This window comes from Streptomyces sp. MUM 2J, assembly GCF_022414535.1.
Classification (GTDB): Bacteria; Actinomycetota; Actinomycetes; order Streptomycetales; family Streptomycetaceae; genus Streptomyces.
This window is the reverse complement of the sequence record NZ_JADWYM010000049.1, coordinates 1-48,280: the sequence shown is the minus strand read 5'-3', so window position 1 is coordinate 48,280 and position 48,280 is coordinate 1. Positions and strand designations below refer to the sequence as shown.

Annotated in this window: 52 protein-coding genes and 1 pseudogene; 36 read left to right on the top strand and 17 right to left on the bottom strand. The window is 69.1% G+C overall.

What is annotated here, in order from left to right; all coding sequences use genetic code 11:
- Positions 1-346: 346 nt before the first annotated feature.
- From I3F54_RS28165 to I3F54_RS28155, 3 genes are read left to right on the top strand one after another with little or no spacing between them, the layout of a single operon-like run.
- Positions 347-1,027, top strand: coding sequence for a hypothetical protein (locus tag I3F54_RS28165; protein WP_240121742.1), 681 nt, complete (start codon positions 347-349; stop codon positions 1,025-1,027).
- 3 nt (positions 1,028-1,030) lie between these two features.
- Positions 1,031-2,146 carry an MAB_1171c family putative transporter gene (locus I3F54_RS28160; RefSeq protein WP_240121741.1) on the top strand — a complete coding sequence of 372 codons (1,116 nt, stop codon included), beginning with the start codon at positions 1,031-1,033 and terminating at the stop codon, positions 2,144-2,146.
- A 23-nt stretch (positions 2,147-2,169) separates the two neighbouring features.
- Entirely contained in the window at positions 2,170-3,357 is a 1,188-nt protein-coding gene (locus I3F54_RS28155; RefSeq protein ID WP_240121740.1) for an amidohydrolase family protein, read from the top strand.
- A gap of 54 nt (positions 3,358-3,411) precedes the next feature.
- Here the strand turns inward: I3F54_RS28155 and I3F54_RS28150 are convergent, their stop codons facing one another.
- A complete protein-coding gene (locus I3F54_RS28150; RefSeq protein WP_240121739.1) occupies positions 3,412-4,233 on the bottom strand; it encodes a helix-turn-helix transcriptional regulator in 822 nt (273 codons plus the stop codon).
- A gap of 376 nt (positions 4,234-4,609) precedes the next feature.
- On the opposite strand from I3F54_RS28150, the gene I3F54_RS28145 reads away from it, so the two are divergent.
- From I3F54_RS28145 to I3F54_RS28045, 21 genes are all read left to right on the top strand, one after another.
- Positions 4,610-4,921 carry a transcriptional regulator gene (locus tag I3F54_RS28145; protein WP_240121738.1) on the top strand — a complete coding sequence of 104 codons (312 nt, stop codon included), beginning with the start codon at positions 4,610-4,612 and terminating at the stop codon, positions 4,919-4,921.
- A complete protein-coding gene (locus I3F54_RS28140) occupies positions 4,921-5,295 on the top strand; it encodes a helix-turn-helix domain-containing protein (RefSeq protein ID WP_240121737.1) in 375 nt (124 codons plus the stop codon). Before I3F54_RS28145 ends, I3F54_RS28140 begins: the two co-directional genes overlap by 1 nt.
- Positions 5,296-5,352: 57 nt before the next feature.
- Positions 5,353-5,934 (top strand): WhiB family transcriptional regulator, encoded by a 582-nt coding sequence (locus I3F54_RS28135; RefSeq protein ID WP_240121736.1) that lies wholly within the window; start codon positions 5,353-5,355, stop codon positions 5,932-5,934.
- 61 nt (positions 5,935-5,995) lie between these two features.
- Positions 5,996-6,355, top strand: a complete 360-nt coding sequence (locus I3F54_RS28130; RefSeq protein WP_240121735.1) for a hypothetical protein — start codon at positions 5,996-5,998, stop codon at positions 6,353-6,355.
- Complete coding sequence (locus I3F54_RS28125; RefSeq protein WP_240121734.1) at positions 6,355-7,212, top strand: hypothetical protein; 858 nt, start codon at positions 6,355-6,357, stop codon at positions 7,210-7,212. The genes I3F54_RS28130 and I3F54_RS28125 overlap by 1 nt, the downstream gene beginning before the upstream one ends.
- Before the next feature lie 47 nt (positions 7,213-7,259).
- Complete coding sequence (locus I3F54_RS28120) at positions 7,260-7,943, top strand: ATP-binding protein (RefSeq protein WP_240121733.1); 684 nt, start codon at positions 7,260-7,262, stop codon at positions 7,941-7,943.
- Positions 7,943-8,293 carry a DUF4326 domain-containing protein gene (locus tag I3F54_RS28115; protein ID WP_240121732.1) on the top strand — a complete coding sequence of 117 codons (351 nt, stop codon included), beginning with the start codon at positions 7,943-7,945 and terminating at the stop codon, positions 8,291-8,293. The genes I3F54_RS28120 and I3F54_RS28115 overlap by 1 nt, the downstream gene beginning before the upstream one ends.
- The gene (locus I3F54_RS28110; RefSeq protein ID WP_240121731.1) at positions 8,290-8,709 is read left to right on the top strand and encodes a DUF6195 family protein; all 420 of its coding nucleotides are present in this window, start codon (positions 8,290-8,292) and stop codon (positions 8,707-8,709) included. The genes I3F54_RS28115 and I3F54_RS28110 overlap by 4 nt, the downstream gene beginning before the upstream one ends.
- A complete protein-coding gene (locus I3F54_RS28105) occupies positions 8,709-9,824 on the top strand; it encodes a DUF2637 domain-containing protein (protein WP_240121730.1) in 1,116 nt (371 codons plus the stop codon). The genes I3F54_RS28110 and I3F54_RS28105 overlap by 1 nt, the downstream gene beginning before the upstream one ends.
- An 84-nt stretch (positions 9,825-9,908) precedes the next feature.
- The gene (locus tag I3F54_RS28100; protein ID WP_240121729.1) at positions 9,909-10,457 is read left to right on the top strand and encodes a hypothetical protein; all 549 of its coding nucleotides are present in this window, start codon (positions 9,909-9,911) and stop codon (positions 10,455-10,457) included.
- Positions 10,458-10,938: 481 nt separating this feature from the next.
- A complete protein-coding gene (locus I3F54_RS28095; protein WP_240121728.1) occupies positions 10,939-11,502 on the top strand; it encodes a hypothetical protein in 564 nt (187 codons plus the stop codon).
- 9 nt (positions 11,503-11,511) lie between these two features.
- On the top strand, positions 11,512-12,489 hold the full coding sequence (locus I3F54_RS28090; RefSeq protein ID WP_240121727.1) for a bifunctional lytic transglycosylase/C40 family peptidase: 978 nt from the start codon (positions 11,512-11,514) through the stop codon (positions 12,487-12,489).
- Between the two features lie 49 nt (positions 12,490-12,538).
- Positions 12,539-12,877 carry a hypothetical protein gene (locus I3F54_RS28085; protein WP_007447287.1) on the top strand — a complete coding sequence of 113 codons (339 nt, stop codon included), beginning with the start codon at positions 12,539-12,541 and terminating at the stop codon, positions 12,875-12,877.
- Between the two features lie 213 nt (positions 12,878-13,090).
- Positions 13,091-14,191 (top strand): hypothetical protein, encoded by a 1,101-nt coding sequence (locus I3F54_RS28080; protein ID WP_240121726.1) that lies wholly within the window; start codon positions 13,091-13,093, stop codon positions 14,189-14,191.
- Positions 14,172-15,806, top strand: a complete 1,635-nt coding sequence (locus I3F54_RS28075; RefSeq protein ID WP_240121725.1) for a hypothetical protein — start codon at positions 14,172-14,174, stop codon at positions 15,804-15,806. Before I3F54_RS28080 ends, I3F54_RS28075 begins: the two co-directional genes overlap by 20 nt.
- 6 nt (positions 15,807-15,812) lie before the next feature.
- Positions 15,813-17,339, top strand: a complete 1,527-nt coding sequence (locus tag I3F54_RS28070) for an SCO6880 family protein (RefSeq protein WP_240121724.1) — start codon at positions 15,813-15,815, stop codon at positions 17,337-17,339.
- Positions 17,336-18,772, top strand: a complete 1,437-nt coding sequence (locus tag I3F54_RS28065; protein WP_240121723.1) for an ATP/GTP-binding protein — start codon at positions 17,336-17,338, stop codon at positions 18,770-18,772. Before I3F54_RS28070 ends, I3F54_RS28065 begins: the two co-directional genes overlap by 4 nt.
- 62 nt (positions 18,773-18,834) lie before the next feature.
- Positions 18,835-19,155, top strand: a complete 321-nt coding sequence (locus I3F54_RS28060) for a DUF6238 family protein (RefSeq protein WP_240121722.1) — start codon at positions 18,835-18,837, stop codon at positions 19,153-19,155.
- Positions 19,155-19,418, top strand: coding sequence for a hypothetical protein (locus tag I3F54_RS28055; protein ID WP_240121721.1), 264 nt, complete (start codon positions 19,155-19,157; stop codon positions 19,416-19,418). Before I3F54_RS28060 ends, I3F54_RS28055 begins: the two co-directional genes overlap by 1 nt.
- Before the next feature lie 39 nt (positions 19,419-19,457).
- Positions 19,458-20,906, top strand: coding sequence for a type IV secretory system conjugative DNA transfer family protein (locus tag I3F54_RS28050; protein ID WP_240121720.1), 1,449 nt, complete (start codon positions 19,458-19,460; stop codon positions 20,904-20,906).
- A complete protein-coding gene (locus I3F54_RS28045) occupies positions 20,903-21,415 on the top strand; it encodes a hypothetical protein (RefSeq protein WP_240121719.1) in 513 nt (170 codons plus the stop codon). Before I3F54_RS28050 ends, I3F54_RS28045 begins: the two co-directional genes overlap by 4 nt.
- 496 nt (positions 21,416-21,911) lie before the next feature.
- Here the strand turns inward: I3F54_RS28045 and I3F54_RS28040 are convergent, their stop codons facing one another.
- From I3F54_RS28040 to I3F54_RS28030, 3 genes are read right to left on the bottom strand one after another with little or no spacing between them, the layout of a single operon-like run.
- Positions 21,912-22,412: a gamma-glutamylcyclotransferase family protein gene (locus I3F54_RS28040; protein WP_240121718.1), complete on the bottom strand. Its 501-nt coding sequence runs from the start codon at positions 22,410-22,412 to the stop codon at positions 21,912-21,914.
- A complete protein-coding gene (locus I3F54_RS28035) occupies positions 22,412-22,957 on the bottom strand; it encodes a GNAT family N-acetyltransferase (RefSeq protein WP_240121717.1) in 546 nt (181 codons plus the stop codon). The genes I3F54_RS28040 and I3F54_RS28035 overlap by 1 nt, the downstream gene beginning before the upstream one ends.
- 26 nt (positions 22,958-22,983) lie before the next feature.
- A complete protein-coding gene (locus I3F54_RS28030) occupies positions 22,984-24,168 on the bottom strand; it encodes a hypothetical protein (RefSeq protein WP_240121716.1) in 1,185 nt (394 codons plus the stop codon).
- A 400-nt stretch (positions 24,169-24,568) separates the two neighbouring features.
- On the opposite strand from I3F54_RS28030, the gene I3F54_RS28025 reads away from it, so the two are divergent.
- From I3F54_RS28025 to I3F54_RS27975, 11 genes are all read left to right on the top strand, one after another.
- Complete coding sequence (locus tag I3F54_RS28025) at positions 24,569-25,141, top strand: hypothetical protein (protein WP_240121715.1); 573 nt, start codon at positions 24,569-24,571, stop codon at positions 25,139-25,141.
- Positions 25,141-25,611: an ATP-binding protein gene (locus I3F54_RS28020; protein ID WP_240121714.1), complete on the top strand. Its 471-nt coding sequence runs from the start codon at positions 25,141-25,143 to the stop codon at positions 25,609-25,611. The genes I3F54_RS28025 and I3F54_RS28020 overlap by 1 nt, the downstream gene beginning before the upstream one ends.
- Positions 25,611-26,132: a DUF6415 family natural product biosynthesis protein gene (locus tag I3F54_RS28015; protein WP_240121713.1), complete on the top strand. Its 522-nt coding sequence runs from the start codon at positions 25,611-25,613 to the stop codon at positions 26,130-26,132. The genes I3F54_RS28020 and I3F54_RS28015 overlap by 1 nt, the downstream gene beginning before the upstream one ends.
- The gene (locus I3F54_RS28010) at positions 26,126-26,671 is read left to right on the top strand and encodes a DUF6302 family protein (protein ID WP_240121712.1); all 546 of its coding nucleotides are present in this window, start codon (positions 26,126-26,128) and stop codon (positions 26,669-26,671) included. The genes I3F54_RS28015 and I3F54_RS28010 overlap by 7 nt, the downstream gene beginning before the upstream one ends.
- Positions 26,637-26,840 (top strand): DUF5999 family protein, encoded by a 204-nt coding sequence (locus I3F54_RS28005; RefSeq protein ID WP_240121711.1) that lies wholly within the window; start codon positions 26,637-26,639, stop codon positions 26,838-26,840. Before I3F54_RS28010 ends, I3F54_RS28005 begins: the two co-directional genes overlap by 35 nt.
- Before the next feature lie 854 nt (positions 26,841-27,694).
- Positions 27,695-28,921: a methyltransferase, FxLD system gene (fxlM, locus tag I3F54_RS28000; protein WP_240121710.1), complete on the top strand. Its 1,227-nt coding sequence runs from the start codon at positions 27,695-27,697 to the stop codon at positions 28,919-28,921.
- Positions 28,922-29,002: 81 nt separating this feature from the next.
- Positions 29,003-29,191, top strand: a complete 189-nt coding sequence (locus tag I3F54_RS27995) for an FxLD family lanthipeptide (protein WP_240121709.1) — start codon at positions 29,003-29,005, stop codon at positions 29,189-29,191.
- 82 nt (positions 29,192-29,273) lie between these two features.
- Complete coding sequence (locus I3F54_RS27990) at positions 29,274-32,306, top strand: lantibiotic dehydratase (protein ID WP_240121708.1); 3,033 nt, start codon at positions 29,274-29,276, stop codon at positions 32,304-32,306.
- Positions 32,303-33,445: a lanthionine synthetase C family protein gene (locus I3F54_RS27985; protein ID WP_240121707.1), complete on the top strand. Its 1,143-nt coding sequence runs from the start codon at positions 32,303-32,305 to the stop codon at positions 33,443-33,445. Before I3F54_RS27990 ends, I3F54_RS27985 begins: the two co-directional genes overlap by 4 nt.
- An 11-nt stretch (positions 33,446-33,456) precedes the next feature.
- Positions 33,457-34,407, top strand: coding sequence for a thiopeptide-type bacteriocin biosynthesis protein (locus tag I3F54_RS27980; protein ID WP_240121706.1), 951 nt, complete (start codon positions 33,457-33,459; stop codon positions 34,405-34,407).
- Between the two features lie 411 nt (positions 34,408-34,818).
- On the top strand, positions 34,819-35,196 hold the full coding sequence (locus I3F54_RS27975) for a hypothetical protein (protein WP_240121705.1): 378 nt from the start codon (positions 34,819-34,821) through the stop codon (positions 35,194-35,196).
- Positions 35,197-35,210: 14 nt separating this feature from the next.
- On the opposite strand, the gene mobF is transcribed toward I3F54_RS27975, so the two are convergent.
- Positions 35,211-39,644: a MobF family relaxase gene (gene mobF, locus I3F54_RS27970; protein ID WP_240121704.1), complete on the bottom strand. Its 4,434-nt coding sequence runs from the start codon at positions 39,642-39,644 to the stop codon at positions 35,211-35,213.
- Between the two features lie 376 nt (positions 39,645-40,020).
- On the opposite strand from mobF, the gene I3F54_RS27965 reads away from it, so the two are divergent.
- Complete coding sequence (locus I3F54_RS27965; RefSeq protein WP_240121703.1) at positions 40,021-40,572, top strand: hypothetical protein; 552 nt, start codon at positions 40,021-40,023, stop codon at positions 40,570-40,572.
- 313 nt (positions 40,573-40,885) lie between these two features.
- On the opposite strand, the gene I3F54_RS27960 is transcribed toward I3F54_RS27965, so the two are convergent.
- The 12 genes and pseudogenes from I3F54_RS27960 to I3F54_RS27915 all read right to left on the bottom strand — a co-directional run.
- Positions 40,886-41,545, bottom strand: a complete 660-nt coding sequence (locus I3F54_RS27960; RefSeq protein WP_240121702.1) for a hypothetical protein — start codon at positions 41,543-41,545, stop codon at positions 40,886-40,888.
- Positions 41,546-41,589: 44 nt separating this feature from the next.
- Positions 41,590-41,868: a DUF6211 family protein gene (locus I3F54_RS27955; RefSeq protein ID WP_071370502.1), complete on the bottom strand. Its 279-nt coding sequence runs from the start codon at positions 41,866-41,868 to the stop codon at positions 41,590-41,592.
- Between the two features lie 200 nt (positions 41,869-42,068).
- Positions 42,069-42,371: a DUF6349 family protein gene (locus I3F54_RS32625; protein WP_374205976.1), complete on the bottom strand. Its 303-nt coding sequence runs from the start codon at positions 42,369-42,371 to the stop codon at positions 42,069-42,071.
- Positions 42,340-42,678: pseudogene (locus I3F54_RS32620) on the bottom strand (DUF6349 family protein); the annotation flags it as partial. The gene I3F54_RS32625 and the pseudogene I3F54_RS32620, both read right to left, overlap by 32 nt.
- The gene (locus I3F54_RS27950) at positions 42,675-43,076 is read right to left on the bottom strand and encodes a DUF6181 family protein (protein WP_071370504.1); all 402 of its coding nucleotides are present in this window, start codon (positions 43,074-43,076) and stop codon (positions 42,675-42,677) included. The gene I3F54_RS27950 and the pseudogene I3F54_RS32620, both read right to left, overlap by 4 nt.
- A 44-nt stretch (positions 43,077-43,120) precedes the next feature.
- On the bottom strand, positions 43,121-43,549 hold the full coding sequence (locus I3F54_RS27945; RefSeq protein WP_240121701.1) for a DUF6197 family protein: 429 nt from the start codon (positions 43,547-43,549) through the stop codon (positions 43,121-43,123).
- Between the two features lie 61 nt (positions 43,550-43,610).
- Entirely contained in the window at positions 43,611-44,252 is a 642-nt protein-coding gene (locus I3F54_RS27940; protein ID WP_240121700.1) for a hypothetical protein, read from the bottom strand.
- Positions 44,253-44,327: 75 nt separating this feature from the next.
- Positions 44,328-46,010: a DUF3560 domain-containing protein gene (locus I3F54_RS27935; RefSeq protein ID WP_240121699.1), complete on the bottom strand. Its 1,683-nt coding sequence runs from the start codon at positions 46,008-46,010 to the stop codon at positions 44,328-44,330.
- A 330-nt stretch (positions 46,011-46,340) separates the two neighbouring features.
- Positions 46,341-46,763, bottom strand: a complete 423-nt coding sequence (locus tag I3F54_RS27930; RefSeq protein WP_240121698.1) for a DUF6409 family protein — start codon at positions 46,761-46,763, stop codon at positions 46,341-46,343.
- A 119-nt stretch (positions 46,764-46,882) separates the two neighbouring features.
- Positions 46,883-47,029 (bottom strand): hypothetical protein, encoded by a 147-nt coding sequence (locus tag I3F54_RS27925; RefSeq protein WP_240121697.1) that lies wholly within the window; start codon positions 47,027-47,029, stop codon positions 46,883-46,885.
- 23 nt (positions 47,030-47,052) lie between these two features.
- Positions 47,053-47,775 carry a hypothetical protein gene (locus I3F54_RS27920; RefSeq protein WP_240121696.1) on the bottom strand — a complete coding sequence of 241 codons (723 nt, stop codon included), beginning with the start codon at positions 47,773-47,775 and terminating at the stop codon, positions 47,053-47,055.
- A gap of 122 nt (positions 47,776-47,897) precedes the next feature.
- Positions 47,898-48,280, bottom strand: a 383-nt coding sequence (locus I3F54_RS27915) for a hypothetical protein (RefSeq protein ID WP_240121695.1), incomplete at its 5' end; no start/stop codon positions are given.

The following is a 48,280-nucleotide window of genomic DNA, read 5'->3' as shown; positions in this document are numbered from 1 at the left end:
ACACCGAAATCGCGATCATGGAGAAGGGGCTTGCATCCCGCTCGAACCGGTAAACGCAGCGGCGTTGATGTCTTGTCGGAAGCCTCACGTACTGTCCGAAGAGGTTCCCAGAGCTTCACGGGGTGGCCTCGCTCGGAGACTCGACGCGCGTTCGCGTAAGCGATATCCGAGCAGGTGAGTAGCCCTTTGGATGCCACCGGCGTCCCATCGCTCTGCGGGGTGATGGCCGAGGGGCGTGGGCTCACCGGCTGTGGTCGTCCAGCACCGGGGACCGGACGTCATCGACTTGGGCGCGGGGTCGCCCGGCTCGGGGGAGCCATCACCTGCCGGTTGGAGGGATTACTCAATGTGGTCGGATAAGAGTGGTCGAGACGCGGCGGAGTCCGAGATACCCGCTCAGGGCGGAAGCAGCCGCCGACGCCTCGGGCGCTGGCGCTCAGCCGCGACCCGCACGGTGGAGAAGGACCTGCACCGCCTGATTCGCCGGGAGCTGCAAGACCTCGGGGTCACTCCCCCGCTCGACGTTCACGATCTTTGCGAGAGGCTGAGCCGACGGCGCGGGCGTCCGCTGTTCCTCCGTGCAGCTCCGCTGCCCAAGCCCGGTCCCTCGGGCATGTGGGCGGAGTACGACACCTACGACGTGATCCTGTATCAGCAGGAGACAACCGAGCTGCACCAGGACGGGATCATCCTGCACGAGGTCGGGCACATCCTCGTGGCGGAGAAGGAGCGGGCGGCCGAGCAGTCCGCCCGCGAGACGGCGACGGCGGAGAGCACCCCTGATGGGGATGCGGAGTGCATCGACGTCGAGGGGTGGGCCGCCATGATGCCGGTCTTCGGCACCGAGGCGGTCAAGCGCATCGCTCAGCGCTGCTCGTACGACGACGGCGAGGAGTGCGCCGTCGAACTCGTGGCCACGATCATCCTGGAGTGGTCGGCCCTGCTCGCATCCTCCACTCCTCCGGCCGATGACCCCGCTTTGCGACGGGTTGAGGCGGCTCTCGGCGACCGGCGAGGATGGCTGTAGCTCGTGGAACTCCTGCTCCTGGGGCTCCTGGCCGCGCTGGTCTGGAAGCTCTACCAGTGGAAGCGAAGCCCGCACGACGCACCTCTTCGCTCCGTCACCCTCTGCCTGCTCTGCGCTGCGCTCTCGTACCCCGTAGCGATGCCCGGCGGCGCGTCGGGTGTCGACACCGTCGCCGGTCACGGGACGGCGAAGCTGATTCAGAACGTGCTGTTGCTGCTCGCGGTGTACTTCTTGATGTGCTTCTACCTCTACTCCGCCGCGGACGAGGAAGCCGGTCGGCGTAGGGCCCGCAAGGAGGGTGTCCTTGTCGCGGTCGTCGCGGTGGCGATCACCGTGGCGGCCGAATCGGTGCCGCACGAGACGTTCGCCGGCTCCTTCAGCACGGCCGACATGACCACGCCGCAGATCGCGTTCTTCTACGGCGGCGCGGGCCTCTACCTCATGTACGCGCTCGGCATGGCGTGCCGGTGGACTCGCCGCTACGCGCGCATGTCCCGGCGTCCGCACTCCACCGGCCTCTGGATGGCCGCTGTGGGTCTGGGGGCGATGGCGGTGGCGTGCGCGATCCGCGCTGTGATCGTCGCCCTCCGCGCGGCCGACGTGGAGGTGTCCGAGCCGCTGATGGCCGCCGTCGCCTTCCTCCTGGTGGCGTCCATCCTGCTCTTCGCGGCGGGCATCACGTACTCCGGAGCCCGAGCCCGTATCTCCTCCCTTCGCCTCTGGCTCCAGCACCGGCGTGATCACCGTCGCCTCGCGCCGCTGTGGGAGCTGCTGGCGGAGACGTACCCGGACAACGTGCTGCGGCCGGCGTCCGCGGCGGCCCGGGACCGGTGGCGGGCCCGCGGGGTGCACCGGCGCTACCACCGTCGCATCGTGGAGTGCCGCGACGGCCTGGTGGACATCAGCCCGTACCTGCTCGATGAGGGCGACGACGGCGCGGTCCTCAACATCGACTCCGCTGAGCTTGCCGCTCGGCTCCGCCGGGCCTCCGCCCGGATCGAGAAGGGCGCCCCCGCGCCCCGCCGCGCGGTTCCCCTCGCGATGGCGCTGGGCAGCGACCGCGAGTCCGATGTGAAACAACTGATTGCGGTATCCGACGAACTGCGCGCAGCCGCATGACCTCGCACGATCAAGGAGTCACGATGCTGATTACCGGTGGACGAGTGCTCGTCGACTCGGGGACCTACCTGGAAGACGGCGCCATCCTCATCGAGGGTGAGTCGATCGCCGCCGTCGGGCCGCGTAACGAGGTCGAAGAACGGGCCGGGGCCGACGTGCCCCGGTACGAATTCGGCGGAACCGTCCTGCCCGGCCTCATCGACGCCCATGTGCACCTGGCTTTCGACGGCGGCGCCGACCCCGTCGCGACCCTCCAGGACTCGACGGACGACGTCTTGGCCGAGGACATGCGTCGTCGCGCGGAACAGCTTCTTCGTAGCGGCGTCACCACGGCCCGAGACCTCGGGGACCGGGGCGGACTCGCCCTTCGCCTGGCATCCGAGATCAACGACCGCCACACGGCCGGACCCCGGATCGTGTCCGCGGGTACCCCGGCCACCACCCTCGGCGGCCACTGCCACTTCCTGGGCGGCGAGGTCTCCGGGGAAGCCGAGATCCGCGACCTCGTACGGCGCAACCTCGCGGCCGGGGCCGGCGTCATCAAGGCGATGGTCACCGGCGGGGGCCTGACGAAGGACGGCCCCAAGAGCCACCAGAGCCAGTTCTCGGCTGAAGAGCTTGTTGCCCTGGTGGATGAGGCTCACGCCGCAGGTGTCCCCGTCGCGGCCCATGCACACGGCGCCGACGGCATCGCCGCCGCCGTTGAGGCGGGCGTCGACACCATCGAGCACTGCACCTGGATGTCGAGCGATGGCCTCGACTTCCGGCCCGACGTGGTCCAGCAGATCATCGCGAAGGGCATCACCGTGTGTCCGGCCGTGAGCCCGCACTGGCAGATGCTCCCGCGCTTCTTCGGTGAGGAGCGCGCCGCCGCCATGTTCGATCTGGTGCGGCAGATGGCTGACTCCGGTGTCCGCCTGATCGCCGGAACCGACGCTGGCGTTCAGCGGGCGGGCTTCGACGGCTTGGTTCCGGCGCTCGGGTTCTACGCGCACCTGGGTCTGTCGAACGCCTCGATCATCGACATGGCGACGTCACGGGCGGCGGAGGCCCTGGGCCTGGGAGACGTGACCGGCAAGGTCGCTCCGGGCTTCCGCGCGGATCTCCTCCTGGTCGACGGTGACCCGCTCGCGGATCTCTCCGCGCTGAGCGGGGTGCGGGCCGTGTTCGCCTCGGGCCTGCGTCACGAGCCGACCGGCGCGGACCAGTAGGCGATGAACCTGGTGCCCTGCTTCCCGACCCCTCCGGGCACGGGAAGCAGGGCACTAGCCTTTGCTGCCTGGATCGGTCCGTTCAACGACTTCGCCGGCGATGTCGTTCAGGATCGACAGAACATCGGCCGGCAACCCCTCGCCGGTCATCCCGCGAGCCCGGACCCGGCCCACCTTCCCCTGCTTGGCCGCGTACATGAGGCGCAGGGCTTCATAAGCCTGTGCCGCGACGGCGTCGTTCTCCTCGAAGTACAGCTTTGAGACGTCGAAGAACTTGGCCAGACCTTCGAGGACCACGGGCAGCGGGTCGACCTTCGCCCCCGTCCGCAGATCTTCGATGTCTGCCGCCGAGACGACCGCGGAGCCCGCGTACGCGTTGACCGCGTCCGCGATCTCCTGGTCCTCCGGTGACGGGCGGCCGGGGTAAGAGTGCTCTAGGAGCATGGTGATCTTCTCGGCCAGCGTCTCAGGGGCCTTCTCGGGCTGGTCCTCTCCGAAGGATCGCGCCTGCGCGCGTTTCAGCTCGTCCTCCGTCACGCCGTACGCCTCCGCCAGGGCAGGGATGTACTTGTCCTTCAGACGGCGGACGCCCTGTTCGGCACCCGCCAAGGGGCCGTCGCTCTTCGTCCCGATGATCGCCCGGGTCTCGTACCGGTAGAGGCCGGCGTCGCATCGTAGGTCCATCAGATCGGGCAAGCCGTCCCGCGGAAACAGATCGTCCAGGTCCCGGTTCAGTGCCCTGGCTAGAGCTGCCAACTTCTCCTGATCGGGTGTCGCCGCCCCCGACTCCCACCCTGCCACCGTCGATTCCGCAGCACCGAGGGCAGACGCCACATCGGCCTGCGGCACGTCGGCAGCTCGACGTACCGCGCGCACACGATCTCTGTCGAAACGGCGAGCTGGCATCGGACCTCGTTTTTGGGGTGAACCGAGGAAACCTCGGACTGTTGACTTTTGATGCGAACCAAGATAGCTTCATCTTAGCGAAAAACGAGGGGGTTCGCACCCCTCTCAGCTTTCGCCCACCTGCGGTTCCCATCGTGGACCGGTCCGGTGGAGAGGGGTTGCCGCGCATCACTCGGGCGCGGCCCTTCCCCTCAAAACGCCATCGGCGTCCGAGAGTTCGCACCTCTCGGACGCCAGACAGCTCGTGATCCGCGGCCCCCTGACAGGGGCGCTGGTCACTCGCACGGCCACTCCGTGTCCTTTCGCACGGCACGACGGAGCGGCGTACCGCACAGAGGAGTGTCGCATGTCCCCTACTACGGACTGCAACCCGAAGGTGGAGATCCCTTCGGGCGTGGCTGAACGGCTGGCTGCGCAACTGGCGTCCATGCTGCCGGAGGCCGCCGTCGTACAGGTTCGCCTTCAGGGGCCCCGGACCCTGTGGCCGCACCTTGGCCTGACGGCCCTGACCGACCGAGGTCGTCACCTTCGCGTCCCTCGGGCCAAGGCGCTCACCATCGCCCGGTGGATCATCCGCTCGTTCCCCCACGCGGGATGGGCGGCCTCGGGCCACGCCTTCGACCTGCGAACGGCTGAGCTGCGCGGGCTGGAAGCGTGATGGCGGCCGTGGCACCGGCGAGCGCCGGACCGGCCCTGGACGTGCAGGGACTCGTGGCCGTTGTCGATCTCTTGGCCCAGGCCGGCGGCCTGGATGCCCTGCTGGGCAATCGGGCGGCGGATTCCCGCGACAAGCGTCTGCACATCGGATACAGCGAGGCTGCCGAACGTCTGAACATTCCGGAGAAGTGGTTGCGTGAGCGCATTTCGACGCTCCCGCACCGGAAGTTCGGGAAGTTCGTTCAGTTCACGGAGGATGACCTCCACGCGATTTCTGATATGCACTTCGTCAGCCCTGGCGCAAAGTCCCAGAGGGACGACGGGTCGGCGCTGATGGCGCTTCAGCCATCAAAGCGCTCTCGTAAGCGTTCCTGATCTCCTCTCGCGCCCGACTGTCACCAATCGCGGCGCTGCGAACATCGCGAGATATCAATGAGCACTCACATATCCGGCCTCATCGAGGCTGCGCACCAGGGAAATTGGCTGCCTCTCATCGAGGAGTCGAAGAAGGCTCCGGGGAAACACTGGGCCGAATCTGCTCGGTGCACGAACCAGGACATCAACATGTTCGTGCCTCTCGCAGACGGACCACGAGAGGACCCCGACGTGGTGAAAACCAAGCTGGGAATCTCTCTTAACCGTCCGCGTAATTTCTGCGGGTCATGCCCGCTGGCCGTCGCTGCCCGATGCCTGGTGGAATCCCTCAAGGATGACGACGAGTACGGAATCCGGGGCGGGCTTTTGGCCTCCGAGCGCGCAGGGCTGCGGCTCGCGTGGCAGGACCGGGACACCGAGAAAGCCGTAGAAAGCGCGCTTCGAGGATGCACCGCACCCCTGACCAAGCCTGCCAGGGACACCGTGATCGCCCGCTTCGCCACCGATCCCACCTTGGACGCCGCCGCCGTCGCGCGCGGGCTCGGAGTGACGCACGAGTACCTGTTGAAGCTCGCACGTCGCTACCGAAAGTCGCAGGCCGGACAGAGCGCCCCGTCGCTCCGAGTCGTCGCCGCCTAGAGCGCTCCCGAAGAAACGATCCTTCCGCACGGCGGACCCTGCGTCCACGGGAGTTCTCCCCATGCTTCAGAACAACCCCTGCGGACTTCGGCCCACGGATATGTGTGCCGCGATCCGCGAGATTGCACCTACGGCCGCGCTCGTGCGGGTTTACCCCCAGCGTCGGTCTGTTACCCACCTCTTCGAATCGGACTTCTACCGCATGCTCATCGACCGCAGGACCGAAGAAGAAGTGGCCCGCGTGATCAGGCGCGGATTCGGAAAGCTCGCAGACTGGCGCCTTGCCCATGATTTCTACCTGCCGACGGCAACTCTGTACCTCACTCCGGAGCCGCACCAGAACGGCTACATCCCGGAGGACGACAATTCTTTCGGCCTTGCCCGCCACCGTCGAATAGCGATAGCTGGCGGTGAGCGCTGATGAGCGACATAGTCACCGAACTGATCTGGTCGCAATCAGAGTCGCGCCGGGGCTCGCGTCTCGTCATGCTGGCACTGGCCCGTGAGGCGGACGACGACGGCAAGGCCACGCTGACCCTGGACGACATAGCCGGAATCACCCGCCTGACGCCGCGTTCGATAACGAAGTGTCTGGGGGAGCTGGCGAACCTCGGGGAACTCAGCCACGAGCGGGGAGGCGGAGCCTCCAACCCCAACACGTACTCGATACTGCTGCGCCCGGCGGGCGACCGTACCGGTTCGGAGAAGGAACTTCCCACTCTCCCCCCTGAAGGTCCGGGAGAGGGTACTAAGTTCCAGGAAGTTGTTTCCCAGAACTCCACTCCAGTGGCCGGAAGTGGGAAGTTTCAGCGCACAGATTCGGAAGTTTCTTCCTCGCGCGTACGTGGTGGTAATACTCCCTACGGGAGTATTACCACCACCAAAGAGCAAGCTAGCTTGCTGAGACCGCGCCGAGAGAACTCAGCCGACAAGCAGGACTCGGTGAAGGTTCCCGACGGAGCGAAGGACCTGGTAACAGCCATCACCGGAGCTGGAATGCTCGTCGGCTGGCGGCTGACCGAATCCGAATGGGACCGGGTAACAGCTCTCGCAGCGCGCTGGGGAAATGAACGTCTGGTCGAGATGGTGGCGCGTCGGTGGAACGCGGACCGGCCGCCACAGTCCGCCCGCTATCTGCTGCGCATCTGGGCGGATCTCCCGTCGCACGCTTCCGCCGCAGCCTCCCAAGGAAACGTCGTGCCGCTGCGCCGACAGCCCGCGGGCTGGATTCCCTTTCAGAACACCGCCGCCCCCAGCGCCTACCAGAACGGATTTTGATCATGGCTGAGCCGGAACGCGCGGGCAGCGCCAGGTCAATGCGCGCCATGGAACGAATACTCGCTGCGAAGGGACTTCAGGTCGTGCCGGACTCCGACCCTGCCGATGAGACACCGGAAGAGAACCCCGGAGACCTCGAATGGCACAGCCGGGCTCGGGCCGACTACGCCCTGACCCGCTGGCGGCGCGCGACCCCTCCCCGGTTCCGTGACGCGGAGGCCACGCTGCCGGAGGTCGTCCAGTGGGCCGACCGCGCCCTTGCGGACAACGCCGCCGCTGGTGCTCTGCTCCTCACCGGCCTCACGGGGACGGGCAAGACGCACCAGGCGTACGGGGCCCTGCGAAGGATCGCGGCCGGCGCACCGGACCGCTTCGAGCTGATCGCCGTGAACTCGGCGGACATGTACGGCAACCTGCGGCCGTCACAGGTCATGGGCGCCTCGGAACACGAGCTGCAACGGCTCAGCCGGGTCCAGTACCTGTTCCTCGATGACCTAGGTACGGCGAAGACGTCGGAATGGACCGAGGAGGTGACGTACCGGCTGATCAACTACAGGTACAACCACTGCCTGCCGACGATCATCACGTCCAACCTTCCGGCCCGCGACGAGAACGGTCCGGACCTGAGCGACTTCGTCGGGGCGCGCGTGGCGAGCCGCCTGGCGGAGATGGTCACGACCCTCGTGCCGATGATCGGCGCCGACCGGCGTCGTGGCGGGAGGGCGGCCTGATGCCCGTCCGCCTTCGCGGAGCCTCCCGCGATGCCGCCGCACTGTCCACAGCCTGTGCATACGTCGGTCCGCTCAGCCGGTACGCGAACCCCTTCGTGGCCGGGGCGCGCTCGCCGCTCGGTCCCCCGATGGACGGCGCGGAAGCCGTCGATCTCTTCGCCGCCACGCTCCGGGGCCCGGTAGGCCGCCACTACGCCGCTCGCTTCGCCCGAGCGCTGCACGGGCTCGACCTGATGTGCACATGCGCTCTTGACGCTCCGTGCCACGCGGACGTTCTTCTCCGTCTCGCCAACGAGTCCGGCGACGGAACCGCACTTCGCACCACCGATCTTCTGGAAGGCCCCCGATGAGTCACCTGATCATGTTCGCTGCGGCCAAGCACCTCACCACCGCGGAGGAGAGGCGCACGGCCGCTCGGGAGGCGGCGTTCCGCACCTGGGGTCCACGGTCGATCACGGCCGCCTCGAAGTACGCCCGCACCCTCCTGGGGGACGCCGCAGTCACGCTCGACTGGGAGGTGCTGGGCCTGCTGAGCTTTGAAGAGCACCTGCAAGCCGTCGCCTCGCTCGACACGACCGGCGGCCAGCACCTGGAGCTCTACTACACCGACCAAGGCGGCACCGAACGGATCTCGCTGCGGGTCTCGTGCGTGAGCTGCCCGAGTCAGCATGTGCACCAGGTGACGTCTCTGGAGCAGTTCGGACAGCTCCTCTCGCAGACCCCGGCCTGGTCTGACATCGCGCCCCGCGAAGGGGGCAACCTCTGATGTCGCACACGCACATAGACACGGCGGCGGGAACCGAACGGCAGGGCTACAACCTGCGCGGCATGACGGCCTGGGACCGCAGCGCGATCATCCTGCTCGGCGCGGCCGGCTTCGCCTTCTCGTACGACGCACTGCGTCAGATCGCCCTCGCCATCCACGCCAGGGAGACCCTGAGCTTCCTGTTCCCGGTGTTCATCGACGGGTTCATTGCCTACGGAGTGCGGGCCATCGTTCTCCTGCGTCACGAGCGGTTCGCCGCACGGTTCTACGCGTGGGTTCTGTTCCTCTCGGCGACCGGGGCGAGTCTCGGCGCGAACGCTCTGCACGCGATCACGCTGAACGGCTCACAGGAGGCCGGACGGTCCGCGCTGCACCTGACGGACGGCGTCGTGGGGGTCCTGTCGATGCTCGCGCCGCTCGCGCTGGCGGGATCGGTCCACCTCTACATCCTGATGGCGCGGACGGCTGAGCGGGCGGTCCCGGACGGGACGGAGACCGGTCCCGGACCGGTCCGGGAGGAGACTCCGACGCTCGAACGCGTCGCGGTCGAGCCGGGGCCTCGTCCGCTGGAATCTCCCGGGCAGACGGCACCCCGACCGCTGCCGGGCGGTCCGTCCGCACCGGTAGGGCCCCCCGCCCCCGCCGTTGACCTGCGGAAAGTCGCGGCTCGGCCCGAGGGCCCTGCGGGCGTGGCCGGTGCGGCGTCCTCCCCGTCCGCGGAGCCGGACGACGGGCAGACGGACGACGGGACTGCGGACGGACCGGGCACCGACTCGCCGGGCCAGGGGCCGACCACCGGTCCTTCGTCGGCAGCCGATCCGTCCGCTCCGGCGGCGGTCCGCGATGCTGCGGACGGGGAAGGGCCGTCCGTCCCGGACGGCCCGGAGGGCTCGCAGGACCGGGAGGCGGACGACGACTGGCTGACGGAGCTGCTGCCCATCGCACAGGCCGCCTGCGACCAGGCCGGACGGATCAGTCGTGAGGTTGTCGGCGACGCCGTCCGCAAGCACCAGGCGATCAGCAACGACCGCCTTGGGGTGCTCCTGACCCGGCTGAAGGAAGAGGACGCCGAGGGGGCCAAGACACCCGCCGCTGCCTCCAGCGCCCTGTGGTGATTGCATCTCATGACGGGCCCGGGACCTGGGCGGCTCGCGCCGTGCAGGCCCCGGCCCGGCCCGCTTGATCAGGAAGGAACGACGATGTGGTCTCGCCGACGCGACCGGGCGGAGGACACCGTCCGCGCCGATGCCGCACAGTCAGCGTCCGTGCTCGCGCAGCACCTCCACGACGGAGGCGGTCTTGTGCCCGTCCAGGTGAGCGGCCTTGCCCTTGCGGCCGGTGAACTCGCCTTCGCCGATGTGCTGTGTGCCGCCGCCCGCTTCTACGGGACGGACGTCGACTACCCGACCTCGAACGGGTACTTCGAGCACCACCCGACCTTCGGCCGGCGGTGGGTGAGCAACCGGCGCCTCGACGCCCGTCGGCGCCAGGAAGCGGAGGACGCCGCCCTTCCCCAGTGGCGCGATCACACCGCGGCCCGCGTCGTGCTCACCTCGGCCGGGGTGCGGCTCCTGCCGCGAGGCGCCCGCGAGTGGATGCCGTTCGACCACGCCCTCCTGACCGGCGTCACCGCCGAACCGGCCACCGTCGTGCTCTCGTACAGCACATGCGCGCCCCTGCTCCTGTCCGGCCCCGCCGCGCCGTGGCTCGGCGTAGCGATCGAGCACCTGCGCCACGGGTCCGCATAGGGCCTCAAACCTCCCTCGGGACGAAAGCCGGAACTTAATTCCAGGAATTAAGTTCCGGCTTTTTTCGTGATTCGAGTTGTCCGCGAACCCCTGCAAGGATTCAGGCACGGCCAACGCCACAAGGCACTTTCCGGCCGTAGAGGTCACTCACGATCTCGCCCGAATCACGGAAGGGGCTGATGGCCTTGATATGAGTAACGCGCCCGGCAGCTCAACCGTCTCGCCAATGCGAAACACGATCGAACCCTTCCGCAAATGAGACAGGCAGATAGAGCTACACGCTCCGGCCTGCTTTGCGATTTCCCCGGCCTTCGCCGGTAAAGCCCGCAGGGAGAATCCCCCTTCTTCCTGCGAAGGAGTGGTGCGGCCCTCCGCCCCCGCAGGGCCGCACCGCTCGCTCTTCCGAAATCCCATGCACCAAGGTTGTGGTCCCCGCATGCCTCGATCCACCCGTTTCATACCCATATCAGCCGCAATAGGAGTGGCTGGTTCTCTGGCCTTCCTGTCGACCGGCTGCTCCAGCGCGGTCAACGACACCTCCGCGGCCCCGACTGCGTCGGCACAGCCGCGATCCGTCTCGGCGGGCGTCCCCGGCACCGCGACGCCGCACAGCGGCGCTACCGCATCCGCCTCAACTGCCGCTCTCCCGAACGACGTCGAGAGGACCGCGTGGGCCTTCGCCGTGGCCTACGCGGAGCACGACGCCCGCGACGGTGCAGACAGCTCGTACGCGGATGCCGGCGCTCGGGCCGCCCGGCTCGCCTCGGGGGAACTCGCGGGCGTGCTCGCCCAGAAGCGTCCGGGCCAGGATGCCGCCTGGGCCGCCCTGCGGGCCGAAAAGGCTCGCCAGTCGGCCAAGGTCACGGCGGCCGTGGTTCCGGACGGTGCGCCCGCGGTGACGGCCTCCTCCGCTCTCGTCCGCGTGAGCTACACCCTCACGACCACCCCCAAGTCCGGGCACCCGCGCAGCAGTAGTGAACAGCTCGCGCTCCGCCTGGAGCACACCTCCGAGGGCTGGCGCGTCACCGCCTTGCCCTGGGCGTGACGGGCCGCGATGAACAAGGGCACGCAAGCGAGCCTGGGGCTCGTCACGGCCGGGCTCATCACCGGTGTCGCCATGCTGACCACGTTCGGAGGGGCTGATAGCGCCTCCGCGCAGGAGGCCGGTCCGGGTGGCGGCATCACGACGGACGCCCCCGTACCGGGCTGGGTCCGTGAGCTGATCAACAAATACGCGGGCGAGTGCCCGCAGGTCACAGCCTCGCTCCTGGCCGCTCAGCTCTACACAGAGAGCCACTTCAACTCGGGCGCGACCTCGCCCGTCGGCGCCCTCGGTATCGCTCAGTTCATGCCGGGGACCTGGGCCCAGCACGGCAAGGACGGCGACGGGGACGGGATCAAGGACGTCCGCAACCCCGCGGACGCCATCGCCGCGCAGGCGGCCTACGACTGCACCTTGGCCGCCGAGGTCAAGAAGGTGCCGGGCGACTCGACGGACAACATGCTCGCGGCCTACAACGCGGGCGGCGGCGCGGTGATCAAGTACGGCGGCATCCCCCCGTATCCCGAGACCCGCGACTACGTCCGCAACATCCGCTCGCTGGCCTCGAAGTGGGCCGACGCCGTCCGTCCGGACGCTCCGGCCGGCAAGGGCGCCGCCCGCGCGATCACGGCCGCGAAGACCGCTCTGGGCACTTGGTACCAGTGGGGCGGCAGCTGCGTCATGCCGTACAAGGGCATGGGCGGCTGCGACTGCTCCTCGCTCACCAAGATGGCCTGGTCAGCGGCGGGAGTGAACCTTCCGCGCACCACGTACGACCAGGTCCACGCAGGGACCGCCGTCAAGGCCGTCTCCCAACTCGCGCCGGGCGACCTGCTGTTCTCCGTCCCCGGCTCCGCCGGACCTGAGCACGTCGGCATGTACATCGGCGGCGGCCAGGTCATCGACGCCCCGCACACCGGCGCTCAGGTGCGGATCAAGCCGCTCAGCTACTGGAAACCGCAGATCATCGCGATGCGGCACGTCGGCTAATCACGCCAAAACATCCCAAACCATTTCCTACAGCACCAAGGGGCTGAACATGCACAACCTCCTTTCTGCCGCTGCCGATCCCTCCCTGCACACGACCCTCGCCGCCGGTGCCGATGTCGTCAGCGGGGTGAAGCCTGACTGGGGCCCGTTCGGCAAGCTCGGCGGGACGGCGAAGGTGATCCTCGGCGTCATCGCGGCCGTCGTCCTCGTCGTCGGCGCCGGTGCCTTCCTCGCCGGTGTCGGCAAGTCGAAGGGCTGGTTCGGTGAGGGCCACTCCACGATGGACAGCTCGCGCGGCAAGGGGATGATGGTCGGCGGTCTGACCTGCGTCTTCCTCGTGGCCAGCTTCGGCACCATCTTCGCCATCACGTACGGCATGGGTGTGTGACCTATGGCTCCCCGATCCCGGAGGAACGTTTCCTCCTCGAAGACCAGCGGAGCGCGCCGCCCGTCGGCGAAGCTCTGGGGCATCGCGGCCGGCGGTGCTGCGGTGGTCACCGCGGCCGGGGTGGTCGTCAGCATGGCGACCGGTACCCCTCCGGCTGCGGCCCCCTCCGCGTCCGCACCTGCACACTCGGCTCCTCAGCAGAGCGGCGAAGGTGTGCGCGAGCTGCACGGCGTGCCCGTCGGCTACCCGCACACCCGCTCCGGCGCCAAGGCAGCGGCAGCCAACTACACGACCGTTGCCGGAAGTTCGCGCTTCCTCACGGACAAGGACGCCCGGCACGCGGCGGTGGCCGTCATGGCGGCCAAGGGCACGGCCGAAGCGGCGGTGAAGAAGGCCGACCACGCGGCCGGTGACGCGGCCGGCTCGCTGCGGGGGGACACCTCCAAGGTCTCCGCCAAGAAGGCCGTCGCCCGTACCGGCGTCCTCTCCGCTCACGTGCTCAGCTCGGACGCCCACGGCGCGATGGTGCGGTTGTGGACGACGACCGTGCGCGGCAGCACGGCCGGGCACGCGACGCCGAAGGCGGGCTTCCAGTCGGTGACGGTCACGCTCACCTGGGAGTCGAACGACTGGAAGCTGAAGGACAGTTCGGCCTCCTCGGGGCTGGTCGCTCCGATCGACGTACGGCAGGCGTCCAACGTGCCGGGCGACTTCTCGGACTACGTTGCCGCCGCTGCAGAAAGCCCCGTGCTCAGCGGCGCCGAGGGCCGGAGCGGCTTCCCGGCCCCGTACTCACACGATGAGCGCGGCGCGCGTGCAGCCGCCGTCAGCGCCACCATGCTCTACGGCGACCCGCGGTTCTTCACCAATGAAGACTGGCGGCACCGGATGCTGACGGCCACCGCCGCGTCGAGCGTGCTGCACTCGGTCACGTCGGACAGCGACTCGACGGCTCGACTGGTCACGGAGAACAGGGGGGTAGGCCGGGACGGCACGACCGCCGACGGCAGCGAACTGATCACGCGGACCGCAGCGCTCGCCACCCGCTCGATCTCCTACTCCGACCAGGCCGCAAGCATCGAGCTGTGGACGGCGTCGGTGGGCGGCGTCGCCGGGAAGGACGAGACGCAACGTCCCCAGGTCGCCTTCCTGCGGATGACCGTGGATCTGGTCTGGGAGCACGGCACCTGGAAGACGACGGCCGTCACCCCGTCCGAACCGCTCGTACCGTCGCCGCCCGCCATGCAGGAAGCGGACCCGGCCGACAGCTTCGCGGACGTGGGGGGTGCCAGCAATGCGCCTGCGACTGCGTGATGACGCCCCCGGCCTGCTGACCGTCGAATGGGGAACGCCGGGTCGCTGGCGCCGCCGACTCCAGGCGGTGGCGATGGTCAACGTGATCATCGGGTTCGTGTTCGTGCCCTCGGCGGTCGCGAATCCCTTCTGCTACATCCCGATGGTGTGCGAGGCGAAGGCTGCCATCGATTTCGTCAAGGACCCGCTGGGGTTCCTGCTCCAGAAGCTCACCGAGGCCAACATTTGGTTTCTGAGAAAAATGTTGGAGTTGATCCAGAACACCACGAAGATCGACCTCACGAGCCCCGGCTTCCTGAAGCAGTACGCGATCATCTTCGCGGCCTCCAGCCTGCTCACCGTGGCCCTGTGGCTGATCGCCGTGGCCAAGAGGGCGGTCCGCGGAGTCGCCGTCACCACCGCGGTCTCCGAGGCGATCGGCTTCCTGCTCCTCCAGTTCGTGGTCAACGCGATGACGCCGGGTGCGATCGCGCTGCTCATGAAGGCGATTGACGAGGTCACGGCCATCTTCGAGCCGTACGCGACCTCGAACTTCAAGCCGTTCCTGGAGAACATCCTCAAGGTCATGGCCTCGAACCCCACCGAGGGCGTGGGACAGCTGCTGGTCGTCAACCTGATCATGATGTGCGGCGCGCTGCTGATGTGGATCGAGCTGCTGATCCGCAGCGCGGCCATCTACGTGGCTGTCGCACTCGGGCCCATCGTCAATGCGGGGCTGGTCGACCGCGACCTGTGGAACAAGAGCAAGAAGTGGTTCGGTGCCATCTTCGCCATCGGCCTGAGCAAGCCGGTCCTCTTCGCCCTACTCGGCCTCGGCGGCGCGATCCTCAGCGACACCTCGGGAAGCATGTCCGACGCGGTCTCCAAGACCCTGGTCGGCGCGCTGATCCTCCTGCTCGCCGTATTCGCGTCCGCCACCCTCTACAAGTGGGTGCCTGCCTTCGGCGACGAGATGGCCAGCCTCCACCACGACCGGAAGAGCGCCCAGTCCTCCGGCCCGGCCGCCGCGATCGACGGTCCTGGCCAGCACGCCAACCGGGCGATGGGCGCGCGGGTGCAGGACTCCTTGGTCGGCGGCTCCAAGTCCGCCGGTGCCAAGACCGCGGGCGCGAAGATGGGCGGCGGAACGGCAATGGCCGGACCCGTCGCAGCCGGGGCCGCCGTCGCTAAGGCCGGCGTCGACGTCGCGAAGAACAAGGCTGCCCAGTCCCCGGGCGCACAGGGCACCAACGCCGCAGGCGGCGGCAAGCCTGAACAGGCCGAAGGCCAGCAGGGCGGCGAGGATACCTCTGGTTCGTCCGGAGCACCGACCGCCGCACGTCCGCAGGGAGCAACCTCCGACCCGGTTGTCAGCTCGTCCCTGCCGGACTGGTCCTCGGCCGGTGGCCACGCCTCGGCCGGACGCCCGCCGGGAGCTAACGGGGCACCGAGCACTGTTCAGCCGCCCTCGCCGTCGCCGCCCAGTCCGGGCACTTCGGGCCCGACCCCGCCCGCCACTCCCTCCTCCGCATCAGGAACCACCTCGGGCTCCGGGCCCTCCGTCACGCCCCCGCCGCCGTCGCGGCCCTCGGGCGGACAGGCACCCGGACGACCGAACCCCAGCAAGGATCAGTGACACCTCATGTCGACTCGTACGTATCAGTTCGGAAAGCACCGCCCGACCGGGCTGGTGGGCCGCCGCGACCTCGGCGAACAGGTCGTCCTCGGCAGCGGAGCCGTCACCGGCATCCTGTTCGGCTACCTCTTCAACGGTGTCACGGCCGTCGCCGCGACGTGCCTGGTCCTGCCGATCCTGCTCGCCCTGGTCATCGTGTACGCCCCGTACCGGCCCAAGGGCACGTCCCAGCGGCGCACGCTGTACCGCTGGTGGCGGATCAACCGCTACCACCGCAAGGCGCTCCGCCGCACCGGCGGCGTGTGGGTGTCCCCGGCCTTCGAGGCCGGCGTGCGCCGCGACGGCACCCCGCCGGACACAGCCCTGGCGGAGCCGGAGGGCGTCACCGGGATGACGTGGGTGCCGGTCACGGTCCGCGGACAGCAGGCCGTCGTGGTCCTCCAGCCGGAGGCCGGGTGCGTCACGGCAACCCTGGAGATCGCCTCGCCCGGCCTCGGCGGCAAGGAGGTCGGTGAACAGGTCGTCGCCCTGGAGCGCTGGGGCGAACTCCTCGACGCCTTCGGCAACGTCGAAGAGCACCCGGTGAAGAGGGTTCAGGTCCTTGCCCGGCAGATGAAGTCCGACCCCTACGCACACCAACGATTCATCGCGCAGCGCGACGAGTCGGCGGCGACGACGGACGCGCCGCAGTGGCTGAAGGACTCGTACGACGTGCTGGCCAACGCCGTGTCCACTTCTGCGGAGGAGCACCGCTACTACATCACCATCCACGCGAAGTTCACTCGCGACCTGGCGGCGGAGGGTGCCGCCCGCGGAACCGGTGACGAAGGAGTCGCCGCCGCGATGGCCGCGTACCTGGATGAGCTGTGGTCCCGCGCGGAGGACGCTGACCTCTCGGTGATCGCGCCTCTGGACGAAGGCCGGATGACCGCGTTCATCCGGAACTCCTACGACCCGGACCATGCCATCTGGGACACCGACCTTCGGCAGGCGCACGCCTTCCCCCGCAACGTCGACGTCCGCGACGGCGCCCACGTCGCCACCCGCGCGGCAGGCTCCACCGAGAGCTGGTACCACGCCACGGCCGCCGTAGTCGGATGGCCCACCACCCCCGTTGGACCGGATTTCCTCTCGCCCCTGCTGATCGGGATGCCCGACGTCATCCGCACCATTTCGATCACGCAGCAGCTCGAACCGAACGACAAAGCCGTGGAGCGGATGCTCGCGGAGGACACGAACAACCAGGCCGAGATGGACCGCGACCGTAAGCGCGGCAAGAACATCGACCCGCGCGACCAGATCGCCGCCAGCGCTACGGGATCACGCGGCATGACCCTGGCCTCCTCCGGTGCGGCCGGCTCTGCCGTCGTCGGCTACATCACCATCTCCTCGCGCAGCGCCGAAGAGCTGGAGCGCACCAAGCGCACCACCGCCTCCCGCGCCCGCAACGCGCACCTTCGGCTCGAATGGCTCGACCTCGAACACGCCCGCGCCTTCGCCACGACCCTGCCCCTCGCCGGAGGCATCAAGTGACTGACCTCCTCGACCTCGCCCCGCTGTCGCCGATGCACGAGACGGTGCGACGTCCCCTCTACACCGAGACGACCACCAGCCAGGCCCTGTACCTGCCCATCGCACCGCCGACCCTCGGCACGGCGGGCGCGATCATCGGCCGGGAGCTCTACTCCGGTAAGGCGTTCATCTACTGCCCCTTCAGCGCCTTCGGCGACGGCCTGCCCGGCGGCAACATGATCGTCATGGGCGACACCGGCCGGGGAAAGTCGGCCCTGACTAAGACCTACGCCGCCCGACAGATCCGCCTCGGCCGTCAGGTCGTCGTCCTCGACACCAAGGAGCAGAAGGAGCGCGAGGAAGGCGAGTGGGCCGCGCTCGGCCGCTCGCTCACTGGCAAAGCCCCGGTCCGGTTCGCCCCCGGCGGAGGCCGCGGTTCCTCGTGCATCAACCCGATGGACCCTGCCATTGCGGGCAAGCGGCAAGTCGAACTGGTCCGCACGATCGTTGAACTCGGTCTCGGGAAGGCCCTGGACGAGTTCGCCGGCTCTGCCCTGCGGATCGCGATTCGCAGGGCCCACCAGCGGGCGGGCGAACTCGGCCGTACCCCGGTCTTGGCCGACGTCGCCGCCGCGCTGCGCTCCCCGGAGGAGTCCGACGCGACGGCCAAGAAGCGCACGCGGGATGAACTCCTCGGTGACGGCCTGGAGGCGTCCTACGTCCTGGACCGGCTCTGCGGCAGCGAGCAGGACGCCACCGGCGACCTCACGGGCATGCTCGACGGCCCGACCAGCCTGGGCGTGGATCTCGACGCCGACATGATCGTCTTCGACCTGACCAAGGTCCCGTCCGGCGGCGTGGCCATGACCATCCTGGTCGCCGTGATCTCGGTCTTCCTCGAAGAGGTCTGGCTGCGCCCGCTGTGCGAATGCGGGACGGAACCGGGACAGCACGACCGCGTCGTGGTCGACGCGAACTCCGGAGCCTGGGAGCTGGGGCCGAACCCGAACACCGGCTGCCGCCGCTACACCCAGCGCAAGCGCATCCTCGTCTGCGAGGAAGCCTGGCACATCCTCGGGACGCCCCAACTCGCGGCGTTGTTGGAGAAGTTCCTCAAGTTCGCGCGGGGATACGGCCTGTCCTGCATCTTCATCGTCCATCACCTGTCGGACATCGACGACAGCCCGGAGACCCAAGCGGCGCTGAAGATGGCCGACACCATCGTGATCTACAGCCAGAAGAAGGCCGAGGCGGAAGCGACGGTGGCCCGGCTGGGCCTGCCGTCCTGGACGGCCGAGCACATCATGCGCCTGCGCCGCGGGATCGCGCTGTGGAAGGTCGGCGAAGTGATCTACCCGGGTGTCCAGCACCTCTTGGTGGAAGCCGAGCAGCACCTGTGCTTCTCCTCCGGCTCGATGACCGACCTGACCAGCACCTTCCCGGATGCCGAATGAGCGGATACCGCCACCTCGCCGCCGCCGACCCCTTCCACGCAGATTCGGAACGAGCCCCCTCCATGACTGTCACCACCGACCCCACCACGCTCCCCGCGGACGAACACGCGGTTCGTCAGGACATCGACAAGCTGCACGCCGAAGCACTCGACCTCGCCCGGCGCACGAAAGAACTGGCCCTCGTCCTGGACCACGGCGACTACTCCGCCGCCGGAGGACGCGTGCGTACGGCCGTCGCCCATATCTGGCGAGCCGCCGAGGACCTGCACAGCGCCTTCCACACCGCGCCCCCGCGCTGTGCCGGGCCCGACGCGTCGATGTCGCGGCTGTGCGGCCGGCGGATGCGCTACCTGGCAGCCCGCGTCGCCCGAAGGGCCGAGTAATGGACATCATGCCTGGCGGAATCTCGCTGGCCCTGTACGCCGTGACGGCCGTGTTGGCGGTGGCCCTCGTGACGCTTTGGTTCCTGCTGAACCGCGGACGGCGCAACGCCGGGTTCGCAAGCAAGGGACAGCTCAAGCGCCAGATGTCGGCAAAAGCAGTCCTGAAGGCCACCGAGATCCGGCCCTCCCTCACCAGCGACGACGGCCACCGCAGCCGCGCAGCCGGGGTGAGTTTCGCGAAGAACCGCCCTGCCGCTCGCTGACCCTCTCTCCTCCTCGCCCACCTCGCTCCGGAGTACGTCATGCACCACCCCCTCGATCCGCACGATTTCGGCTACTCGCTGGGCACCTCGCAACGCCCGAAGGGCGTCGATCTCTGGTCCCGTGCCGACAAGGCATGCCGGGTCATCGGCCCGATGGGCAGCGGAAAGACGCTGAGGTTCTTCGCCCCGCTCGTCCGCCGCTGGGCCGGGCCGGTCCTGGCCACCTCGACCAAGCCCGATCTGGTCGAACTGACCCTCGACGCGCGGCAGCGGGACGGGCGCCCCGTTGCGGTCTTCGACCCGCAGAACATCGCTCCGAGCCTCCCGCGCTTCCGGTGGACGCCGATCAACGGCGCAGCCGACACGGAGGTGGCGATGATGCGCGGGAAGGCGTTCGTCGCGGGCTCGCGCACTCCCAACAGCGCGGCACAGTCCAGCGAGGGCAGCGCCTTCTACAAGGGGCAGGCTTCCAAGATCCTCGCTGCCTTCTTCCACGCCGCCGCCCTCGACGGCGCGTCCCTCGACTGGGTGCTGCGGTGGGCCCGCAAGCTGACCGACCCGGCGCCCCTCGGCATCCTCAACGCTCACCCGGGCGCCGGCCCCGGCTGGGCGGACATGCTCCGCACGGCCACCACCGGCGACAGCCGCACCGTCGGCAACACCGCCTCGACCCTGGACGCGGCTCTCGAACCCTTCATGCACCAGTCGGTGATCAACGCCCTCCAGGGAGACGGAGAAGACCCGACGGACTTCGGCGCGTTCCTCGACGCCGGGGGCACCCTCTATCTCCTGGGCAAGGACTCGGAGGTGAACAGCGTCGCACCGCTGACCACCGCGATAGCCGAAGACCTTCTGGACCTCGCGGAGGCGCACGCCCTCGCCTCCCCGGCCGGGCGGCTCGACCCCGCTCTACTGGCGGCCCTGGACGAGGCGCCGAACATCGCGCCCATCCCCTCCCTCCGCCAACGCGTCGCCGACGGCCGGGGCCGTGGCATCACGGTCGTCTACGGCCTCCAGGCGTGGGCGTCGGCTCGTGCCCGCTTCGGCGAGGACACCGCCAAGGAGCTGGCGGCCTTCACCAACAACGTCGTTGTCCTGCCTGGGGACAAGGACCCCGACTTTCTGAAGGACATGTCCGACCTGTGTGGTCAGGTCGAGCGGGAGCGCACGACGAAGACCACGTCCGGCGGGGACCGCGGCGGCCACTCGACGGCCACGCACATGGCGCTCGAACCCGTCCTTCGAGGAGACGAGATCAGGCGTCTGCCCGAGGGACACGCCCTGGTCCTCGCGGACAACCTCCCGCCGATCGTCACCCGGCTCGACGGCATGTGGACCTGGGATTCCTGGGCCGAGATCGAGGGTCACGTCCGTGACCTGCGAGCCGCCAACGAAGCCGAGCGGACCCGGCGGGCCACCGAGGAGAAGAACCAGGCCAAGGCCCACGCGGCGGCGTGGGCCGGCCGTGAAGGGGCGGCTGCCGCATGACCGAGACCCTGACTCGCTTCGAGTCCTTTCCCGAGCCGCCCGCGCTGATCCTGGAGTACATCGCGGAGCGGAGCACGGAGGAGTCCGTGGCCGCCGACGGTCCCGCCCCGTGGGACCTCGGCGCCCTTTCCGCCGAGTTGATCGGGCCGATGCCCGCGTGGCTCGACTCCGTGTGCCGCTGGCTGAACGGGCGGTACGCCTGGCAGCCGCAGGACGTGATCCCGCCCTGCTGGGCGAAGCACGAGGGTCTGGCATACGAGATCGCGGCCCTGGCCTTCGCCAGGGGAGACGCGTATGCGGAGGCTGGGTCGTCAGTGATCTGGCACGAGCAGTACGACCGATTCCTCACGCGGATGAACAAGGCGCTGGGTAAGGCCGGAGATGAGTGCCGAGTTGGGCGGCATGAAGATCGTCCGTCCCGGTTCCAGCTCGCAGCTTGGCCCGCCTCCGCCGATGGAGTCGCCGAAGTACCCGCGCCAGGAGAACGAGTCAAGGAGGCCGCCAGATGATGGCTGACCCCCACATGGTCTTCTCGATGGACCCCCATCGCGGACTGGTGGCGCGGAGCGGTTGGGAGCAAGAGGAAGCTCGAACCGTGCTCCGTGATCTCGGGTGGGAGTGGGCGGAGGAGCTGCACGCGCTCGTACCGCCGGACGATGTGCCGGAGGTCGACGCCGGAGTTCAGGCAGTGCAGGAGCTGCACCTTCACGGTCACCGCACCGGGTACGCCGTGGGACGTTACGGCACTATGCGGTTGACTCTGGACCGTGCAGAGCAGGTGCTCACAAAGGCCGTCGCACTGGGCACTTCCGAGTCTCGGCCCGGTGAGCAACCAGCCAGGACGGAACGGCATCGATCGGCGTACGAGGACATGCCTCCGTCAGAGGAACCGGTCTCGCCCAAGGGCCCCGAGTCTCCGGCGATCTAGAACGACTCCTCCAAGATCGTTGTATCGGCCGTCAGCGTTCGAGGAGCCTCGCGGGGCTCCTCGAACGCCGCCCCGGTTCACTGGCCAGCTTCGGCGGCCAATCCCGGGGCGATCCGTGCACACCGAGCGGCGTACTCCTCAAGGTGATGGGCCCGGAACTGCTCGGCATCCCAGTCCTCTTCGCGGACCTCTCCGGCCGGCCAGACATAGGCGAGCCCATGCCCACCCGAGGTCAGCGACACCTCGCGCAGGTCGTAGCGGTCGTCCTCGAAGGCGTCGAGGATTACCCACTCCCTTCGGCTGAGGTCAGTGAGAAGCACTCCGGGGGCCACTGAGCCGGGCGCCGCCACGAGCCCTGGGTAGACGCGACCCTCCAGGGACGCCGCGCGCCAGCCGGGCACGCAGGCCGACACCCGCCGTGGTATCCGGCCTATCAGCGCTTCGAGGACGTCATCGAACTGGAGCGTTCCGTACGCGAACAGGAGTGCGGCGTCAGGCGAGAGTCGGTCCCGGCGGCCGGATGTCGCCGGGACTGGGGCGGTCTGTGCGGTTACGTGGCGCATGATCGTTCCGGTCATCACGAGCTGGCCAGGTACATGGCGTCGTAAGTCGGCGACTCGGGGGCGTGCTTAATCTCCCCCATCACCGTGTACCCCCACCGAATGTAGGCATCGTGGGCCGGCTGATTGTCGATGATGCAGGTCAGCGTGGTGGCGCTCTCGGCACGTCCGGTAATCACGGTGTCGTGGATCTTTCTGCCGAGGCCCTGGTTCTGGTACTCGGGGAGGACCATTAGTTCCCGGAGCCAGAAGATCTGTCCGGCGTTCGCAAGACTCTGAAGCTGTGACGGCCTTCGGGCACCGAGCGAAACCCACCACGGCTTGTCGGCGGGCAGCGTGGCACCGTGCACGTAGCCGATGATCTGCCCGTCTCGGCGCGCGGTCACCGTCTCGAAGCCCTCACTGTCGAAGGCGGCTTCCAGCCGCTCCCGGAAGGAGTCGACGGAGAAGAACGGCTCGCCGATGTACGGGGGCGTGTCGTATACCCGGGCATACACCTGGACCAGTTCCTCGGTGATGGCCTTGACTGACGCCCCGTCGTACCGCTGGTACTCCGCTTCCACTGGTTGCATCTCTCCTTATGCGTGAATCACGCGACGACTGCGCGGATCTCTTCAAGCAGGTCCCCTACCCCGCGGGCGCGGTGGTGAGGAGCCAGTCCGTCGTGGACGATCTTCAACTGCTGGACGGCCCGTGCGGAAGACATGCCTGCTGTCCGGATCAGCCCGATGGCCTTCCTCGTGGCATCTGCGCTGTGGTCGATGTCTCCAGCGCCGATCGCCGCGGTCGCGAGCCGGCCGAGGCACATGCCCCTGTTCCGCGAGTGCGCCACATCCTGTAGCCGTTCCGACTGTGCCAAGAGCTTCTGGGCGCGAGCAGTCTGGCCGAGGTCAAGTCGGCACATTCCCTCCAGGCACACCAATTCGGCCTGGTTGAGGAACGTCGTCCAATCAGGGTCGCGGTCGTCCGTCCCGCGTTCCCATTCCTTCCAGGCCCTCTTGATCGCGGACTCGCAGTTGAAGGCGTCGCCGACCCGGGCGTGGCCCTGGGCCTCACGGATCGCCAAGAGAGCCGTGACGCGCGTCGGTGCGCTCCACATATCCGCGTGTGTCTGTGCGAGCCGGGCGAAGCGGATCGCTTCCCGCCCTTTGTTCAGATCCACGGCCTGACGGGCCATGTTGCTCAGCGTGCGGCTGGAGAGCACATCGTCGCCGGTCAGCATCGCGGCGTTCAGAGCCTCGGAGAAGTACTGCCGAGCCTGGGCGTGGAGCCCGGCGTCGTAAGAGAACCAGCCAAGGCTGGTGGTGAACTTCCCTGCGAGAGCATGCAGTTGCTTGCCAAGCTGCTCGTCGTAGATACCGCGGTCGATCATGTGGTGCACCCAGAGCAGGTGGGCGCGCGTCGGCCGCCAGAGCCGGTTGCCGCCGAACTGCTGGTCCTGTGCGTCCATGTCGTCCGCAGCCTCGCGGAGAAGCTCGACCTCGTCCTCGGCGATCTTCCAGTCCGCGGAGCTGGCCACATCGGTCGTCGTCTGAGCCAGCCACGGCGGCGGGTCCTGGTCGCCTCCGGCAAAAAGCGGGACCGCGGCGGCCGACTGCTCGATGAGCGGGACCGGTGTCACGACGGGCACGGCGGAAGTGCCGGAAGGGGCTTCCCCGGCACCCGGGCGGAGCCCCAGCTCCTCAACTGACCGCTGGAAGTACAGCTCAAGAACCACTCGGGTATCCGGGTGCGGGTACGGGCGCGGCCTCGTCTCGCTCTCCCACTTCGACATCTGGCGGACGGTGAAGGTCGGGCGCTTCGAGACCCGTCCTTCGGTAGCAAGCCGTTCCGCTAGGGAGTTGAGTTCGTCAACCGCCTTTGCCTGGGTCCGGTTGCGGCTCTCGCGTAACGCTCTCATCGGGCTGCGGCTCACCGGATACCCCCTTTACCAACTGGTGTCAGCTCACCGTAGCGGTCATCTCACGGGCTGCGTGAGGTGCTGTCAGCGAAAGCGCTGGTGAGACGGAAATGGGAGTCAAAAGGGCGGGTGGAGGGCGGGTGGGAGGCGACCAGGGTTCCGGCGAAAAGACCTGTTCACACCCAGGACCTTCCGATGCACTAGGTGACGGCGGACGCACTGTGCGTGCTGAAGTTCGGATGCCGACCTGGAGGGGCCCATGGAGTCCTGCACCGTGACTGGCGAGCCCGAGCGCCTGTCCGCGTGGTTCGCCGCGGCCACTCCTTCGCCGATGGAGTCCATGAGCGCCTGGCGCCGTGCGCCCGACTTTCCTCGGCGGCTGCCGACCGGCATCACCTTCGATGTCGTACTGGCGCACCGCACTCTCGTTGAACTGGCATACGACATCCTGCGCCGGTACGAACAGACCGTCGGGCCGGCTGTCCGCTTCACGAACCTGACCACGGCGGCCGTCCTCGTGCCGCCCGGCACCGCCAGCCGCTGGGGCAAGCTGGTCGCTGGGGCCTCCTGGCTCGACCGGAGTGCCGTTCCGATGTGCCTCGGTGCTGGCCACGCGGTCCGTATCCCCGGGCTCACGCCGTCGGTTCAGGACGTACCGGTGGAGTGGCTGGAGGCACCCAACACTGAGTCGGCCATAGGTGACGCCCCCCTGCTCACCGCCCCGGTGCAACTGGTCCGCTGCCTTGCCGAAGCACGTTTCCTCCTCACCCCCGACGATGAGCGGAGCCCTCTCAGCAGGGCGGTATCCGCGGTCCGGGCGGTCCTCCGAGCCCCCCAGAGGACGTGATGACTACGACTGCCGTACGGCCGCGCCGTGCCCCCCACCGCGACGGCGACCTCATGAGTTCCACGTTCGAGATCAAGCAGCGACCGCCGGGGGAGCTTCCTCCTCGCGAGGACGGTGAACAGGTCGGCGTCATGCGGCACCGAACCCGAGAGCGTCTGAACGCCCGCGGCCTGGCCTACGTCGCTGAAGAGGCAGTCCTGATCGTTTCCGAGCTGGTCACCAACGCCATCGTGCACAGCGGAGGCCGAGAAATCACCGTGACCCTCTCTCTCCGCGACGGCTTCCTGCGCATCGACGTACACGATGGTGTGCCCGGCTACCGCACACTGCCCCAAGCCCCCAGTGACACCGACGAGCACGGCCGCGGCCTGGTCCTCGTGAAGTCGATCGCCGAGGACCGGCGAGGCACCTGGGGCGTCGCGGACGGAGGCGCCACCACGTGGTGCGAGCTGAGTTTGGCGGCCTGCTGATGACGAACATCGCAGTACGAGACGGAATCGCGGGCCCCGAGTCGCTGCCGGTCCGCCCGAAGGACCCGACGGTCCCCACGAACCCCTGGTCGCCGCCGCTCGACGCACCTGACATTCACGGGCTGCTCAATGCGGTGCGCAGATGGGAGCCCGTGGACTGGAACGCCGTGTACGACGGCTTGGACGCGGTCCTGAACGATGAGGTCAGCCACCACGCCGCGGGCCCGGCCGAGCGTCAGGCCGGGGCTCCCCTGCATGAGTACGACGACGCCAAAGAACTCGCTCAGCGCTTCCGCGGTGCCCTCATGCAGCTCGTGAACCGAGGGCTGCGCGACGAGGCCGATGAGAAGCACCCGGACATCGCCAAGCTGATCGAACGGGCCCGCGCGCTGCGCTCCGAGGAGCTGCCCGGCGACCCGTGGCAGGACCTCGGACTCCTGCGGAAGCTGGGTCGGATCACCCTGGATCTCGCCGAGCGCCTGGATGAAGTCGGCATCGTCAGGGGGCTGGTCGAATGCTGACCATCGACATGACGCCGGCGCACTCCCTCACTGTCTCCCTCCGTCCGGCCGGGGAAGCGTATGACTTCGAGTACTTCCGTGACCGCCTCGCCGAGCCCACGATCCTCGCCGACGCCGTCGCCGTCCGCGTCTTCCGGGCGCCTCTGCTCGCCGTGCCGGTCGGCGGCTCGCGCCGCGGCGGTTACATGTCCTTCGACCTGCTGTCGCTGGCGGTGGAGGCGCGCGGGCTCCTCACGGACCAGCCCGGATTCCCGACCCTCCGCGTCCGCTGGTCGCCGTACCGCGACACCTGCCACACGGTCGAGTGGGGCGAGCCAGCTCCCGGGTGGTGGGAGGACGACGCGGTCTTCGGTCGCTTCTACGGCTACAGCGAAGCCGCCATCGCCGCGTTCCTTCAGCGGCCCCTACAGACTCCCTCTTCGGCCTCCGACCCGTGTTCCCCCACGGCCCGTAGCCGCCGAAGAGGGCCCAGCTTCCCGCCCCGCACCCGAGAGGACGAGCACCATGTGCGCGCACACCCCGCCGTGTCCCACGGCTGAGGCTCCCGACAGGGAGGCCGCGCGGCCCATCGCACACCACCCTGAACAGGGCTGGAGCCTGCTGTGCAATCAGGTGCTGCACTTCGAGGACACCGGCGAGTTGCTGCCGAACGGCACGATCATCGCGCCGCGCCGACACCTCGCGGTTCCGGTTGGAGGTGCCGCATGACCCTCGCGACCGATTCCGTCGTGCCGTACATCACCTGCCGGAAAGGCGAGGAGTCCGACAGCTTCCTTGCCCTCTGCTCACGCATGGGCGAGGGAGACCGAGCGCGGCTCTCCTACCTGGACGAGGAGCGTGGGGACCGAGACCTTCGCGGCGTCCTGTGGAGTCGCGTCTCGCAGTCCATCGGCGCCGATCAGTGGCCGACCGGCGCGCCCCGCTGGAAACTCGTCCATCCCGCACGGCAGCGGGAGACGATGTTGTACCTGCGGTGCCAGCTGTGTGTGCAGGATGCCAAGACCGCTCGCAACCGGCGGAAGCCCGTGGCCAAGCCTGGCGTGCTGTTCCTGGAGTCCGCCGGGCACGACCTCAGCGAGCCCGTGCTCACCGCGCAGCCCCCCCGTCTGTGTCGAGCACGCGGCCGTCGCGATCGAGCGATGCCCGTACCTGGCACGGAACGGACACGTCGCTCTGCTGGCCCACCGGTACCGCCTGTTCGGAGTCATCGGCACGCCGTACGAGTGGACCGGCCGTGAAGCGCGCGCCCTGGCCGGAGATGACACCGCGGTCCCGTACGGCGACCCCCGGCTTCGCTGGTTCCTTGCCTCCCAGCTCGTCCGCGAGCTGAGCGGCTTCGAGTCGGTGGCGCTGGAGGACCTGATGCCTGCCACATAGACGACCGCCCGGCGGCCCGGATGTGACTGGCCGGATCGTCGGGCGGTTAATCACCCCGGCGCGGGGCTGTCGCCTCGCCCCTGACACGCGAGCCCTCGCGGCCCCGCGCCGGTCCATAAACCCGCTCAACCAGGCTCGGCGCAAACTCGCCGAGGAGGAGACCCCGCGTGGATAACGTCCCCGACATGACGACCAACACCGATCAAGATGCCGCAACCGAGCGGCAGTTGCGCGACGCCATGGCGCAGAAGCTCATCGAGGTCGGGGCCGCCCGTGACCCCCGCGTCGTGGCGGCCTTCCGCGCCGTGCCGAGGCACCTGGCCACCCCCGATGTGGCCCCGGCCAAGACGTACGAGGTCGAGACGGCCACCATCACCAAAACCGATGAGAACGGCGTGGACATCAGCTCCGTGTCGGCCCCCCGGGTTCAGGCCATGCAGATTGAGCAGGCCGACATCAAGCCCGGGATGACGGTCCTGGAGATCGGTTCCGGCGGGCCGAACGCCGCGTACCTCGCCGAGATGGTCGGCGACGAGGGGCGGGTCATCACCGAGGACATCGACGCCGATGTCACCGCCCGCGCCGAACAGTTCGTGGAGGCCACCGGCTACCGGAACATCACCGTGGTGACGGGCGACGCCGAGAGCGGCGTACCCGAGCACGCGCCGTACGACCGCATCGTCGTCACGGTGCAGGCCGCCGACATCCCGCCTGCCTGGATCGAACAGCTCAAGGACGGCGGCCGGCTCGTCGTACCGCTTCGGATGCGCAGCATGACCCGCACCGTGGCGTTCGTCCGCGACGGCGATCGACTGGTCAGCGACGGGTTCGAGCAGTGCGGCTTCGTGCCGATGCGCGGCGCTGGCGAGAACCGGATGAGCCTGGCGGTCCTTCACGACGAGGAAGGTGCCGAGGTCGCCCTCCGCTTGGACGGCCACCCCGAGCCGGATACCGAGGCGTTGCGGACCGCGCTCCGGTCCGCCCGGACGGAAGCATGGTCGGGGGTGACCATCGGCGGTGAGGAGTCGATGGAGCACCTGGACCTGTGGCTGACGACCGCTCTGGACAACCTTCCCCTCATGGCGGCGAAGCCCGCGGCTCGGCAGCGCGGCGTCGTGGCCGCTGCGTCACCGATCGGACTCCCGGCGCTCGTGGACGGCGACAGCTTTGCCTACCGCCGTTCCCGGCCCACCGACGAGGAGGACCGCTACGAGCTGGGCGCGATCGGGCACGGGCCCAACGGTCAGAAGGTCGCCGAGCGCCTGGCCGAGGAGATCCAGACGTGGGATCGCGAGCACCGCAACGACCGAGCGCAGATCGAGGTCTACCCGGCGGGCACGCCCGACGACCGACTTCCCGCAGGCCGAGTCGTCGACCGGCCGCACACGCGGGTCACCATCTCCTGGCCGTGACGCCTCCAGCGTCGCCGCCAGGTGGCACAACCAGCACGATCCGCACAGTCCACTAGCCCCTCAACCCTGAGGAGACAAGCGATGGCACCGCAGATCACCAGCACCAAGCCGCAGACCGGGACGCCGTTCACGGCCGACTCCGGGTCGGACTTCGACCTGAACATCGAGACCGTCTCGGCCCTGCCCGTGGTCGGGGCCCTGCTGAACGACACCGGCGACGGCTGCACGTCCACCTGCCAGTCCGCCTGCTCGAACAGCACCTGCGGCTGACCCGGCAGCACCCTTCCGGGGTGGGCGGGCCGGGAGACCGGTCCGCCCACCCCGGGCACCGCACCTTGAAGGAGGCACAGCCATGTACCAAGCAGTTGACGCGGGCATGATCAGGGCATCGGTGTTTCCGCTGGTGGCCTCGCTGCCCTCCTGCCCCGCTCCCGTGTCCGACCCGGCTGCGGATGCAGAGAACTGCCGCCAGTGGATCGAGCAGGTATGGAGCGACGGCACCCGCGCCAGCGCCATCGAACTCGCCGCGCCGGTCCTGGCCGCCAGCATTCGCAAAGCCATCAACAGCACCGCCCGCCGCTCCCGTATCCGGCGGATCGTGCTCTCCCTGACCCGCTACCTCCTGCGGATGCAGTTCCGCGCGACACCCTTCGGCACGTTCGCCGGCCCCGCCCCGGTACGCCTTGGCCCCAGCACGGGCGTGCGATGGGGGGCGCAGCACACGGCGTTCGCCCGAGCTGACGCGACATGGCTGCACGACGTCATCACGGCCTTGGAGCAGGACCCGGACGTACTGCGACACCTGTACGTCGTCGCCGACCCCACCTGCACCGTGCGCGGCGCACAGGTCACCGTCGCCCACCAGCCCGGTGCTAAGGGGCCCACCGAGACGACCCTTCGCCGGACCCGGGCAGCAGAGTTGGCGCTGGCCCTGGCGCAGTCGCCCACGACCGTCGGCGACCTCGTGGCCAAGCTCCAGGCCGACTATCCCGACACCCCGGTCCAAACGATCGAAGACATGGTGCGCAGCCTGGTTGCCCACCGAGTGCTCCTCACCAGCCTCCATGCCCCGATGACCTGCGATGATGCCCTCGGCCATCTGGTCAGCCAGCTCGAACAGACCCTTCGTACCGGCGCCTCGGGCTCAGCCGTGCAGGTGAAGACGCAGAAGCTGCTCCACGTTCACCAGCTCCTCCACCAGCACGACCACGCGCACCCGGACGAGCAGCGCGCTCTCCGGGCCCAGGCCACCGCCGCGATGAACCGCCTCACGGGGATCACCGACCGCAGTCTTGCGGTGAACCTGCGGCCGGACTGCGGCATCGTCCTGCCGCAGGAGGTCGCGGAGGAGGCGAGCCGGGCACTGGAAGTCATCACCCGCATCACGCCGTACCCGAACGGTTCCCCGGCGTGGCGCGACTACCTCACTCGGTTCCTGGAGCGCTACAGCATGGGCACCGTCGTCCCGGTGCGTGAACTCACCGACCCAGACACCGGTCTCGGCTTTCCCGTCGGCTACCGCGGCACCGTGCTTCCCCGGCCCGTCCTGGCGACGACACCTCGCGACGAACACCTCCTCGCGCTCACGCAGGAGGCCGCCCTCACGGATCGCCGAGAGATCGTGCTCACCGAGGACGACATCGAGGCCCTGTCCACTGGTACTCCCACCCAGGTACCAGCGCACATCGAGTTCACCTTCACTGTGCTCGCGCAGTCCCAGCGCGCCCTGGACGAGGGCCGCTTCACCCTCTCCACAGTTGGACTGTCGCTTGCGGCCGGCATCACGACCGGACGCTTCCTGCCTACCCTCGAACCGGCAGACCTGGACCGGACGACCGCTGTGCACGCCGCTCTGCCCACCCTGACCGAGGGCGCGGTCCGCGCTCAGGTGTCCGGACCGCCACTGAAAGTGCCGATCAACAACGTCAGCCGCTCGCCCGTCGTCGCCCCGGAACTGCTGTCCATCGGTGAGCACAACCCCGGCGCCACCCTGGACCTGGATGACCTCGGTGTCCTCGCCGACGCGGGCCGGTTCTACCTCGTGTCGCTGTCCACCGGTCGGATCATCGAGCCGACCGTCATGAACGCTGTCGAGCTGTCGAGCAGCACCCACCCACTGATCCGCTTCGTGTGCGAACTGCACCGATCGCACACCGCCGTTCTGCTGCCCTTCTTCTGGGGAGCGGCGACCCGACTGCCATTCCTGCCCGAGGTCCGGGTGGGCCGCACCGTTCTCTCTGCGGCCTTGTGGCGGCTGCGTCTGCGCGACCTCGGGGATGGAAGCGACTGGCCGGAGCAGTTCCGCAAGCGGCGGCACAAGTACGGTCTGCCGCGCACCGTGTACCTCGGAGCCAGCGACCAGCGTCTCCGGCTCGACCTCGATGTGCCGGTACACCAGGAGCTGCTTCGCGCGGAGGTGCGGCGGCACGGCGCGGCCGTCCTGCACGAGGCCCCCGAGCAGAGCGCGTACGGCTGGATCGACCGGGCCCACGAGGTCGCCATGACGTTCGCCTCGGACCAGAAGCCGACCCCCGCACCCGTCTTCCGGGCCTCCGCCAGCCGGGATGCGGGCCGTCTTCCGGGGACCTCGCACTGGGTGTACGTGAAGCTGTACGGCAGCGCGGCCCGCGTACCCGAGGTGCTGACCAACCACCTGCCCCGGCTGCTGCGGGAGGGATGGGAACCTCCACTGCCCGCCTGGTTCATCCGGTACGCCGACCCCGACGCGCACCTTCGCCTCCGGTTGCGCCTCCCCGGACCGGGCGCGTTCGGCTCTGCGGCACAGACCGTCGCCCGGTGGGCGGCCGAGTTGCGGCACGAGGGCCTGCTCCAGCGGGTGCAATGGGACACCGACCACCCCGAGACCGGCCGCTACGGCACCGGCCGCGTACTGGAGGCCGCGGAGGACTACTTCGTGGCCGACTCCACGGCAGCCGCCGCACAACTGTCCCTCGCCGTGCCCGCCGAACTCTGCCCCGCCGTCACTGCGGCCTCGTTCGTAGACATCGCCGCTGGATTCCTCGGCTCCCGCAAGGTCGCCTGCACGTGGCTCACCCAGCACCTCCTTCGCAGCGACGGCGAACTCGTCCCCCGCAACGTGCAGGCCCTCGCGCTGCGCCTGTCCGAATCCGACGTACGCAACGTCCTGACCGACTTCAACGGCGGCGATGCCGTGACCGACGCCTGGGAGGCGCGCAGGCATGCGCTCGGCCACTATCGCCGGACGCTGGCCGAGGACGCCCCGGATGCCGTGCTGCCCTCCTTGCTGCACATGCACCACAACCGTGTCGCAGGCATCGATCCCACCGCAGAAGCGACCTGCCGACGGATAGCCCGAGCCGCCGCCCTGTCCCGGACTCTCATCCCCGAAGGAGACGAGGCGTGACCACCGCCCCGCCAGCCACCGACGCCTCCACCCGACAGTCCCTCGCACACGGCCCCCTCGGCACGGCGATGCTCCACATTGAACGAGCCCGACGCGGGACCGGCGACTGGCGCGACGTCCACCGCACCCTCGCCGGAACCGGCCCGTTGTTAGACGGCGCTGACGCCAACCTCTTCCTCGGCGCCCCCGCGATGGCCTTCGTCCTGCACCTGGCCGCCGACGGCACCGACCGATACGCCGGCGCGCTGCACACCCTCGACGGCGTCGTGGCCGCGCACACTCAGCAACGCCTCGCCACTGCGCATGCACGGATCGATGCTGGCCGCCGTGCGACCTTCGCCGAGTACGACCTGTTCCGAGGTTTGACCGGCATCGGCACGCTGCTGCTGCGACGTCAGCCCCACGGCGCGGAATTGAAGGGGGTCCTGGAGTATCTGGTGCGCCTGGTTGAGCCAGTCACCGGCGCGGCGGGCGAGACCCTGCCCGGCTGGTGGGTCGGCCATTCCCCGGCAAGCGACAAGACGGCCACCCCTGGAGGACACGCGAACGCCGGGATGGCACATGGCATCACCGGACCACTCGCCCTCCTCTCCCTGGCTCTGCGTGCGGGAGTCACCGTGGACGGCCACGAAAACGCCATTCGCCGCATCTGCCGGTGGCTCGACCAGATTCGGCAAACCGACTCTCGCGGCCTCCGCTGGCCACAGTGGATCAGCGCCCGAGGCGTCGCACCTGCGCTCCCTGCAACGCCCGGCTGGTGTTACGGCACACCGGGACTGGCCCGCGCCCAGCAACTCGCCGCCATCGTCCTCGAAGACGGGGACCGCAAGCGGATGGTCGAGCGGGCATTGCTGTACTGCCTCTCCAACGACCACCAGATTGGCCAGATCGCCAACCGCGGTCTCTGCCACGGGTTCGGCGGCCTCCTCCGCACCGTGCAACGCGTCGCCGAGGACGCGGATGACCCGGCCGACTTCGCTCGACGGTTCGCCCCCATCACCAAGCGTTTCATGGCTGCCGAGGCCCCGGAGGAGGCCGGGTTCCTGGTCGGAAGGGCCGGGGCCGCCCTCGCCTTCCAGGACGCCGAAGCGGGCGCCAGGCCACAGGGGCAGTGGGACGCCTGCCTACTGCTGACGTGAGAGGAGCAGCCGTGCATGACACGGACCGTATCGAGGACGCCGTTCTAGCTGTCTTGGGCGGAACATCCGTCGAAGAAGCCGCCCGCGCCGCCGACACCGAGCCCGCCCAACTCTCTGAGGCGATCGAGCGATATCGGGACGCCGGCCGGGCCGCTCTCGACGCCGAACCGTCCGGCTGGCACCAGGCGAACATCCACTTCGCCGACTACCCGACCGCCGCCCGAGCCTTCCGCGCCTACCTCGCGCCCGCCCTCCGCAGCGGCCCCGTTGGCACCTGGTGGTTCATCCGGAAGCACCCGCACTGGCGCCTGCGCTACTGCCCCGCCCCGGACGCCTCCCCCGAGGACGCCGTCCGCCACATCAGCGAAGCGCTTGACAGCTCTGTCTCCTGGGGCGTGACCACGGACTGGGCATCCACCCGATACGAACCGGAGACCATCGCCTTCGGCGGTCCGGCCGGGATGGCGCTCGCGCACACGCTGTTCCATACAGACAGCATGGGCGTGCTCGACTATCTGCATGCCGCAGCCGACGGCCAACCGAAGAAGCTGGACGCAAAGGCGACATCTCTCCTGGCCATGACGCTGATGATGCGCGCTGCCGGGTTGGAGTTCGGCGAGCAGGGCGATGTATGGGGACGGGTCGAACAACGCCGGCCGCTCGCCGAGGACGTGCCCCCGGAACGAGTGAGCACCATGGTCGAACCCCTGCGTCGCCTCCTTCTTTCCGATGCTCGCCCCCTTCTCGACGGTGGAGACCTTGCTTCTATACGCCCGTGGGCCGAGGGGCTGGAGCGGGACGGGAGGGCTCTGGCGGACGCGGCGGAGAGCGGCACGCTCAGCCTCGGAAAGCGCGGCATCCTCGCGCGGCACGTCATCTTCCACTGGAACCGGATGGGCTTCGCACTCCGCCAACAATCCATCTGGTCCCGAGCAGCCCGGGAAGCCGTACTCGGCGGCTGATGCCGCGCGACAACGTCAACTCTCGCCTGGTCGTCCGACCAGAACGCACGAGACAGGACATGCCATGACCACCCCTTCGCAGCCGAGACGATGGGTGAGCCTCGGGTTGTTGATCGGAGGACACCCCCCGGTATTCGAGATCCCGCCGCCCTCCTCCGACGCCCCGCGCATGCCCGTGGCGCAAGCCGATGAACAGGAAGCCGAGGAACTGATGCGGGCGGCCGGCTACAAACCGAGGGTGCCGTTCCCCGGCGCGCGCTCGATGCCCTGGCCGAGCGAGTGCACCGAATGCGGGGCGCCCCGCAAGCCCTCCCTTCAGGACGTCCAGCGCGGTGTCAGGTGCAAGCACATCCGGCGTAGGTCAGCCGCCTCCGACGCATGAGGCGAGCCCGCGTACCCGAGCGGTGCGAGGTGTTCCAGTGCAAGTTGTGCCCGAACAAGGGGACCAATCGGCAGATCCGCGGTGTCGGCGCGCGGATGGCTGCGTACCGGGTGTGTAGCTCGTGCGATTTCTGGTTGATGTGCCTGGGATACGCGATGCTCGGGGACCATGACCCGGACGGTCGTCGCGCGCTGCGGATCGGCGGTATCCACTACCTGACGTGGACCGACGAGCAAGGGTTCCCACCCGAGATCGGCTACGTAGGGAACGGCGAACACCGCTACTTCCTGCTGAACGACCCGACGGGCACTGTGCACGTGACGCGTCGACTCTGGCTCATGGGAACCATCCCGGAAGCGTTCCGTGACCGGATGCCCGACAACGCGGCCTTCGCTCCGACTACGTAAGCCCCCGGCCCCTTCTAGACAGGCGGTGCGTCCTGTGCGCTGTCTGGCGGCGTGCTGAGCTGTGTGTAGTCCATCGACGTGCGGTTGGCGTACGAGGACTCGGGCTTCGGGGTCGACGGTGCTGCGGACTCTTCGACGTCGGCGCCCTGACGCCCAAGTTGAGTTCGCAGTGTCATCTCCTTCTGCAGGCCGGACACTCGGTGGTCAGCGCCGCGAGCAGTGCTGCGCGCCTTGGCGGCCTGGGTCCGGAGTTGCTTGGCTGCCTGGGTGTCCTTGTCCTTGGCACGTCGCAGGAGCGCGGCCTTCTCCTGCTGCGGCATGTCCGCTTCGGCGAGCACCGCTTCGTGTTCGCTGACAGGTCCGGCCTGCTGGGCAACCTCGTGGAGGCGCTTGTCCATCTGTTCCAGTTCCCGTCCGGTCTCCTCGCACGTACGAAGCAGTTCCTCACGATCTGCCTCGACCGCAGCTCGCTCGTCCCCACGGAGCACCGGACGCCCGAAACGGCCGGTCGCGGCCAGCTGCTGTTCGAGTCCTTCGATACGTGCCTGTGTGCCGTGCAGTCGGGCAGTGCGTTCGGCGATCGTGCCGTCCAGTGCTCGGACTTCGCGGATTGCCACGGCACGTTCGGCAACGTCCTGGTGTCGGCGGTTGAGCGCGAGCGCGCTCGGGCCTGTTCCGGCAGCGGCCTGCTGTTCGGCACGGTCGGCGGCGGCCTCCGCCTTCTCGGCCGCGGTCCTGGTGGCGTGCGCGGCCGTAGCAGCCTTGCGCGCGGCGTCGCGCAAGGCTGCGTTGCTGAGGTGAGCGTATGGGCGGTCAGCCGTCGGCGCAGGTTCCGAAAGCGTGGCAGACGCCACGTGCCGCTCGGTGGGTGCCAGAGCGGGCCGGTCCTCGGGCTCCGGCGCCTCTTCGGCGGCGTCCGCCTCATGCGGTTCGCCGGCACCGGGGGCGCGCGGGGTCGGCAGATCGGCTACGGCCTGACGGACATGGGCGGGGACCGCGTTCTTGGGGAGTTCGGTGAGGATCATGCGCTCCTCGGTGCCACTCTCGATCTCACGGATGAGGCCCGCGACAGCGCGGTCAAGCTGTTCCTGCTCGGTGAGCGCGTCGCCTCCGCGAGCACGGTCAGCGTCGGTTTCGTAGACGGACAGCGGCAGGAAGAGGTGGGACTCCTTCTTGTCGCGGCTCATCATCGTGTAGAGCGCATTCGCCTGCGCACCGGGGCCGTAGACCAGGGCCTCCTGGACGCTGAGGCCCTGCGACTTGTGGCCGGTGATCGCGTATCCAAGGCTGAGTCCGCCCTGCGCGATGTAGTCGGCGTCAACCCATTCGGCGACGTCACGGTGGCCGTCGGCGGTCTTCTCGCGCCACTCGACCAGCACCCGGCGTGCCTCGTCCACGGCGCGGACGATTCCGCGGTAGCCGTTCAGGACGTCTTCGTTCTCGCCTCGGCTCCTCTTACCTCGGTAGTCGTTGATCCGAAGGAGGACCTGGTCTCCGACGGACAGCATCAGCTCGCCGCCGCCGGGCAACGCGTAAGTGTGCTCGGGGCCGGTGAGATCGCCGTTCGCCTTCCGCAGTGCGCGGGCTCCCGTGTTCAGCTCCTCCACGATCTCGTTGGTGGCGGCGAGCATGAGGAGCTGCTGCACGGCGGTGTGGTCGTCGGAGTGCGCGGCGCGCTTGTCGGCCCAGATGGTGAGCATCGCGGCGAGCGTGGCGTCCTTGTCCGCGAGGGCGTGCACGCGGCCGGTCCCGGCGAAAGTACGGAGCGCTTCCACACGGTTGTCGTCGCGCCACAGCTCCAGCGCCCGACGCTCGACCAAGTCCTTCTGCCGGAAGTTCTCGCTGAGGCTGAGTCCACCAACGATGTGGTGCACGGCGGCGAAGGATCCGCCGATACCGGGCGAGTGCAACTGCTTGGGGTCACCGATGCCGACGACCTTTGTTCCGGTTTCCGCGGCGTGAGTGAGGAGTTCGGCGATGTCGCGGTCATCACACATGGCGGCTTCGTCCACGACCAGCACGTCAACACCGGTGAGACCGGGACCACCGTTTCGGATGCCGGTGAGCCAGGACGCGAGGGTGCGGGACTCGATGCCCGCCTCCGCCTTCAGGTTCGCGGCGGCGACGGCGGCCGTACTCGCTCCGGCAATGACGAGACCATGGGCCTCCCATGCCTGCCGGGCAGTGTCCATGATCGTGGTCTTGCCCGATCCGGCAATGCCCACCACCGCATCGATTCCGTGCCCGACCGTGAGCAGCCGTTCGAGGACGGCGCGCTGTTCGGCAGAGAACGAGAAACTGCCGCCGTGCTGGGCCTCGACGGTGGAGAGGGTCATGTCGACCGTGCCACGACTGACGACGGCGGCCTGCGTGTCGAGCCGGTTCGTGGCCTCGGAGACGATCAACGTTTCCGCGGCCACGATGTCCGCCGTCGTGTACCGATCAGCGTGCGTGAAGTGCTGGGCACCCTTCGAATTCAGCTGCACCGCGTAACCGGCGTGACGGAGGACGGAGGTGGTGAGCTGTTCGGCTTCCTCGGCGTTCGCGACTCCATACGGCAGGGCATCCAGCACGGCTGAGATGGCAGCGGCGTGGGTGAACTCCTTGGAGTGGCTGGTCAAGCCGGTCTCCGGGTCGAAGACCTGGGCGCACAGCTCATCCAGACCAGGGTTCTGGTCCGCTTGGTCCTGCTCCATCGTGCTGGCTGCGATGGCCTCGGGATCGTCACCTGCGGCGCGGCCTTCGGCCTGCCAGTACGCGCGCAGAACGTCGTCCTCGACTCCGGCGGCCTCACCGTTCTTCGCGGCCTTGGACGCGGTGGAGGCGGCCGTGCGTTCGCGGGTCGTGGCGCTGTCGTAGTCGATGCCCAGCTTCGTCAGCAGGTCCCGGACCTGGCTGTCGCGCTTGCTGAACAGGCGAATCGTGGCTTCGGGAATCGCCGCGATCTCCCACGCGCCGGTCCGCTCCTCGCGGCGAAAGCTGATGCCGAACTCATTGGTCAGCTCCCTCCTGATGCGGGCGTTCATGAGGGACTGGGTCGCGCGGGTGTGCCGGTGCAGGTCGCGGCCCCCGCTGGCCATGGTGGACCACTTGCCGTCGGTGCCCTTGACCATGTTGGCCAGGGTGAAGTGCAGGTGGAAGTGAGGGTCGCCGTACGGGGCGCCGTCCACGGGCCGGGCGGCGCGGTGCACCATCATCCAGCCGGAGAACCCGCTCGTCTTTACGGTCTCCGCCTCGTTGCCGTCGCCGTGGTGGCCGCGCATGGCGTACGCGGTCCAGCGCTCCAGGGCACCGATGGACTCTCGGCCGGCGGAGGTGTAGATGCCCTCGACCTTAGCGGCAATCTCCTTCGGGGCGTACGCGAGGAACGCGCTCTTCGACTTCGCCAGGTCCAAGGTGACGTCGGCACCGAAGTTGCCCACCTGTACCCGTCCTTCAAGGAGGGCGGCCTTGATCTCCTCGGCGTCCCACACGTCCTCGGGCGCGAGCCCTGCCGCCTTGGCCATGGCGACCGCTTCACGCACGTCCATGGGCAGGTCCCGAAGCCGCCGTTCGCCCTCGCCCGCGGTCTGGACGTACCGGCGCTTCATGGATGCGGCGGTGAACAGGTCGGCAGGCTGCTGCCCGGTCTCGGTAGCGCGCGCCTCGACGGCGCGCAGGAGTGCGCGGGCGTCAAGACGGCCGCCCGCCTCGGCGGCCACGGCCTTCTCCAACGTGTCTTCGCCGTACAGATCGACGGCGTCGATGCCGACGGCGTCGGCGAGCTTCAGCAAGGTGGAGGCGGGGATGCGGTGCGATTCACCGAACCGCTTGAGCTGGCTCTCCATCCTGCGGAAGGCGTCCTTCTTGCGCTTGGAGTCCAGCAGGGACACAGGGTTCACGCTGCGTTCGGCGGCGGCGCGGCGGATGGCGCGGGCCAGCGGGGCTGCGGGGAGCTTTGCGGCCGGCGCGATGGCGAGCTTGGGTTCTACGAGAGTCTGCCCGGTACGGGGGTCCTCACCGTGCATGAGGCGTCGGGCAGCCTGGAAGTGCTCGGGGGCGAGGATGCTGCCGGGGGTGATGTCGAACTCGGTGAGGCCGTTACCGACCCACACCAGGGGGCGTTCACTGGCGTCCAGGTGGTAATCCACCTGTCCGTCGGCGGCCCGTGGGGGAAGGGCCTGTTCGCCGTAGAGGTCGCGGGCTTCGAGCCCGGCTGCGGCAGCGACTTCGACGGCGTCGAACCCGGTGAACCGCGCCGTGCCCTTGCTGCGGATCAATCCGCGGGCGCGGAAGAAGGCACGCTTGGCCTCGCGGGAGCCGAGCAGGGACGCGACGGGAGCGCCCGCTGCTGCGGCCTTGGCCTCAATGGCGGCGACGAGGGGGGCCGCGTCGACCGTGGTGGACTTCCCGCAGCCGTGACCGCCGGTAAGGCGGTACTCAACCTGCTCGTCGGACGGGCCGATCATGGTCGTCCACCCCACCGGCCCGCTCACCCCCCGCTTCCACTCAGTCAGATTCGGTCATCTTGGCTGATTGTATCGTCACGAAGTGACGATACCTTGGTCCTCTAAATTCAAGATCGGTGCGACGAGGGGGCATCGCTTCCGCTTCGGTGGGTGCGTGCTGGCTGCGGCCTTGGCTCGCGAGGGGAAGTTGCGCGCGAGGCTGTTACCTCGGCTGCTCAGTGGGGCCTTGGGCGGTGCGGCTGCGCGGCTGCTGCTGGGCATGAGGTCGCCGTGGCGGCACAGGGTGGTCCTTCTCGGTACGGCAACCGGGTCGTGCGACATCACGATGGCCTCGTGTTCCGCAGCTTCGGCAGATGTCCCCATAGGCTTCCGAACTATGAGCGCCACCGCCGATCCCACCGCCATCCCCAGCGTCGTGGACCTCGCCAAGATCGTGAAGGCCCTCGGCGGTACGCCGAACACCTACATCCCTCAGGGCACCGCCCCCGAGGCCGTCACCAAGGCCGCCTTGGCCACCGCCGCTTTCGGACGCGCAGCAAAGATCGCTCACAAGGCACAGCAGGAACTCGCTGCCACCGGTGACCACGAAACCGGGGCCGCGCTGAACCATCTGCTGACCGTCTCGATGGAGGAGGGGGATGACCGCCTGGAAGCGGTACCGCTGCTCTGGTACTGGCAGGTCTCCACCATTGCTTGGATGCTGCGCGACATGCGTACGAAGGCGCCCCAGGTCGATCCGTTGATCAAGGCCAGTGCGGACGCCGCCCGCGCCCTGATGATCCTGCTGGAGGCCCGACTCAACCTGAAGACCGAGCACGCCGCCCAACTCAAGAAGGTGCTCGGCGAGGCGGAGGAGATGCTCACCAGCGCACGATCGAACACAGCGCGCCTCCCGCACTGGCTCGCGCAACCCGGCAACCTCGAATGAGTGGACGGGTGGCCCGCCGAGGCCGACGCTGAGGATCGTGTCGACCACGGGCTTCGCCGCCACTGCGTGAGCTGCCGCTCCAGCCGAGACACGCGAACGGCCCCCCGCAGGAGCGGGGGGCCGGGGTGGCGCGGCGAGTGCTACGAAGTTAGTGGCCAGTCACCGAAGGCGACAGGGGTCTGTCCAGTAGCTTCGCGTACGGCCTCGTCAGTGCCGCACGGCGTGCAGATCCGCACTTCACGATCGGTCGTAAGGCGGGATCGGGCGGTGGGCTGAACGAGCGGGCCGGCACAGCGCGGACAACGAGGATCAGTCACGGCGACTCCTCGGGGTGCTCGCGGGCGGAATTGAGGATCAGGTTCCAGGTGGGACGGGAGTAGGTCTTCTCCGTCTGCTGCTGGAGTGCGGGGATCAGTTCAGCGTTCTTCGCGCCGGGGTTCGCCGCGATGGCCTGCCGTGCGAGGGTCAGCCGTTCGTCTCCTTGGTACGGGTAGGCCAGTCCGCGGCGGCCGGTGGGCCGTCCGCCGGCGTGCCCGCGGCCCTTGCGGTCCGCGAGGTACTGCCACAGCCTCCAACGCTTCCACTTCGGACGCCGCCGGGTCGGTAGCTCGTCCCAGTCGTCGGGCGCAGGCCACCCCTCGGGCGGGTTCTTGACGTAGTGGGAGACGGTGGTGGAATCGGCGAACCCGCAGACCTTCGCAGCTTCGGCGGGGCCGACCATCTCTTCGGGGTCGCCGTCGAGCTTCGGCGGGTTGGTGGTGCTGGCGGCGGCGCGCTGCCGCTGAAGCTCGTGGTGCCACGTCGCCCATACGTCGCCGTCCCAGTGCATGACGCCGTCGATGGTGTCCGCGACGGGCGGGTGCCCGTTGTTCTCCCGGTCGGTCCAGAGGTTCTGAAGCGTCGGCTCGCTGATGCCGTGGACCTTGCGCAGGTCCGCGCGTGAGTAGAGCGTGCGGCCGGTCTTGCGGGACACGGTCGCCTCCTGTTCTTGGTCGGGGTCGTGACCGCTCGGCACGGTCACTGGATGTCGTCCGGGTCCGGGGCCGGCGCCCACGTACGACTGCCCGCCGGTTCGAGCCGGGTGAGGGTGGCTATGTCGGCCAGGGGGACGGCGGCGGCCCAGTCGGCGCGGCCTGGGTGGTCGACGGGGAGGTTGAGCACGAGATGCCGGCCGGTCGGGGGGAAGTCCTCGACGATGACGAAGCTGTCGCCGGGGTCGGCGCCGATGCTGTTACCCCTCGTGAGCTGGGCGATGTCGCCGGGCTGGGGACAGTCGGGGTGTCGGTCGCATAGCATGGTGGGGTTCTTTCTGGTGAGAGAACATCGACGGCCAGCGCCTTGTTGCCCTTGTGCGCTGGCCGTCATCTGTTGTCTGGGGTGCGTGGCGCCCGTGGGACGCACGGCCGGTCGGAGGTTGCCCGCTCCGCTGACGGCGGAGTAATTAAACCACCTTTGGGTTGAGCGGGGCGGGGCCCTGATCCGGAGGACGGCGGTCATCAGAAGAGAGCCCCTTGATCTGTAGGGCGTCGGCCCCGGTCGATGGGTGGCCGGGTGACGCGGAGTTCGTAGCGGGGGCGTCCCGTGTACGGCGGGGCGTGAGCTTCGCGGCGGTAGCGGCGCCACGCCACGACGGGGGCGCCCTGGTCGATCCAGCCCGCCGGGTACTGGGAGGTGAGCTGAGCCCACCGGCTCCGGCTGCGCGGGACGGCCCACCGGTCCTCGACCGTGGTAATCGGCGGCAGCGCCCGCCCAGCCGGGGAAACAGTGGTCGTGCGCGTCCTCCACCGCCTCGTTGTCACCGTCCCCGAACCCGTTGCCGGAGTGCACGGGGCCTTCCCACTCGCACGCGAGACACCCGCCCCGGAACTCCTGCTCGTCCTCCCGGCGGCCGGTCGGCCGGCTGCGGGAGAGCAGGGTCGGGGCGTGGTGTTCGGGCGGGTCCAGCTCATGGCCGAGGTCGCAGTACGCGCCGCCGGGGTGTCCGGGCTGAATGTGCCATGCCTGCCCGGCGCTCCCGGGTGACTGGCGCGTCCGCGCGTTGCGCACCCGCCAGTAGTACGTCTGCCGTGCCCGTGCTCCGGTCGGCTCGGCGACGGTCGCGGTCATGACGGCCCACCCCCGGCGGCGGCGAGCACTTCGCGCAGAGGATCAGCGAGTACGGCCTGTTCGTCCGGGGCGTCGAGGAATCGGGACCCGTACGCGCGGCGCACTGCCCGGCGGGCGTCCTGGTGACGGTCAAGCTCCGGGTAGTACGGCGATCGGTCGAGCACGTCATAGCCGTGCTGGGTGAGCACGTCGGCGATGAGCGACCGGACCCGTACCGGGTCGAGGGCGGTGAGGTCGGTTTCCCCCGGGGCCGCGAGGAGTACGCGGATCAGCTCGGCCGCGGTGAGCCGGGGTTGAAGGGGGACGCCGACTCGGTGGACGCCGTCCCGGCTGGGGGTGGCGGCTCCTCGGCGGCTCGGCGTCCTGGTGGTGCTGCGGGCTTCTGTCGTCTCGTCCATCGTGCTGGCCTTCGATGACTCGGGATGCTGGCGGGCGTCGGGTGTCAGAACAGGGCGTGTTCGGCGCGGGCGGCGGCGGTGCGGAACGCGTGGGCGGCGTCGGCGGCGGTGCGGCCGGGCTCGGCGCTCCACCGGTCGATGGCCTCGCGGTGCAGGGCTTTGGCGGCGGCGGGGTCGTCGGCGTCGACGGGGTGACCGGTGAGGGTTTCCGCGAGGATGCCGAACGCCTGGTCGCGGGCGCGGTCGATGCGGTCCCAGTCGTACGTCCGGCCGGCGGCTCCCCGCCCGTGGCCGGCTGCGACTTCGAGGGCGCCGCGCGGCCAGCACGGCAACGTGGCCGTACGGCCGGGACCGGCGAACAGACGGGGGCCCTGGTGGATGCCGACGTGTTCGATGTGAAGCGCGGCCCATCGCAGGATCGCGGCGGGGGTGTCCGCGATGACGATGCTTTCGGGGGTGTGGCGGGTCGGCACGGTGCTGTCCTTCGGGGAAGCGGGGGCGGCGGCAGCGCGCCGCCGCCCCCCGGTGGGGCTGCTAGTGGTAGGCGGTGACCAACCGGCGGACCTTGTCCTCTCCGATACACCCGCCCTTGTGACGGCGCGCGCTCGGCGGCTCTCCGTTACGACCGCGCAGGTGGCTCCAGAACTTCGGGCCTTCCCACGGGCACAATTCACAGCTGAGGAACCAGTGGTTATCGCTGCCGGGGAACCCGGTGAGGACTGCCCGCCAGTGGTGGGCCCGGAGTCCCGCGAACGCGATCTGGGCGCCCTCGATGTTGCGATCGTTGACCGGCATCCGCGGGTGCAGGAGAGGCACCGGCCCGCACAACGGCGTGGGGGCCTCGGCGAGCACCTGGTCCAGGGGGACGGCGCCGATCCGACCGGCGGCGTACTGCTCCGCGAGATGGGCGGCGGCCATGTCAGTGCCGGGTGTCCCCTTCGGCGGGCGGCGGAGGTTGCGTTCGCCCTCGGTGGTGAGGACGAACCAGTCCCGGTGCCACCTGTAGGCGCGGCCGATGACCTGGTCTTCGCCAACGATCACGGGGTATCGGCACTGGATGTCGGGGGCGCCGACGCGGTACGTCGGGATAGTGGTGCCCTCGGTCGCGGGGACGATGAGCCTGCCCGCTTCGGTGTCGGTGACGGTCGCGGGTCGTTCGAGGAGTTGCATGGTCATGGTGGTGCCCTGTTCTGGTGAGAGAGGGGCCCGCTGCCCCGGGGCGCTCGGCCGCCGGGGCGGGCGGGGGCGTGGTTACGCGGCCTCGGCGGGGGCCTGCGCGGCAGCGGTCCATTCACGGCGCGGGGTGATGCCCAAGTCCGAAAGGACCGGGTCCAAGCTGCCGTTGTCCGGCGTCCATTCCCAGTCGGTACCTTCGACGCCGGGCTGGTCGGTCCAGGTGAGCATGTAGGAACGGCCGGAGGTGCGACGGTCACCGCACACGGCCTGCGCCTCGCGGCGGGTCATCGCCCACAAGGCGCGCTTGCGGGTGCGGCGGGTGTTCTTCGAGGCGATGAGCACCAGGGCCAGGGCCTCATGTGTGTTCTCCCCTGGGGCGGGGGCCAACGCGGGGGTCGGCTTCCCTTCCGGGGCGTGGTGGCAGTGAGCGCATCGGCGCGCTTCCGCGTTCCACTGGCTGGAGTGGCACATGGGGCACGTCTCGGCCACCGGTGCCGGCTCCTCGACCGGCGGGGCCTGCTCGGCCTGCTCCTGGTGTTCGGCGGCCTCCGGGGCAGGTGCGGGTCCGGCCTTAAAATTCTGCGGCTTGGCGTACCCGCACACGGTGCACATGCCGCGCACCGTGCTGAACCGCTTCTCGCCCTTCGCCACGCGCTTGCAGTGCGGGCACACGGTCCGCTCCGCCTCGGGCTCCGTCGCTTCAAGGCGCGCGATGTCGGCGCCGCTGGCCCATCCGCGCACCACGTCATACGGAAGGGTCTGGGTGTCGCAGGTGCACCGCTTCCCACCCTTACACGGCGAGGGACGCCCGTAGTACACCGTTCCGGCCGTGCACTCGCGGTCGCCGGAGCGCATCACCGCCATACCGGTACGGGTCAGCAGGTGTGGCACGGTCACGCTCTTCTTGTTCACCCGCAGCACCTCGCGCCAGGTGCCACCCGCGTTCACGAAATCGCCCTTCGTGAAATCGTCGGGCCCCCACACCTTGAACCCCCGGGCCTCAGCCTCAGCGATCACCGCTTCCTCAAACGCGATCTTCTCCAGAACCACGTCCCGCTCAGTGGCCAGCGTTGCCAGACCCTCCGGCGTGGTCGAGCGGGTGAAGCCGCACGCGGACTCTCCGCGCTGCCACTTCTCGATGTCGCGGAACTCCTTACGCAGCTTCTCCAGACGCCGCAAGGTCCGGTTGGGGTCCCGGCGGAACGCCTCGAAGTGCTCGGCCGCCGCCGCACGGTCAGCCCAGTAGGAAGCCTTCCGGCTCTCCTCGATACCGCGCCGCATGTGGTTGTCCATGCGCTCGATGTCTCGGCGGTGCCTGCGCTCCGAGTGGTGACCGACCTTGATCGGCTCGCCGGTCATGTACTCCGAGATGGCGTCAGCGGACCGGTGCGCGCCCTCGGCCCGGGAGGCGGCGTTCCCCGCGTAGCCGTCGAAGCGCTCGGCGCGGGCCTCGGCACGCTCGATCCGCTCAGCCTCCGCTTCGGCGTAGCTGCGCCGCTTGTGGTCGTCGATGTTGACGACGACGGTGTACCCGGCCTCTTCGAGGTAGCCGCGCAGCTTGTTGACCGTCCACCGGTCGGCCGCGTGATCCCGTGAGTGGCGCAGGTACCAGCACTGGAGGTCGTGCCCCCAGCGGAAGGCCAGGCCGCCCCGGCGCCCGTACTCCTTGCGCTTGAGGATCTTCCCGGCCTTATCGCCCTTCTCGGTCCCCTCGACCAGGGTTCCTTCTCGGCGGGTGTGGGTGATCTTGATAGTCACTGAACTGGTCTTTTCTGGTGAGAGTTTGTGGTCCGGCCGGAGGGCGGACCTTGCGTTGGCAGCGGCGCTGCACCACGGGCGCGGGCCGTGAGGGACGATCGGCTCGCGGGTCGTCGCGCCTGCGCGACGACAGGGGCTGTCGCGCCCCGGCGGGGCGCGTCCGCTGCGGTCCGGTGCCCGTCGTCGGTCGGCGGAGCCGCCTGCGGCGGAGTCGGCCGGCGGCGGTGAACGCACCGGACCTGTCCTGCCGCCCCGAAGGGGTGTCCGCTTGGGTGCTGGGGGCCTGCCGGTCCGGAGGTGTTGCCCTCCCCCGAACCGGCGGGGCCTTGGTCAGCTGCGGTGGAGCGTGTGGCGGGCGGCCGGGTCGGCGTCGGCCAGCCCGGTCCGCTCGCGCCATGCCTGGCGGACGGCGGCGCGGAGCGCGTCCCCGTCGTCGTAGGCGAACCGGCCCCGGCGCAGGCTGCGGACGATGTCGCGGAACGTGTCCTGGTGCATCGTGGTCAGCGTGTCGTCCAGCGGGGTCAGCTCGTGCGGGAACATCGCCTGGACGCTGTCGCCCGGCTGCGGGGCACCGAGGGTGAAGAACCAGACCACGGACATGGTGGCCTCGTCCGCGAACTCCGGCCCGCCGAACGGGCCGACGACGACGGCGGGGCGGGTGTCGAGCTGGTGGCCCCGGAACCAGGGTCCGCCGATCACGAGCGTCGCGGTGGGGAAGTCCTGGACGGTGGGCTTCTGGTCGGTGGTGAGCATGTCGTGTCCTGTCTGGTGAGAGATTCCGCCGGGGCCGGTCGGCCCCGGCGGGGGTGTCGGTCGGGGGGTTGCCCTCCCCCTTCCGACACCATTAATTAAACCATGTTCTTGGGTCTCGGTCAACCGGTCACGGCAAGTTCGCGGCGGCGCTCGGCGGCCATCGCGACGGCGCGGGCGACGGCGCGGCCGGTCTCGATGGCCCGTACGGCGGACTCGTGTACCGGGGGCTTCTTGTCCTGGGTGATGATGCCCGCGAGCGGCGGCATGACTGCGGGGCCCGGAGCGATATTCAGGATGAGCGCGGCGACGTGGGCGGCTGAGGCGACTTCGGCCGCGTGCTGGCCGGGAAGGGGGGGGCGTCCGCCTCGCTGATACGTCGCCACGCGTGGCCGTACAGAAGGATGCGGACGGCGTTGTCGGGGGCTTCCTGGGTGAAGTCGAACCCTCCGGCCTGCTCGGGGTCCTCGTGGTACTGGTCGCGGTACTGGTTCACCAGGACATCGCGGATGACCTCGGCGGCGAGCGGGGCGGCGGCGGGCGGCTCGTAGGCGTCGCCGTCGGTCTGACTGATGTCGAAAACCGGCCCGGCTTTGAAGCCGGACACCTTGCGCGTCTCACCCCCGGCGGTCTCGCCGGTGACCTCGCGCTGCCCGCCGTCGGCGGCTGCGGCCGTGGCCTCCCGACCCTCCTCGGGCCGCCGCTTGATCGGCGTCCAGATGCGGAGGGAGGTGGAGCCCTTAACCGGGAAGCGTCCGGCCTTTCGCCAGTCTCCGGAGCTGAGTACGTGGGTGGCGTTGGGGTGCTGGGCGGCGATGGCAATGCAGTTGGTGGGGCTGCGGTCGTCGCGGTCCGGGTGGGTCAGGTTCGCGGCCGTGCGCATGACGGTGGCCCAGAAGTCTTCACTGGCGACCATCGCGCCGTACGCGCGATCCATGACGGCTTCGAGTTCACCGCGCATCTTGGCGGAGTAGGCCCGGCGCTCTTCGTCGGTCATCTTCGGCTTACGGGGCATGTCGCGGTCCTCCTGGTGAGAGATCGTCCGGGGCCGGCTGGCCCCACGGTGTCGGTCGGGGGGTTGCCCTCCCCCTTCCGACACCATTAATTAAACCATGTTCTTGGGTGATCGGCAACCCCCTAAATCCAGTACAACCCTGCTTCGTTGCTCACGGCCCGGTATGCGGCTATGACCTCATCCTCTATTTGCGTCCAGCGTTTGAGGATATCGGGGGCGGTCGTCTTGTCGCTGGCCGCGCGCTTGGCCCTGCGCCACTCAATGGCGATTTTGAGTGTGCGGAGTTGAGAACGGGTCAGCTCCCATCGGCCCGAGTCCGGGAGTTGATCGCCGTAGGCCATCGCCACGGCGTTGTTGATGTGCTCGGTACTGGACCACACATTCTGTGTGGCCTGGAGCGCGAGAGCGCGTTTGAGGGTGCACCGGAGGTGCGGGGCCCAGGGCTCCGGCAAAGTCGTCTGATGGTGCTGTGACGTGGGGCTTTGCCGGTGGTTGATGTACGCGG

Coding starts and splice junctions, on each gene's coding strand:
- I3F54_RS27920 (WP_240121696.1), bottom strand. CDS start 47,775: ATGCCCCGTAAGCCGAAGATGACCGACGAAGAGCGCCGGGCCTACTCC.
- I3F54_RS28015 (WP_240121713.1), top strand. CDS start 25,611: ATGACGAACATCGCAGTACGAGACGGAATCGCGGGCCCCGAGTCGCTG.
- I3F54_RS28110 (WP_240121731.1), top strand. CDS start 8,290: ATGAGTCACCTGATCATGTTCGCTGCGGCCAAGCACCTCACCACCGCG.
- I3F54_RS27965 (WP_240121703.1), top strand. CDS start 40,021: ATGAGCGCCACCGCCGATCCCACCGCCATCCCCAGCGTCGTGGACCTC.
- I3F54_RS28070 (WP_240121724.1), top strand. CDS start 15,813: ATGTCGACTCGTACGTATCAGTTCGGAAAGCACCGCCCGACCGGGCTG.
- I3F54_RS28135 (WP_240121736.1), top strand. CDS start 5,353: ATGAGCACTCACATATCCGGCCTCATCGAGGCTGCGCACCAGGGAAAT.
- I3F54_RS28075 (WP_240121725.1), top strand. CDS start 14,172: ATGCGCCTGCGACTGCGTGATGACGCCCCCGGCCTGCTGACCGTCGAA.
- I3F54_RS28165 (WP_240121742.1), top strand. CDS start 347: ATGTGGTCGGATAAGAGTGGTCGAGACGCGGCGGAGTCCGAGATACCC.
- I3F54_RS28050 (WP_240121720.1), top strand. CDS start 19,458: ATGCACCACCCCCTCGATCCGCACGATTTCGGCTACTCGCTGGGCACC.
- I3F54_RS28145 (WP_240121738.1), top strand. CDS start 4,610: ATGTCCCCTACTACGGACTGCAACCCGAAGGTGGAGATCCCTTCGGGC.
- I3F54_RS28105 (WP_240121730.1), top strand. CDS start 8,709: ATGTCGCACACGCACATAGACACGGCGGCGGGAACCGAACGGCAGGGC.
- I3F54_RS28155 (WP_240121740.1), top strand. CDS start 2,170: ATGCTGATTACCGGTGGACGAGTGCTCGTCGACTCGGGGACCTACCTG.
- I3F54_RS27930 (WP_240121698.1), bottom strand. CDS start 46,763: ATGCTCACCACCGACCAGAAGCCCACCGTCCAGGACTTCCCCACCGCG.
- I3F54_RS28115 (WP_240121732.1), top strand. CDS start 7,943: ATGCCCGTCCGCCTTCGCGGAGCCTCCCGCGATGCCGCCGCACTGTCC.
- fxlM (WP_240121710.1), top strand. CDS start 27,695: ATGACGACCAACACCGATCAAGATGCCGCAACCGAGCGGCAGTTGCGC.
- I3F54_RS28055 (WP_240121721.1), top strand. CDS start 19,155: ATGGACATCATGCCTGGCGGAATCTCGCTGGCCCTGTACGCCGTGACG.
- I3F54_RS28060 (WP_240121722.1), top strand. CDS start 18,835: ATGACTGTCACCACCGACCCCACCACGCTCCCCGCGGACGAACACGCG.
- I3F54_RS28140 (WP_240121737.1), top strand. CDS start 4,921: ATGGCGGCCGTGGCACCGGCGAGCGCCGGACCGGCCCTGGACGTGCAG.
- I3F54_RS28085 (WP_007447287.1), top strand. CDS start 12,539: ATGCACAACCTCCTTTCTGCCGCTGCCGATCCCTCCCTGCACACGACC.
- I3F54_RS28125 (WP_240121734.1), top strand. CDS start 6,355: ATGAGCGACATAGTCACCGAACTGATCTGGTCGCAATCAGAGTCGCGC.
- I3F54_RS27995 (WP_240121709.1), top strand. CDS start 29,003: ATGGCACCGCAGATCACCAGCACCAAGCCGCAGACCGGGACGCCGTTC.
- I3F54_RS28020 (WP_240121714.1), top strand. CDS start 25,141: ATGACTACGACTGCCGTACGGCCGCGCCGTGCCCCCCACCGCGACGGC.
- mobF (WP_240121704.1), bottom strand. CDS start 39,644: ATGATCGGCCCGTCCGACGAGCAGGTTGAGTACCGCCTTACCGGCGGT.
- I3F54_RS27925 (WP_240121697.1), bottom strand. CDS start 47,029: ATGCCGCCGCTCGCGGGCATCATCACCCAGGACAAGAAGCCCCCGGTA.
- I3F54_RS27950 (WP_071370504.1), bottom strand. CDS start 43,076: ATGGACGAGACGACAGAAGCCCGCAGCACCACCAGGACGCCGAGCCGC.
- I3F54_RS28040 (WP_240121718.1), bottom strand. CDS start 22,412: ATGACCGGAACGATCATGCGCCACGTAACCGCACAGACCGCCCCAGTC.
- I3F54_RS28090 (WP_240121727.1), top strand. CDS start 11,512: ATGAACAAGGGCACGCAAGCGAGCCTGGGGCTCGTCACGGCCGGGCTC.
- I3F54_RS28045 (WP_240121719.1), top strand. CDS start 20,903: ATGACCGAGACCCTGACTCGCTTCGAGTCCTTTCCCGAGCCGCCCGCG.
- I3F54_RS28100 (WP_240121729.1), top strand. CDS start 9,909: ATGTGGTCTCGCCGACGCGACCGGGCGGAGGACACCGTCCGCGCCGAT.
- I3F54_RS27990 (WP_240121708.1), top strand. CDS start 29,274: ATGTACCAAGCAGTTGACGCGGGCATGATCAGGGCATCGGTGTTTCCG.
- I3F54_RS28010 (WP_240121712.1), top strand. CDS start 26,126: ATGCTGACCATCGACATGACGCCGGCGCACTCCCTCACTGTCTCCCTC.
- I3F54_RS27940 (WP_240121700.1), bottom strand. CDS start 44,252: ATGACCATGCAACTCCTCGAACGACCCGCGACCGTCACCGACACCGAA.
- I3F54_RS28030 (WP_240121716.1), bottom strand. CDS start 24,168: ATGTCGAAGTGGGAGAGCGAGACGAGGCCGCGCCCGTACCCGCACCCG.
- I3F54_RS28120 (WP_240121733.1), top strand. CDS start 7,260: ATGGAACGAATACTCGCTGCGAAGGGACTTCAGGTCGTGCCGGACTCC.
- I3F54_RS28130 (WP_240121735.1), top strand. CDS start 5,996: ATGCTTCAGAACAACCCCTGCGGACTTCGGCCCACGGATATGTGTGCC.
- I3F54_RS28005 (WP_240121711.1), top strand. CDS start 26,637: ATGTGCGCGCACACCCCGCCGTGTCCCACGGCTGAGGCTCCCGACAGG.
- I3F54_RS27955 (WP_071370502.1), bottom strand. CDS start 41,868: ATGCTATGCGACCGACACCCCGACTGTCCCCAGCCCGGCGACATCGCC.